The following is a 57,671-nucleotide window of genomic DNA, read 5'->3' on the forward strand; positions in this document are numbered from 1 at the left end:
GTCAGTGGCGGGCCCCGATTCGTGGGTCGAGGATCGAATAGCTGAGATCGGCCAGCAGATTCGCGATGACCACGATCGCCGCGGCGAAGAGAGTGACGCCGACGATGACCTGGATGTCGAGGTTCGACACGGCTTCGAGCAGCAGTGTGCCGACGCCGCCGAGGCCGAAGACCTTCTCCGTGATCACTGCCCCGCCCAGGAGCCCGCCGATGTCGATCGCGAAGAGCGTCGTCAGGGGCAGCACCAGATTGCGCAGCCCGTGCTTGCCGATGACGACCGGTTCGCTCAGCCCCTTGGCCCGGGCCGTGCGGATGTAGTCCTGGCTCATCACCTCGAGCATCTGGCCGCGAGTCAGCCGTGCATAGATCGCTGCATTGGCGATGGCCAGGACGATCCAGGGAAGGATCAGGTGGAAGGCCCACATCGCAGGGTTCTCGGTCAGCGGCACATACCCGCCGATGGGCAGGACGTTGAGAGTGAAGCCGAAGAGCAGGATGCCGAGCAGACCCAGCAGGTAGGTGGGCGCTGAGATGCCGGTGATGGCGGCTCCCATGACCACGTTGTCGGTGGCAGTTCCGCGCTTGAGAGCGGCGATGAGGCCGGCGGCGATCCCGCCGATGGCCCACAGGACTGCCGCACCCAGAGTCAGTGAGACGGTGATCGGCAGTCGGCTGAGGATGAGCGACGTGACCGAGTCGCGCAGACGGAACGAATAGCCGAAGCAGGGGGCATCGCAGTGGATGGCAGCGGCACCCGCGCCGAAGTCACGACCGACGACGATTCCGCGAAGGAAGTCGAAGAGCTGCTTCCACCACGCCTGATCGACACCCAGATAGCGTTCGACTTCGGCGAGGCGGTCCGGCGAACATGGCTTTCCGCACGAATACTGCGCGGGATTGCTGGGCATGAGGTAGAAGATCGCGAAGCACGCGGCCGCGACGATGAAGAGCACGATGAGTGCCCCGAGCAGACGATAGATGACGAATTTGGCGCGGCTCACGGTTGTCCTCCTGTGCTCACGGGTTCGATCGGTGCCGCACTCTCGCTGCGCGCCTCAGCTGGGTCGAGCGCATCACGGAGACCATCACCGAACATGTTGAAGCCCAACGTCACGAGGAACAGCGCCATGCCGGGGAAGATCAGGTACATGGGATCGACCTGGACCCAGGAGATCGCGTCGGAGATCGAGCGACCCCACGACGGAGTGGGCGGATTGACGCCGACCCCGAGGAAGGACAACGCCGCCTCGGCACCGATCTTGCCCGGGATCGACACGGTCGTGAAGACAATGATCGTGGCCAGAATGTTCGGGAAGATCTCACGGATGATGATGCGGGCGCTTCCGGTTCCCTGGGCAGCTGCGGCACGGACGAACCCGCGCTCCTTGAGCGAGAGAGTCTCGCTGCGCACGACGCGGGCGATCGAGGGCCACCCGAAGAAGCCGATGACGAGGATGAGGAGCAGGGTGCGGGGGACACTCGCGGGGACGGTCGCGGACAGCGCGATTGCGAAGATGAGGAAGGGGAAGCCGAAGATCACGTCGGTCAGACGCGAGAGCAGGCGATCGGCGAAGCCGCCATAGAACCCGGCGACGAGGCCGACGATCACCCCGACGACGATCGAGACGAGCGTGGCGGCCAGGCCGATGAGCAGGGATACCTGAGCACCATAGGAGACGATCGCGAACAGATCACGACCAGTGCGAGGCTCGACGCCGAACCAGTGCTGGGTGCTGATCCCACCGAATGGCCCTGCCGGTGCGGTGTCGGGTCCGAGGAGGTCCGAATTGTAGGAGAGCGGGCTGTTGCCGGTCAGCGCTGAGAAGACCGGGGCCAGGAGCGCGAGAAGAATGAAGACGAGCACCAGGACGAGGCCGGTCACGGATGCGCGCGAACGCAGGAGACGAGCCCAGACGCTGTCTCGGCGAGTGCGCTGCGCTAGAACTCGCTCGGCAGGTCCTTGTGAGGCTGCTGTCATCGCCATCCTTCGATTCTGTTCGGGTCATCCGGCGGAGAGTGGTCGCAGCCAGGGTCGCTGAACTGCTCAACAATTATTACTCCTGAACTCGTCCTGAGCAAAGTCACCAAAGTCATTGGACGTAATTTCGAGCCTCAGTAGCGTAGTGTCCTGCGCAGATACAGCGATTCGGGTGCACAGGTAAGAGCAGGATCACAGGCTCGAGATTGTGAATCTGCTCAACGATGAAGGTTTTAGCAGTTTATCTGCGTCGGGGAACGCGGCGTCGGAGGCTGACTCGGTGCTCGGGCCAATGACTCAGTGCTCGGGCCAATGACTCACTGTTGGGCACAGTGGCCGTTCGTCTCCGCGGCTCGGTTCAATACGACGATTCGGCCTTTTCCTGCGTCGGCAGGGTGCATGAGGCGTGAGGTGAATTACTGTGGAGAACGTGACGAACTACAGATTCGAAAACTTCAAGCCCGCCTTCGACGAATCCACCGGTGCCCCTGATGAGCGCACCCAGGGGTACTTCGCGTCGACGAGCGTGGGATTCCACGATGCCCGCTCGACAGACGATGCCCTGAAGAATCGCGTGGGGCGGGCCATCGCCGACGGCCGGAATCTCACCGCCGTCTATGCGAAGCAGGAATACGAGCACGCCCTCGACGCGGGAATTCCTGTGGCGACCTTTGCGTGGTTCGAGAAGCTGGTCAACGTGGGTGGTGGGCGTCTGGTGCCCGGACGCCTGATCACCTGGGTGACGGTGCGGCCGACGCATCGCCGGCGTGGACTGCTGCGGTCGCTGATGACGACCGACCTCGCCGAGGCGAAGGCCGACGGATACCCGTTCGCCGCTCTGACTGCGACCGAGGGTGGGATCTACTCCCGCTTCGGCTTCGGTGTCGCCACCTGGGCGCATTCCATCGAGGTCGACACCTCACCCGGATTCAAGATGGTCCACGAACCCGACCGTCGGGTCGAGATGTGTCTGCCCAGTGAGCTGCGTGAACTGGCTCCGAAGATCTACGGGGAGTTCATGCGCACCTCGCCGGGTGCGATGGAACGCCAGCAGACCTACGTTGAGCGTGCCACCGGAGCGTTGAACACCGACACGGGTGAAGCCGACCGTGGCGTGCGTGCTGCCCTGCACTTCAATGAGCAGGGCGAGGCCGACGGCTACGTGTCCTATAAATTCGCCGGTTGGTCGAAGAATCCGCCGACGATCGAACTCATCGACTTCGTCGCAGTCACCGACGCCGCCTATGCCTCACTGTGGTCATTCCTGGCCGCCATCGACCTGTCGACGAGAGTGACATTCGGGGAATCGGCCGAGGATTCGCCGCTGCCCTGGCTGCTCACCGATTCCCGCCGGGTCAGGACCGTGTCCACGGAGGACAACATCTGGATCCGGATCCTTGATGTCAAGGCAGCACTCGAAGCCAGGCCCTGGTACGTGCCTGGCACATTGGTGCTCGAGATCGATGATTCGCTGGACTTGGCCGGTGGTCGTTTCACGATCACCTCCGACGGTGAGAACGCCGTCGTCGAAACCGCCTCCGATTCGACTCCTGCCGATTTGAGCCTGGGTATCGCGGAGCTTGGTTCCCTCTACTTCGGCGGTGCCGACCCGGTGATCCTGGCGAGGGCGGGACGAATCGACGAGAACGTGCCCGGAGCAGCGGTGCGCGCCAGTGCGATGTTCAGCCTGGGACGGATGCCCTACTCGCCCAACGGTTTCTGAGACCTGCACCTGAGCTGAGTCGGGACTCACTTCCCAGAATTTGAGACCTTGTGAAGGCATTCACAAAGTCTCATAAGATGGACGCGTCCCACACGCTTCAGGAGGAACTCAGTGCCCAAGCCCATCGTGCTCATCGCCGAAAAACTGTCACCGGCCACCATCGATGCCCTTGGCGGGGACTTCGAGATCCGTCAGACCGAAGGTGCTGACCGTTCTCAGCTCCTCAACGACATCGTCGATGTCGACGCGATTCTCGTCCGCTCCGCCACTCAGGTCGATGCTGAGGCGATCAGTGCTGCGAAGAAACTCCAGGTCATCGCCCGGGCCGGCGTCGGACTCGACAATGTCGACGTCCCAGCCGCCACCTCGGCGGGTGTCATGGTCGTCAACGCTCCGACCTCGAACATCATCTCCGCGGCCGAGCTCACCATGGCCCACATCCTCGGGTCGGCACGTTACTTCGGCGCCGGCAACACCTCGCTCAAGGCGGGGGAGTGGAAGCGTTCGAAGTACACGGGAGTGGAGCTCTACGAAAAGACTCTCGGCATCGTCGGACTCGGCCGCATCGGCGGACTTGTGGCTGAGCGTGCGAAGGCATTCGGCATGCGTCTGGTCGGCTACGACCCCTACATCACGCAGGCGCGGGCCGCGCAGATGGGCGTCGAGGTCGTCGACCTGCCCGGGCTGTTGGCCGTCAGTGACTTCGTCACCGTCCACATGCCCAAGACCCCCGAGACCATCGGCATGATCAGCACAGAGGAATTCAAGTCGGCGAAGCCGGGCGCACGATTCATCAACGTGGCCCGCGGCGGCATCATCGACGAGGAGGCGCTGGCCGAGGCGGTCGCAGCAGGTGAAGTCGGCGGTGCCGGCATCGACGTGTGGAACACCGAACCTCCTGAGCACTCGGCGCTGATGGAACTCGACGCCGTCAACGTCACGCCCCACCTCGGCGCTTCGACTGCCGAGGCACAGGAGAAGGCCGGCGTTGCCGTGGCCAAGTCCGTACGTAAGGCCCTGGCCGGGGAACTCGTTCCGGATGCGGTCAACGTTGCCGGCGGGGCCATCCACGAGGACGTGCGCCCGGGCATTCCCCTGGCAGAACGACTGGGCCGAGTCGTCAACTCACTGGCGAACTCCTCGGTCACACATTTCAAGGTCGAGGTCAACGGCGAGATCGCGGACAAGGACGTGTCTGTCCTCAAGCTCTCCGCGCTCAAGGGCCTGTTCAAGGACGTCGTGTCCGATCAGGTTTCCTACGTCAACGCCCCGCTGTTGGCCGAGGAGCGCGGAATCGGCGTCGAACTCGTCACCGATCCGTACTGCGAATCATTCCGCAACATCACGCGGCTGACCGCGACGACGAGCGAAGGCCAGCGGATCTCGGTCTCGGGTACGGTGACCGGACCGAAGCTCGTGCAGAAGCTCACCGAGGTCAACGGTTTCGAGCTGGAGATCGAGCTCACCGACAACCTGCTCATCTTCCGCTATGAGGACCGTCCGGGCATCATCGGTCAGCTGGGCCAGGCCCTCGGCGCCAATGACATCAACATCGCGGGCATGCAGGTCTCACCCTCGGCGACCGACAATGATGCACTGTCTGTGCTGGCTGTCGACTCGGCGGTGTCCGAAGCCGTCGTCAAGGCCGTGGCGGGAGCCGTCAACGCCTCTGCATTCAGTGGAGTCTCATTGAGCGAGGACTGAGACAGTCTCTGACTAGGAGTCGTTCACCTCTGACTAGGACCCGTTCACCTCTGACGATGAGGCGAACGGGTCCTTATCGCCGCCCAGGTCCACAGTTCGTCGGCGAGTACCGCGGCCGAGGCGCCGATGAGGGCTCCGGCGATCGTGTCGGAGAGCCAGTGCACCTGGAGCGCCGTGCGTGACCACATCATCAGCAGGATCCATGCGAGGGCCAGGACCATCGACCAGTGGAACCGCAGACGCACCGGTTCGAGCGGGGGCGCGATGTCGGTCGGAACGGCCTTCGCCAGATTGATCATGTGGGCTCGGGAGGCGATGAAGGCGAGTCCCAGGGCCAGTGCGGCCGCGCCCATGGAATGGCCCGAAGGGTATGAATAGCCCAGGGAGTCATAGAGCTGTTCGCCGGGGCGGACTCGGGTGACCACGGCCTTAAGCAGTTCGGACAGAGCGATCCCCATGAGCATGGTGGTCACGAGGACACCTGCGGCACGGAATTGTCGCAGGAGGACGAAGATCGCAGCCAGCAGGCCGGTGCAGATCACGGCCCCCGCACCCCCGCCCACCTCGGCGAGAGTGACCGCCAGCCAGTACCCGGTGGTGCCTGGCTCAAGCCCGACGAGGTTCAGCCAATCCTGATCAACCGCCGTAGGTCCGGAGACATTGACTCTCAGCCACAGGCCGAATGCGACGACGAGGAGGACCGCTGGCAGGGTCGACCACAGGATCCACGAGGGTTGACGGACCGACATTCCTAAAGGCTCAGGCGTTCCAGAGACCGTAGGTAGAGGCCAGGGATGCAATCTTCTTCGCGCGAGTCAGGCGTGGGAGGTACGAGCCGTCCGTGATCTCGGAACCGCCCTCGGCTGCTTCGAGCATCTGACGTGCCCAGTCGCGCTCGTCTTCGCTCGGACTCATCGACTCGTTGAGTGTCACGACCTGATCGACGTTGAGCACGAGCTTTCCGGTCATACCCATCATGTGGGTCACCTCGGCGTCCTTGCGGACCTGCTCATCGCTGGCGGCGGCTGCTGAGGGGCCGTCGATCGCTCCGGGCAGTCCACCCATGCGTGAGGCGATGGTCAGGCGTGAGCGGGCGTAGGCCAGCGCCATCGGATCGCCGGAGAAACCGGTGTCCTTGCGGAAGTCGTTCGTTCCGAATGCAAGACGGAAGGTGCCGGGCGCCTCGGCGATCTTGGTCGCGTTCTCCACGCCCATCGCAGATTCGAGGAGCGCGATGACCGGCAGTCCTGCCTTCGCCCGCATTGCCGTGTAGGAGACCTGCTCGGGCCGTTCGGTCTCCGGCAGCATCACGCCGCGCAGTCCGGGAAGCATGGCAACGGAGGCCAGATCGTCGTCCCAGAATTCGGAGTCCATCTTGTTGATCCGGACCCACGCGGACATGCCGCCCTCAAGAGCGCGCACGACATTGTCACGAGCCTCGAGCTTCTTGTCGTCGGAGACCGATGCTTCGAGGTCGAAGATGACGGAATCCGACTCGGAGATCTGCGCCGCAGAGAAGATCTCCTCCTTAGCCGCATTGACCAGCAGCCAAGAGCGGGAGAGCTTGGCGGGAAGGGCGGCGGCTCGGCGGTTGCGGATGATCCTATCTGTCAATGATCGACTTTCTCTGGGGTTTTGAGGTGTTCCTCCTATCTTCGACCTTCGGAGCGGGAAATTGTAGTCAGGAACGAAGTTTGAGACATGAAATTGTCGATGACGGGATCCGGTGCAGTTGACGACACATCAGTGTCCGGATGGCAGGACGGCCTAGTTGTATAGTGAGATGGGTTCTAATCTGTACCTATGAAGTTTTCAATTGCAGTCATGCCCGGTGATGGAATCGGCAATGAGGTCGTCCCTGAAGGTCTGAAGGTTCTCAAGCGCGCCATCGAGGTCTCCGGAGAACCCGTGGAGCTTGAGCTCAAGAACTACGATGTCGGCGCCAGCCGCTGGCACGAGACCGGCGAGACGATGACAGACGAAGAGCTGGAATCGCTGCGTGGCCATGACGCGATCTTCTTCGGTGCATGCGGCGACCCGAGTGTGCCATCGGGTGTGCTGGAACGTGGTGTGATCCTCAAGATGCGCTTCGGGCTGAGCCACGCAGTGAACCTGAGGCCGTCGAAGCTCTTCTCTGGAGTCACCAGTCCGCTGGCGAATCCGGGAGAGATCGACTTCGTGGTCGTCCGTGAAGGCACCGAAGGTTCGTACACCGGGATGGGTGGCTCTGTCCGCACCGATACGCCCCACGAGGTCGCGACCGAGGTCTCGATCAACACCTGGTACGGCGTCGAACGCGCTGTTCGTGACGCATTCGAGCGCGCACAGGCGAGGAACAAGAAACTCACCTACGTCCACAAGCACAACGTCATGGTCCATGCGGGCCACCTGTGGCGTCGGGTCGTCGAGAAGGTCGGCGCCGAGTACCCCGAAGTCACATTCAACTACGAGCACACCGACGCGTGCACGATCTACATGGTCACCGACCCCTCACGCTATGACGTGATCGTCACCGACAACCTCTTCGGTGACATCCTCACCGACCTCGCGGCGGCCGTGACCGGCGGCATCGGACTGGCCGCCTCGGGCAATCTGAATGTCGAAGGTACGGCGCCGAGCCTATTCGAGCCCATCCACGGATCGGCCCCAGACATCGCCGGACAGCAGATCGCCGATCCGACCGCCTCGATCCTTTCCGGTGCACTGATGGCCTCGCACCTGGGGCTCGACGTCGTGGCTAAGTCGATCGAGACCGCTGTTGAAGCCGATTTGGCCGATCGCGACGGAACCAAGCGATCCACCGCCGAGGTGGGCGACGCGATTGCGGCTCGACTGGGCTGAGGCGGCACGACCGCCTCGGCGGTGTCAGGGATTCGCCCGTTCGGCAGGGCAGGGACTCAACCCTGTTCGAGGGGACAGGGGCATCACCCCGGTGCGACGCGCACCGGGGTGATGGACTACCCTGTCAGTGTCACTCATCACAAATGAGAAAAGAGTTCTTATGACTAAGTTTGCCGTTCTCAAGAATGTCCAGCCGCAACCCGAGCTGGTGCGAGAGAACATCAAGAAGGACCCCGGATTCGGGCTCTACTTCACCGACCACATGGCCCACGTCAGGTACACCCTTGACGATGGTTGGCACGCTCACGAGGTGAAGCCCTACGGTCCGCTGGTGCTCGATCCTGCTGCTGCAGTGTTCCACTACGCGCAGGAGATCTTCGAAGGGATGAAGGTCTACCGCCACGCAGACGGCTCCGTCTGGACCTTCCGTCCCGAGCGCAACGCTGCGCGCATCAACAAATCCGCCGAGCGTCTTGCGCTGCCGCAGATCTCGGAAGAGGATTTCATCGAATCGATCAAGGCGCTGGTCGCACTCGATCAGCAATGGGTTCCCACCCCAGAATCCGAGACCGACGAGTCGAGCATGTACCTGCGGCCATTCATGATCGCCACCGAGCGATTCCTGGGTGTGCGGTCCAGCCATGAGGTCGACTACTACGTCATCGCCAGCCCCGCCGGTCCGTACTTCTCCGGCGGCATCAAGCCCGTCTCGATCTGGCTGTCGCAGAACTTCAACCGCGCCGGCTCCGGCGGCACCGGATTCGCCAAATGCGGTGGCAACTACGCGGGCTCGCTGGCAGCGCAGAACGAAGCCGCAGCCCAGGGGTGCCAGCAGGTGCTGTTCACCGACGCCGCAGAGAACAAATACATCGACGAGCTCGGCGGTATGAACCTCATGCTCGTGACCAAGGATGGCCGCCTGCTGACTCCAGAGCTCGGTGATTCCATCCTCGATGGTGTCACTCGCCGGTCTCTGCTCGACCTCGCCCCGCAGTTGGGTCTCGAGCCGGAAGAGCGCAAGGTTACGGTCGACGAATGGCGTGAGGGTGCTGCCAATGGCGACATCGTCGAGGCCTTCGCCTGTGGCACCGCCGCTGTCGTGACTCCGATCGGCCGTGTCGTCGGCAGCGATTTCACGATCGATCACGGTGATGAGCCCGGTGAGAAGACCATGGAGTTCCGCAAGACTCTGCTCGACATCCAGTACGGTCGTGCCGAGGATACGAACAACTGGATGGTTCGCCTGGCCTAAGGTCTGCGCACCGAGGGGCTGGGGCCTGTGAGCCCAGTGGCTGCGGAGGTGCGTCGGCTCAACTCGCCTCACATTGAGAGGGTCGGGTGCCGCGATTTCGATCGCGGCACCCGACCCTCTCAATGTGCGATGCGAATCTCAGAGGGTAATTTACTCATAAGTGCGTTAAAGGGGTACTGTGGGCCCGTGTCTACTGCAACCTCGGCGTCCACGCCGACCGCTTCCGAAGTCATCGCCAACCTTCCTTGGCGATGGAGAACCCAAGGCGTTATCTTCATCATCGGCGGCCTGGGGTTCATGTTCGACGCTTGGGACGTCGCCCTCAACGGGTTCCTCATTCCGCTGCTCAGCGACTACTGGAGCCTGAGCGTCGGCCAGGCCGCCTGGATCGCTACGGCCAACCTCATCGGCATGGCGCTGGGCGCCTTCATCTGGGGCGGCATCGCCGATGTGATCGGCCGGAAGAAGGCATTCACCCTCACGCTTCTCGTATTCTCAGTCTTCACAGTTGCCGGCGCCTTCTCCCCAGCATTCAGCTGGTTCATCCTGTTCCGATTCCTCGCCGGATTCGGGCTCGGCGGATGCATCCCCGTCGACTATGCGCTCGTCGGGGAATTCACTCCCAAGAAGCACCGCGGGCGCGTCCTGACTGCGATGGACGGATGGTGGCCGATCGGCGCCTCGCTGTGCGCCTTCGTCTCTGCATCCTTGCTGGGAGTGGGTGATTGGCGCCTCATCATGCTCGTCATGATTGTGCCCGCGCTGCTGACAGTTGCCGTGCGTTTCGGAATTCCCGAATCACCTCTCTACCTTGCCTCCGTGGGACGGTATGCCGAAGCCGACGCCATCATCGCCCGGCTCGTCGAGCGCACCGGCGCCGAGGTGACGACCTGGACCCACGATGTCCCCGCAAAGGGCGCGATCGAGGCCACCGGCACGGCCCCGGCGCCGCGGCAGGCATCCGACTCGTCTGGAACTCTCATCTCTGTCAACAAAAAGCTGCGTGCAGCCAGCGGCCAGTTGGTGCAACTGTGGCAGTACTCGGCCAAGACGACTCTCGTCTCCTGGGCCCTGTTCGTCTCCGTCCTCCTTGTCTACTACGCGGCACTGACATGGCTGCCGGGCATCCTGAAGAAGCAGGGCATGGGCGATCAAGCAGCGTTCATGGTCACCGGGTCGATGACCGCGGTGGGCATCCTCGGCGTCATCGTCTCGGCGCTGATCGTCGAACGTGTGGGCCGAAAATGGGTGCTCGGCGTGACCTCGATTGTCTCCGCAGTCCTGTTGGTATGCGCTGCCGTGTTCATCGAGGCCTCAGGTTCAGAGCTGACCTTTGCAGCCAGAGCCAGCATCATCGGGTTCGGGTTCGTCGTGCAGATCGCGATTCCCACTCTCTACACCTACGTCTCGGAGTTGTACCCGACCCGTCTGCGAGCTTCGGGATTCGGCTGGGCATCGGCTGCCTCCCGCATTGCCACTGGTATTGCTCCGCTTGTCTTCGGTGCGTTCATGTGGCCGGTCCTCGGACTGACAGTGACTTTCATTCTCACGGGACTGCTCGTGATTGTGGCGGTGGTGCTGATGGGTCTGCTTGCGCGAGAGACCACTGGCGAAGCGCTGGGTTGAGGGTCTTGTCGTTCGAAACCGTCCCTGAGCTGGACTGATACTCGGCCAAAATCTCGTGTCAGTGCCGACGGCTACTGTGATTGGTATGGAAGCACGGACGGTTTCAGACGTGATCACCGAGATTCATCGGTGGCGCGAGGTGCTGTCCGACCTGCCGCCTGCGCGCACGGAAACCGAAGCGATCGACAGAATCACTGCGCTGGAAGAACTGACGTCGGTGAGCGCTGCAGCGCAGGCCAGAGAGACGTTGACCTTCGACATGCACCGTCGGAATCGTGAAGCTGAAGAAGGTGTGCCGAGCCGCAGTCAGGGCAAGGGCCTTGGCGGTGAGATCGGGCTGGCTCGGAAAGTGTCTCGGGCCAGAGGGAGCAAGCTGCTCGGCTTCGCCCGGTCCCTGTTGATGGATCTTCCGAAAACCTATGCCTCCTTGAAGAGCGGAGACATCTCAGAGGAGAAGGCGCGAGTCGTTGCGAAGGAGACCGATTGGCTACCCAGAGACAAAAGGCACGAGGTCGATGACCGGATGGTCGATCGCCTCGCCGAGGTGGGTGTTGGTCGACTGGGCAACGAGGTTCGCGCTCTGGCCCAGCAGCTCGACCAGAAAGCAGCCGTCGAGCACCTCGACAGGTGTGTGGAAGAACGTGCCGTCACGGTGCGTCCAGCGCCGGGAAATATGGCGTATCTGACAGCGCTCCTGCCGCTGTCGCAGGCAGTTGCAGCGTATACAAACCTGTCGAAATCGGCACAGTCGATCGTCGGTACAGGGCAGTCCGAAGGGCGAACTCAGGGACAGGTCATGGCCGATCTCTTGGTCGAAAGAACCACGGGCCAGGACGGTGCTGAGGCCATCCCTACCGAAGTCCACGTAGTGATGAATGAGGACAGTCTCTTCGACCCGGGCGAGACTCCAGCGTGGTTCCCCGGCTTCGGCCCGATCCCCGCAAAGACGGCACGCGAATTCATCGCCGACAATGAAGCCTCAGTCTTTCTTCGCAGGTTGTACACTCGCCCGTCCGACGGACAGTTGGTCCGGATGGACTCGAAGCGACGTGAATTCTCCGGACTCCTTCGACGCATGGTGGTGATTCGTGATGATGTCTGCCGATCACCGTGGTGCGATGCCCAGATCAAACACGCAGACCACTCGCAGGCATTCGCCGCTGGTGGTGAGACCGACTGGGACAACGCTTCAGGGCTCTGCGCCGCCTGCAATTTCCTCAAGGAACTGCCAGGATGGCGACACGAGGCCACGGCAGACGAATTGGTCGTACGAACCCCCACCGGACACCGATATCAGATCAGCACCAGACCGATCGGAACACCGATGGCGAACTCAAGTGAACTTCCCCGCTCCAACCTCACCACCGAACAGATGTCGGATGAAGCCAACGACCCCAGTCTCTTCAAAGTGAGAATTCCACCACTTCGAAAAGTCGAAGCACGGAGGTCTAAAGGAAAATTCGAATCCCTCAAGGTGGATGTGTGGGAATGTCGGGAGGAGCTGCCGAGTGTGGTGGAAATGTGCCTAGCGGGGCAACTGACCGAATTCGTCTCTGCGGATTGATGTCCTCGAGTGATTGGTGCCTGCGACTAGGCAATGGCCCCCGGTCACCAGCTAGGTGTCAGACCCATGGCTGCCCAGCAGCTCGTCTGCCATGCACCAGATCCTCAACCCAGTGGCGAAGATTTTGTCATGAGTTCAACTCCTCGACTGCCGACGTGGCTAGGGTGGGAGCATGGACGAACATGCCGAGCGTGAAGTTCTCGGAACTTCACCTGCAGAGCTCAACGTTGAACTCGTGTGGGGCCTACCAGGTGGTCTGGGGCAGAGCTGGGAACTCGTGGGCTCAGCGGCTGGAATCCTGGGGGTGCTCCCTCCGCCTCTCGAGGTCGAAGAACTCTACGCAGCGGCAGCAGCCGAACCGCCTTTGAATGAAGATCCGAGGCACGCTGCACTGTTCGGGAGTCTGTACGACCTCTCGGTCAGAAACGGTCAGGTCCTTGTCGCAGCGTCGCGCTCTGGTGGGCGCCTGAGATCGATCGCCTACGGCCATTTCTGGTCCTGGGCGGAGCAGGACCACGACTGGGCACATGAACTCCGCTCGACTCTCGGCGACGCCGCGCAGGCGATCGAATGGTCGTTCGCGCTCAATCTGTTGGCACGCGACCCTCATCTGCGCAGTGCTGGACTCGGACGGGCCACGTTGCAGACTTGGCTGGCCGGCATCAGCGGGCACAGCTGCTGGCTCCTGACCAACGACATCGACAGCCCCGCTCGCCGACTCTACGAAAGCCTCGGTTTCTTCGCGCTCGGTCATGGGCCCCAGGCGCCCAATGGCCAACCGGGACTGGTCATGTTCAGACCACCAGCCTGAGCCGAACCGTTCACGAGGATTGAACTGCTGACCGACGGCTGAGCTGCTCTACCGCGGTGGAACAGCTGCGCCGGAGAGCACGTGCTACGCACCACCCCGCGATCATTAGGATGGTGGCATGCGCAAAGAAGCTACGTCAGACAACCAGCAGACCGAAGCTCCCACCGCGGCCACTGAGCCGCAGAACCTGGCCCCCATGCCACACGATGAGAACCTGTGGCTCGAAGACATTCACGGGGATAAGCAGATGGGTTGGGTCAAGGACCAGAACGCGAAGACCATTGCCCGGTTCCAAGACGATCTGTTCGACTCCATCGCCGGGGACATTCGGACCGCGTTGGACTCCGAAGGCAAGATACCGATGGTGGCCAAACGCGGAGATCACTACTTCAACTTCTGGCGCGACTCCACGAACCCCAAAGGCATGTGGAGACGAACCACGTGGGACAGCTACGTCTCCGATTCTCCCGAGTGGGAGGTCCTCATCGACCTCGACGAGCTCGGCGCAGCGGAGGCGACGCCCTGGGTGTGGGCTGGAGCCTCGGTGCGCCGATCGGACAATTCCCGTGCACTCGTCTCGCTGTCGCCCGATGGTGGAGACGCCCACCGGGTGCGCGAATTCGATCTGGTGACCAAAACCTTCGTCGACGGCGGCTTCGACCTGCCTTCGGCGAAGACTCGCTTCGCGTGGCTCGATGACGACACAATCATCGTCGCCACCGATACGGGCGAGGACTCTCTCACCACCTCGTCCTATCCGCGTCAGGCACGTGTTCTCAGGCGTGGGCAGGCCATTGCTGAGGCTCCGATCGTGGCCGAAGTGCCCCACGACCATGTCGCCATCTTCGTCGGCAGTGACGTAGGGGCTGCAGGCACCGATTCCACCGACAGAGCGTTCGCCATCGATGCCATAGACTTCTTCAACACGCGACTCAGCTTCATCGACCTCGACGCAGTCGTCGACGAATCCGGGCCCGTCTCAATCATCGCCTCGGCGTGGGAGAGCAACTGGACCGTCGTCGATGTGCCAACCGATGTGGAAGTCGGGTTCGAAAGGGACTTCGTCCTTTTCCGGCCCCAATCCGAGTGGAGTCACGAGAACTTCTCGGTCCCGGCCGGAGGTCTGGCCGTTGCTGACATCGCCGAGGTGAAGGCCGGGACAATCGCACCGACCGTCATCTTCACCCCGGATGAACACTCCGCCCTGCAGTCGTGGACCTGGACACGGGACTTCCTGATCCTCGAGCTGCTGGCTGACGTGCAGTCACAACTGGTCGTTCTTAACCCGAACGACAACTTCTCGTCGTCTTCGCTGCCAGGAGTCCCCGCCAATCATATGGTCGGGTTGGGGGCCGTCGACAAACACGATGACGCGAGCGCCAACGACTATTGGCTGGTGAGCACGGGGTTTCTGACTCCGTCGACTCTGTCGTATGGGAGCCTGGAGCCTTCGAACGGCTACAGCGCGCCCGTCGTCATCAAATCGGCACCGGCACTGTTTGCCAGCGACGGGTTCTGCGTCGAACAGCACTTCGCCACAAGTGAGGACGGGACTAAGATCCCCTATTTCCAGATTGCCGACAGCGAGTTGGTCCTCGACGGGAGGAATCCGACCCTTCTGGATGGGTACGGCGGTTTCGAGGTCAGCCGGACGCCGGGCTACACCCCGGTGATGGGCATCGGATGGCTGGGTCGCACGACGACTGGGGCCTGGCAAGATCCCGACAGCCAACAGACCGTCACGGCGACTGAAGCGCCGATTCCCGCAGGGCGTCGCGGGGTCTATGTCCTCGCCAACATCCGCGGCGGTGGAGAATACGGGCCACGGTGGCACACCTCGGCGATGCGAGAGAACCGGATGCGAGCCTATGAGGACTACGCTGCCGTTGCCCGCGACCTCATCGAACGCGGAGTGACATCTGCGCGCAGCCTGGCGTGCGCGGGTGGCTCGAACGGCGGGCTGCTGGTGGGAAACATGCTCACACAGCACCCCGAACTCTTCGGTGCAATCTCGTGCGGAGTCCCCCTTCTGGACATGCGCCGCTACACCAAACTCAGCGCCGGCTATTCGTGGAAGGCAGAGTACGGTGACCCCGATGTGGCTGAGGACTGGGCATTCATTCAGAAGTTCTCGCCCTATCATCTGCTCGAAGTTGGCACTGACTATCCGCCCGTGCTGTTCTGGACGGCGACCTCTGATGACCGGGTCGGTCCAGTGCAGGCACGCAAGATGGCAGCTCGGATGCAGAATCGCGGCATTGACGACGTGTGGTTCTTCGAAGACACGGAAGGCGGACACTCGGCAGCGTCGGACAACAGGCAGGCGGCCTTCACCCGCGCACTCAGCTACCGATTCCTGTGGAACTCGCTGACAGGAGAGTGAGCAAGCTCACAGCTTCTGAGTGGAGCCTGGGCGTAGCGTTGGAACCATGACGAACGACACGCACGAAACCCAACGCTTTCACGCCGAGTACAAGGTCATCGGCGGAAAACTCGTGGTCGCCGATGTAGAGACCGACGGGAAGACCATCACCGAGGTCAAGATCTCCGGCGACTTCTTCCTCGAACCCGAAGAAGCTTACTTCGACCTTGCTCCCGCGCTCGTGGGTGCCAGTGTCACCGCGGACAATGCGAATCTGCGTCAGCGCCTCGACACGGCACTTGCCGGATACGGCTCGGAACTGGCGATGCACGGGTTCTCCACCTCGGACATTGCCACAGTCGTCCGCCGCGCACTGGGGTCGGCCGCGAACTTCACCGACTTCGACTGGCAGGTCATCCGCGGCGAGGTGCTGCCCACTCAGGTCAACGTCGCCCTCGACCAGGTGCTGCTGGACGAGGTCGCGGCGGGACGACGGAAACCGACCCTGCGGTTCTGGGAATGGGACGATACCGCCACGGTCATCGGAGCCTTCCAATCCTATGTCAACGAACTCCGACCGGAGGGAGTCGAGAAGTACGGTGTGCAGGTTGTGCGCCGCATCTCCGGCGGGGGAGCGATGTTCATGGAAGGCGGGAACTGCATCACCTATTCGATGTTCGTACCGCCCTCGCTGGTCGCCGGCCTCGACTACGAGGAATCCTATGTCTTCCTCGACCAATGGGTGCTAGCCGCACTGAAGAGCCTCGGCGTCGAAGCCTTCTACAAGCCGATCAACGACATCTCCTCAACCGGCGGCAAGATCGGCGGTGCGGCACAGAAGAGACTGCGTGATGGCACTCTGCTCCACCACGCGACCATGAGCTATGACATCGACGCCGACAAGATGGTCGAAGTCCTGCGCATCGGCGAGGCGAAGATCTCCGATAAGGGAGTATCGAGCGCCAAGAAGCGCGTCGACCCCCTCCGCAGCCAGACCGGTGAGGCCCGCAAGGACATCATCGACGTCATGGCCAACACCTTTGCTGACCGTTATGGGGCAAACTTCGACACCTTCACTGCCGACGAACTGGACAAGGCGCAGGCTTTGGTTGATGAGAAGTTCGGCACCGAGAAGTGGACGCACCGGGTGCCGTGAGTATGTCCTCAGGTGATCAAAACCCCTGGTGGCAGGCCCAAGCACTGGCCCTGGCCGCGGAAGCACAACGCCGTGAGAGGCGGCAGGGAACCACACTCATCATCGTCTCGTCCGTGTTCGTGGCGGCCTCGCTGCTGTGTATGTTCATCGGCGCTCTCCGCCTGATCGGGCTGGTGTGCCTGGTCTTTTTCGGTGCCTGTCTCTTCGGCGGAATTCTGATGCGCAGGGACCCCAATTCCCGGACCACGTTCGTGCTCACACTGTGGGTGGGGCTGCTGATGGGGCTCGGGATGGGGCTCCTGTTCATCTTCACGCTCATATCAGCGGTGACCTACGGGGTGAGCGGCAACCAGATCGCGGTGCTCATCGTTGCCGCAACCGGCTTCCTGTTCTTCGGAGTCGGCGCCGTCGTGGCAATGGTGAAGGCTGGCCGAACGAGACGGAAAGCCCGAGACCAATGGCAGGCCAGACGACCTCAGGGGCGCACAACACGATGATGGATGCGGCCCTCAACCAGTCTACGATCGTCGCTCTCGGTGGTGGCGGGTTCTCGATGTCGGAATCCGGAACATCAGCGATCGATGACTACCTCCTGGAGCTGGCGACCACCGTTCGAGACAAGCGCAGCACAGAAGCTCACCACCGCCGAGGTGGTCGCGGAGCTTCGGTGCTTCCCCGAGTGTGCTTCGTCCCGACCGCCTCAGGAGACAACCCCGATTACATCCACCGCTTCGAAGCCGCGTTCGACGGACGGGCAGAAACGCACGTGCTCTCAATGTTCGGACAGAGCCCGTGGGGTTACCAGGACCCGAAGATGCTCCAGAACATGGACCTCATCTACGTCGGCGGCGGATCCACCGCCAACCTGCTGACGCTGTGGCGTGACCACGGAGTCGATGACATCATGGCGCTCGCCGCGTCAAGGGGCACTATCCTGGCCGGAATCAGTGCCGGTGCCAACTGCTGGTTCGAGGCCTCGTCGACAGATTCGTTCGGGCCCCTGGCTCCACTCAGCGACGGCCTCGGGCTCATCCCCGGAAGCGCCTGCCCGCACTATCACGGTGAACCCGGCCGGGCCGAGACCTTCCGAACATGGATCGAGGCCGGCCAGCTTCCAGGGCCCGGGCTTGCCATCGATGACCATGCTGCGGTCGTCTTCGAGAACTTCAGAGCCACCTCGGTGATTGCGGAGAAATCCGAGGCACACGCCTACATCGTCGACGAGCGAGGCGAAACACGGCTCGACAGAGACGTGACCTAACATTCGTCACGGACGGTCGAACCACCTCGGCGATCTGATCTGTAGGATTGGGAATCAATCAAGCCATACCCTGCACAAGGAGAGCCATGCGCCAGGTCGAACCATCCGTAGAACTGCTCGCAAAACCCAGCATCGACTGGGAATCGATGAGGACATACCTCGACGAGGTGGGCGGAACTACCTGGGCCGACCGGGTCGAAGAGGCCGATTCTCCCGACGCCGAGGATCTGCTCGAGTTCTCCGGACGCATGTGCTACCGCTCGTGGGAACCGGGACTGAACCCGAACGTGTCGCGCGTGCGCACCGACTCGGCCCAGTACCTGGGCAACGTCATCGCCTCCCAGCACGGATCGGTGCTCGAACACGCGAACTTCACCTTCGTCCTCCACAACGTCTCACGGGTGCTCACCCACGAACTCATCCGTCACCGTGCAGGATCGGCGTTCTCGCAGGAATCCCTGCGCTACGTGCGCCTGGCCGACATTCCGTTCTGGTTCCCCGAATGGGCACGTGAGGACTCGGAGCTCATGGAACGCTCGCTCAAGGTCCTCGACACCCTCGAAGAGCACCAGAAGTGGATGACCGAGCACTTCGAACTCGACGAAGCCAGCACCAAGTTCTCCCACAAGAAGCACATGACCTCCTTCATGCGCCGCTTCGCACCCGAGGGCCTGGCCACCGGCATCGTCTACACCGCGAACCTGCGCTCCCTGCGTCACGTCATCGAGATGCGCACCGCCAAGGGAGCAGAGGAAGAGATCCGTCTCGTGTTCAACAAAATCGGTGAGGCCATGCGCGAAGAGGCCCCAGCGATCTTCTCCGACTATGAAGTGGTCGATGGGGAATGGATCCCCGGGACCCGGAAGGCATGACATGGCTGACATCTACAGCGCCGAACTGAACCCCGGAAAACTCGACGTCATCTCCGCATGGCTGTCCAAGCAGTCATGGGCAGCCGAGGCCGATGTGGCCCCGGAGTCCTTGAAGAAGGTCACGTCCTACCGCTTCGACGATCCGGAAGGCAAGGTAGGCGCCGAGATCCACATCGTGGCCGCCGGTGACCGTGTCTTCCAGGTGCCGCTGACCTACCGTGGTGTTGAGCTGGCCGGTGCCGACAAGCACCTGATCTCGACCATGGAGCACTCCATCCTCGGCACGCGCTGGGTTTATGACGGAATGGGCGACCCACACTTCCGGCAGCGACTGGACCACGCGATCGCCACCGCCGGAACCTCGGCAAAGCAGTACCGCGTCGACGACGAGGGCAACCGAATCGACGAGATCACCGATGTGGCTCATGCCTGGGGCACGGGACCCATGGCCGGTGCCGAAGACGTGCAGGTGCTGTATGAACTCAACCTCGACTCTCCCGCTGAGGGATCCGACGCGGGACTGCTCCTGGGCCGCTGGGCGGGTCAGGAAGCTCCGGTCGTGCTCGCCGTGATGGTGTGATGCACTGATGAGCCAGGACTGCCTGTTCTGCGGGATCGTCGCAGGTGACGTGCCGGGTGCGAAGGTTGCTGAGACCGAGACGACCTACGCATTCATGGACATCCAGCCGGGCTCCGACGGGCATCTGCTCGTCGTTCCCAAGCGTCACAGCACCGATCTGCGCGACATCCCGTCCGCCGACCTCGCCGAGGTGGCCATCGAGTCACAGCGCATCGCCAAGCACGTCTTCGACGCGTGGGGCGCGGACGGGGTCAACCTGCTCAACTGCTGTGGAGAGGATGCCTGGCAGACGGTCTTCCACTTCCACATGCACCTCATCCCGCGCTACCGGGACAAGACGAAGGACCGGCTGCGGCTGCCGTTCGAACCGGGTGTGCGTGGTGACGCTGAGCTGATCGAGGATCTGGCATCCTCGATGCGCTCAGCCCTGCAGGAGGGCTGACTCGGCCCGTTACCGGCTCAGGTCGATGATGGTCATCCCCGAGCCGGTGCTCGAGCCCAGCATCTCCATGGCCGCGGGAGCGTCCTCAAGACCGATGACGTTCGTGACCAGGTCCTGCGGGCGGAGTCTGCCGTCGCCGACGAGGTCCAGCATCTCCGGGTACTCGGCCGCGGCCATCCCATGGGAGCCGAGGACGCTGAGCTCGAGACCGATGACACGTCCTACGTCGATCACCGGCGGAGCAGACAGCAGTCCGATCTGGACATGACGGCCCAAGGGCGCCAGCGAGGCGATCCCGGCAGCGATCGTGTCCTCACGGCCCAGCGCATCCACGCTGACAGCCACACCATCGGGACACTCCTCCGAGAACTGTGCGACCACCTCGGCGGACAGCTGGGTCGGGCTCTTACCGGAAGCGTTGACCGTGTGCGCCGCTCCATGCTGTCGGGCTCGCTCGAGTGCGGCATCACTGACATCGACGGCGACAACCTGGGCGCCGATGGCCCGGGCGATCATGATCGCTGACAGGCCGACCCCGCCGCAGCCGAAGACCGCGACCGTCTCACCGGCGTTGAGGTTCGCTCGCACCCTCAGTCCGTGGAATGCGGTGGCGAATCGGCATCCGAGTCCCACCATCGCCGAGGCAGGCAGATCGTCGGGGACCGCGATGAGGTTGGCATCGGCGTTGTGGATGACCACCTGGTCCGCCCAGGAGCCGAAGTGGGTGAAGCCGGGTTGAGTCTGATTCGGGCAGACCTGAGCATTGCCGCTCAGGCACCACCGGCAGCGCCCGCAGCCGCACACGAAGGGCACGGTCACGCGCTGGCCAACACGGAAGTCCGTGACCTCGGGTCCCGCAGAGGCGATGTGACCGACCAGCTCATGGCCGGGCACATGGGGCAAGGAGATCGTGGAGTCGTGGCCCGACCACGCGTGATGATCGCTGCGGCAGACGCCGGTGGCCTCGACGTCGATGACGACACCGGCGGTGGGAGTGGAGGGGGACTCGATGTCTCTCAGCTGGGGGAGGACAGAGAACTCTTCATAGACGATTGCACGCACACGGCAATACTATGCAGGCAGGGGCGGGCGACTCACCGCGGTCCACACTGTGTGCACTTTGCTGGTGCCCGGCCTCAAATGGGGCGGGCACTCTATCTGTCGGCTCTGCCTTCAGTCGGACTCTCTGGCGTAGACCCCAACCGCGGCCAAGGAGTCGAGCAGTCGCTGTCGCAGAGCCTGGGCCCGTTCGGAGAAGGCTCTTTGGCGATCCATGTATTCGGCCTTGCCCTCGGCGGTTTCGATGGCGACGACACCGTCGCCCCAGCCGCGCAGGTCATAGGGCGAGGCCTCCATGTCGAGGGTGCGGATGTCCAGCGCCAGGTCGAAGCAGTCGACGACGAGGTCGGAGGGGGCGATGGGCCCGATCTTCATCGCCCATTTGTACAGGTCCATTCCCGCATGCAGACAGCCCGGCTGTTCGTTGGCCACCATGGACTCGCGGGTGGGCTGGAGAGTGTTCAGTGGCCTGGCTGGCCCGGTGAAGAAACGAAACGCGTCGTGATGTGAGCACTGGATCCGGTGACCTTCGACGACGGCATCGGTGGCCTCATGGCTCAGCCGCAGCGGCACCTGCTGATGACGACGCTGCTCTTCGCTGAGTTTGTAGACCATCGCCCATTCGTGAATGCCGAAGCATCCGAAGTTCGCCTCCCGACGCAGGGTCGACTGGAGCAGCGAGGCGATGAACTTCGCACCATCGCCACGGTCGCTGCGCCAAGACTCGACATCCACCTCGGCGATCGTGCCGGCAGGATTCGTGGTGTACCAGCGACGGTCGAAGTAGGTTCGGTCGGCCTCGGTGTCCAACTCGAGGCGCACTCCGGGGCCGGGATTCCATTTGGCCAGCTGACCCGCTTTGAACGGATAGTAGGTGAACAGGAAATCCTCGACCGGGTGCTTCTCGCCTCTGAGCCGGCGGGCGAGGTGCGCATCGGTCCTCTCCGCAATCTGCAATGCGTGCTCATCGCGCAGTGTTCGCCACGTGGGTGCGCTGATCGCAGCACCGAGCATGTCGGTGCCATCAGCGGTCAGGGAGGCGGCGAGAGTCACCTCTTCATTGTCCCAGACCGCTTGGTCCCGCGCATCGGGGGTGCCGTCAGCGGATCCTCGGGCCAGGCATGCTTCGGATAACGGCCGCGGTTCTCGGCTCTGACGTGGGAATACGCGTTGGCCCAGAAGGAGGCGAGGTCGCTGGTGACCGCCAGAGGTCGGCGGGCAGGGGAGAGGAGGTGGACCACCACCGGGACTCGACCCTCACACACGCTCGGCGCAGTCTGCCAACCGAAGCACTCCTGGAGCTTGACCGCGAGCACAGGCCCCTGTTCGGAATCGGATTCCGAGTCCACACGGTCGGGATCGGGATAGTCGAGGCGAACCCGGGAACCGCTGGGCACCTCAACACTGACCGGCACCAGCTCGTCGAGGCGCGACGCCTGCGGCCAGGGCAAGAGAGTCCGCAGCGCAGAGACAAGATCGACCCTGCTCGGATCGGCTCCTCGGGCGACCCGGTCCAGGGCCGCCGGGCACCACTGGGTCAGAGTCTGTGACAGCTGTGACCAGCGCACATCCGGCCACGGTGTGCCATAGACGGCGTGCAGCAGCCCCAGCCGCGAGCGCAGTTCCTCGAACGCCTCACTGGGTCGCAGAATCTCTCTGGCTCCGCGCTGACGCACCGAAGCTGCGATCGCCGAGCGGGCCAATTCCGGACTCGCCTTGATCGGTGTGGCAGTGAGTTCGATGCCGCCGAGGCGGGTCCGGCGCACCGCACGGACCTTGCCCTGCTCGAACGTCGCCGTCTCCTCGGTCGCCATCAGCCCGGCCCCCGCAAGTTCCGCGGTGTCCTCGTCGATGACCACAGCCGCCCTGATCACAGCGCGCCCGCCAGAGAGGCCGACATCGGAGATCGCCAACCACGGGCTTCCCTGCAGCGAGGAGTTCCGCGGCAATGTCGCCGCTGTGCCCGAGGCCAGCAGGTACTCAGAGGCCGAGGAGCTGCGCAGTCGTCCGATCTGCATCGGGTGGGCGAGGGCGACGACGAGGCCCAGGTCATCGGGACTCAGTGACCCTGCCCGGGCCGAACCCTGATCCGCTGTTCCCTGATCCGCTGCATCCTGCGGGTTCGAGAACTCCGCGGCCAAACCGGCGAAGCGCTTCACATCTTGAGCGAACCGACGGTCCTTGCCGCGCCGCAGCTCGCGCAGGGTGGCCACAAGATCGGCACCAGGGGCACGCTGCTCGGATTCGATCACAGCGATCGCCTCGGCCGCAGCCGCCGGGGACAGCATCGCGGCTCCGTCGAAGAGACCTCGCGCTGACCACACCGAGGCCGGAATCCGGGCGATGGCCCGTCCCAGCTCGGTGACCGTGACCGAGGCCTCCTCGGCGCCTGCATCGCGCTCAGCCCCCGCACCCTGATCCGGACCTGCACCCTGAACTGGTTCTGCGGCCTCGAGCGCCCCAAGCGCCACGAGATTGTCCACGGCCAGGCGGTAGGGGCCCTCCGGCATCGGATCCGGCAGCAGGTCCGTGTCACCACCCCACACCGCAAGGGTCAGCACCGCCGAGGTGAGGTCGGAGGTCGCAATCTCAGCCGGCGTGTGCTCGGGCAGGCTCGCCCAGTCAGATTCGGACAGGCACCGATAGACCGTGCCAGGCCCCAAGCGCGAGGCACGGCCGGCACGCTGCGTGCCCGAGGCCTTGGACTCGCGGGTGGTGACCAGACCAGACATTCCACGCCGCGTATCCAACCGGGGACCCCTAGCCAGCCCCGAATCGACGACGATGCTCACCCCGGGAACCGTGAGAGCCGACTCCGCGACCGAGGTCGAGACGATTACGCGACGTCGGCCAACCTCGGCGGCCTGCGGTTTCAATATCGCATCCTGCTCCTTGGCAGGGGTGCGCCCGAGCAGGGTGTGAACCTCGGTCGCCGGTGTGGCTGGAAGGGACCGCGCGATGCGCGAGGCGATCTCCTCGACCTCCCGGGCACCGGGAGCGAAGACGAGCACGTCCCCACTCGTGTGCGTTGAGAGAGCATCGACGGTTGTGCGGGCCACATGAGCGAGGAAGTCCCAGGTCACTCCGCGTGCGTCCAGAGGCCGCTGCTTCGCGGGTGCCCACCTGACCTCGAGGGGATGGACCTGGGCGGATACCGACAGCAACGTGGCCGGAGACTCGGCCCCACCGGCATTGTCACCTGCTCCCAAACGTCGTGCCCATAGCGTGGCGTCCAGGGTCGCCGACATGACGATGAGGCCAAGGTCCTCACGCAGATCGACGAGCTCCCGGCACAACGCGAAGGTCAGGTCGGTGTCGAGGTGACGTTCGTGCACCTCATCGAGGATGACCGCTGAGACACCTGCCAGCTCGGGATCGCGCAGCAGCCGAGCCAGCAACACTCCAGTGGTCACGAACTCGATCCGCGTGCGCGCAGAGGTCCGCGACTCTCCGCGAACCGTGAACCCGATGTCCTCGCCGAGGCGGGTCCCCGTCAGCGTCGCCAGCCGCCTGGCGCCGGCCCGGGCAGCCATGCGCCGTGGCTGGGTGACGATGATTCGCCCCGGCATGTCCCCTGGATCATGAAGGTGTTCGGCAATGAGCGGCGGTACCAGTGTGGTCTTGCCGGTTCCGGGCGGGGCCTCGACGACCAGGCGGGGGAATCTGCCGACAGTTGCGCTCGCCAGCTGGTCGATGAGCGCAGCAGCGGGCAGACCCTCGGCGATGGCGTGCAGGTCGAAGTGTGGGGAATCGGGCATGTCCCAAGTGTCTCAGTCCCAGCGCAGAAAGCCCGTGTGTCGGCGGCCCGGCCGACTGACTAGACTGGGGCACATGCGTATTGCCAGATTTGTGCACCAGGATGAACCCAAATACGGAGTCGTCGAAGGCGACGTGCCGCAGATTGAGGACGGCACGTGGGACACGTCCGGTCTCAGCCTCGCCGTTCTTGACCAGGACCCGTTCTTCGCTCCAGCCCAGTCGACGGGCGAAAGGCTGAAATTCGACGATGTTCGTCTTGTCAGCCCGATCCTGCCGCGGTCGAAGGTCATCGGCGTCGGACGCAACTTCGCCGATCATGCCGCCGAACTCGGCAATGAGGTGCCCGTCAGCCCACTGACATTCTTCAAACCCAACACCTCGGTGATCGGTCCCGGAGATCCGATCCGATTGCCCGCCATCAGCGAATACGTGTCCTACGAGGCTGAGCTGGCCGTGATCATCGGCCGCGTCGCCAAGGGTGTGAAGGCAGAGAACGCCTATGACCACGTCCTCGGCTACACCGGCGGCAACGATGTGACCATGCGTGACATCCAGAAGTCGGACAAGCAGTGGTCACGGGCGAAGGGCTTCGATACCTCCTGCCCACTGGGACCCTGGATCGAAACGGAACTCGATGTCGACAACCTCGGCATCCGCTCCTGGGTCGACGGGGATCTGAAGCAGGACGGCAACACCGCCGATTTCATCTTCGATATCCCGACCCTCATCGAACACCTGTCCGAGACCATCACCTTGCTGCCCGGTGACGTCATCCTCACCGGCACTCCCGCCGGTGTGGGGCAGATCGTGTCCGGCAACCGTGTCGACATCGCGATCGACGGGCTCGGAGTCCTCAGCAACATGGTCATGGACGCCTGAGACCGGCACCAGGCAGCATCCCACCCCGTCACACAACTCCCAGCATTCAAGACTTGCAGCACCCAAGACTCGCAGCACCAAAGACCGAAGGATCACAGTGAGCGTCAAAGTTCGTTTCTGCCCATCACCCACCGGCACCCCGCACGTCGGTATGGTCCGCACCGCCCTGTTCAACTGGGCGTATGCGAAGCACACCGGCGGAAAATTCGTTTTCCGCATCGAGGACACCGACGCCGCCCGTGACACCGAGGAGAGCTTCGGCCAGGTGCTGGAGGCCATGAAGTGGCTCGGTCTGGACTGGGACGAGGGCATCGATGTGGGCGGACCTGACGGACCCTACCGCCAGTCCCAGCGCGGCGACATCTACGCGGGCGTGATCGAGAAGCTCAAGGCCGCCGGACACATCTACGAGTCCTACTCGACCAACGAAGAGGTCGAGGCCCGGCACAAGGCCGCAGGCCGCGACCCCAAGCTCGGCTACGACGGGTACGACCGTGACCTCACCCCCGAGCAGATCGCCGGATTCAGGGCCGAAGGACGCGAACCTGTCTGGCGTGTGCGCATGCCCTCCGAAGACGTCACCTTCACCGACCTGGTCCGCGGAGAGATCACCTTCCGCGCCGGAACCATCCCGGATTACGTCGTCGTCCGCGCGAACGGTCAGCCGCTGTACACCCTGGTCAATCCCGTCGACGACGCCCTCATGGGCATCACCCACGTGCTGCGCGGTGAGGACCTGCTGTCCTCGACCCCGCGTCAGGTCGTGCTCTACGAAGCACTCAAGGACATCGGTGTTGCGGCCGCGACCCCCGAATTCGGTCACCTGCCGTACGTGATGGGCGATGGCAACAAGAAACTGTCCAAGCGCGACCCGGCATCCAACCTGTTCGTCCACCGCGAGAACGGCTTCATCCCCGAAGGCATCATCAACTACCTGGCCCTGCTCGGCTGGTCCATCGGACCGGACCGAGATGTGTTCAGCGTCAAGGAGTTCGTCGAGGCCTTCGACATCCACGATGTTCTGCCCAACCCCGCCCGCTTCGATGTGAAGAAGGCGACGTCGATCAACGCCGACCACATCCGACTCCTCGACGTCACCGACTTCCGTGACCGCCTGGTGCCCTATCTCCAGGCCGCCGAGGTGCTCCCGGACAAGCCATCGGAGGCTCAGCTGGCGATCCTCAACCAGGCGGCTCCGCTCGTGCAGACGAGGATGAACCTCCTCGGCGAAGCGCCTGACCTGCTCGCGTTCCTGTTCACCCCCGATGCCGAGCTGACCATGGCAGAGGACGGTCTGAAGACCCTGAAGGATTCGGCTCCTGAGGTGCTCGCGGCCTCGATCGAGGTTCTCGAAGGAGTCGAGGACTGGACGACGGACACGCTGCACGAAGCGCTGCAGGCCAAACTGGTCACCGAGATGGAGATCAAGCCTCGATTGGCCTTCGGCCCGCTGCGAGTGGCCGTGTCCGGACGCAAGGTGTCACCGCCTCTGTTCGAATCCCTGGAGATCCTCGGCAAGGACTCGTCACTGACTCGCCTGCGGGCGCTGGCGGCCCAGCTGTGATGATGCTCAACCAGGCAAGCTGGACACGTGGAGGACTTCATCTGAGGGACGTGACCTTCGAGGCCCCGTTCGACCACTTCGGTGGGGGAGCGGGAACCATCGAGGTCTTCGCCCGAATCACCGCGACCGAAACGGACAGCACTAAACCGTATCTCGTGTTCCTGCAGGGCGGGCCGGGTGTCGAAGCGCCCAGACCCACCACCCCTGTTGGCCAGTCCACCTGGTTGGCGCGAGCACTCGAGGACTTCCAGGTCGTCATGCTCGACCAGCGAGGAACCGGGAAGTCGAGCCCCATCGGCTCAGTGAACGGACGCATCACAGGCCTCGACGGAGTCGGTGAGGCCCCCGCAGAGATTGCTACGGCATTGAGCCACTACCGTGCCGATTCGATCGTCGAGGACGCTGAGGTTCTGCGCCGAGGGTTGGGTGTTGACACCTGGTCGCTGCTCGGTCAGTCGTTCGGAGGATTCACCGCCCTGCGGTATGTGTCGGCGCATTCGCAATCGCTGAGCGAGGTCTACTTCACCGGCGGTCTGCCCGCGATCGGCACCGATCCTGCCACCGTGTACGCCACGACGTGGGAGGGCATGAAGCGGAAGTCGGAGCAGTTCTACCGAGCGTTTCCCGGCGACCGAGACAAGCTCGCCCGCCTCGTCGACCTCGCCGAAGCCGATGGCGGCATCGCGCTTCCCGGCGGGGCACGGGCCACAACGGAACGCATCCGTCTCCTCGGGCACTTCCTCGGAGCCTCCGACGGCCCCGAGGAACTGCACTATCTGCTGGACATGGACCCCGCCTCGGCGGCCTTCCGTCACGACCTGTCTGCCGCACTGCCGTTTTCGGGACGAAATCCGCTCTACGCAGTGGTCCACGAGTCCTGCTGGGCCGACGGCGGCATCACCAACTGGGCCGCTCGTCGGGCAATGCCCGCGGACGTCGAAGCCGATCCGACCCTGTTGGCCGGTGAACATGCCGGACCCGAGTCACTGGCCGAAGACCCGGAGCTTGCCCCCTTCGCCGAGGTGGCGCAGCTTGTGGCAGCACACGAATGGCCTCGACTCTACGATGCTGATGCGCTGCGGGCCTCAACCGTGCGCGGCGGCGCAGCGGTGTACTTCGAGGACGCCTATGTCCCTCCGGAATACTCGTTGGCCACAGCGGACCTCCTCGACGGTGTGAAGCCGTGGGTGACGAACGAGTACGAGCACAACGGTCTGCGCGCTGACGGCTACCGGGTCCTCGATCACCTCATCTGCCTGGCACGGGAGTGAACGATCACCTCATCTGCCTGGCACGGGAGTGAACTCGGTGGCGCGGGAAGCAAATCGGTGGCGCGGGAAGCAAATCGGCGGCGCGGGAGACAATGTTAAGAAGGTCACACCGCAAATAGCCTTCATGGATTTGGAGCTGGGCGGGGGATTTGTGTAGAGTTATATCTCGTTGCTCAGGGAAATTCCTTCGGGGATGTGCCTGAATAACATTGGGGTATGGTGTAATTGGCAGCACGAGTGTTTCTGGTACATTTAGTCTAGGTTCAAGTCCTGGTACCCCAGCGAACAGCATCGGGAGTATGACTCCGAGCTGTTTATTGGCCCCCGTCGTCTAGTGGCCTAGGACGCTGCCCTCTCAAGGCGGAAACGGCAGTTCGAACCTGCTCGGGGGTACGGTTGAGTCCCGCATCGAGGAATCGGTGTGGGGCTCGCTCTAATTCACGGGTGTTCTCCCCGGACGCGTTGGCCGCTCCGAGTCACGCTGACCCCGAGATGGTTCTTCGGTCCCGAGGCACTTGGTCTGTTCCGAGGTGTTTCAGAAACAGCTCGCTCTGAGTCTCAGAGCTCGACTTCAAAGCCGATCCCTGAAACTCAGAGCGAATACTGACGCCGTGCCGGCCGTGCTCTACACCGAGCGTGCTTCACACCGGCCGTGCTCTACACCGAGCGTGTGGCTGACCGCGGTCAGCGTCCCAGGGAGTTCGCGATCTGCCTCGTGTTCTCCGCAGTCTTGACGTTGGCCACGATGAGTTCGAGGGCCAGCCGGACGAAGAGCACCCACAGGGCAGGGAGGATCCAGCCGAAGATGATCGCCAGCAGCAGCGGCCACGGGCTGAAGCTCGGGCCATTGCTCAGATAGCTGGTAGCGGCCCCCGCTGCGGCGCCCGTGATGATTCCGCCGACGATCGATCCCAGCCAGGACAGTGCAGCCACGACGATGGCGATGATGTAGATGAAGCCAGCCCACTTGACCGCAATGAAGTTGTCGAAGCGGAAGTCGAAGAGCGACTTGAAGAAGCCGCTGCTGCTGTCGGGGTTCTGCTGCGATGCAGGTTGCTGGAAATTGCCTACCTGGGCGTGCTGGGAACCGGCGTAGTTGCCCTGATTGTACGCAGCGTAGTCAGCGTCCTGGTAGTGCTGACCCTGCTGGGCTGGCTGCCCGAACTGTCCGTACTGATCCTGAGGATTGTACTGATCCTGGGGGTTGTACTGACCGCCATGGTTGTACTGACCGCCATGATCGAACTGGTTCTGCTGGTTGTACGGTTCGGGCTGCCCGAACTGATTCTGCTGTTCGTTGTACTGCTCGGCCTGGCTGAACTGTGAGCCCTGGCCGTACTGTGCAGATCCGGCAGACGACGATGTGCCATCGGCCTGTTCGCCGACAGATGGGTCCTGCTGCGGGCTGAATTCCGGGCTGTTTTGGTGAGAATCAGGGCTGGCTTGGTGAGAGTCCTGGTGAACCTGGTCGGTCGGGATATTCTGATGGTTCTCTGCATCCGCACCGGAGTACGGGTTCTGTGGTGTCGACATGATCTTCCTTCGCGCGAGTTGAATCCGATAGTCGCAACCTATCAGGGCACGATGTTTTTGCTCCAGAGCTCTCACCGCAGGGCGATGGCCCATTCCGCGCTGAGTTTACCGCGGGGGCCGATGGCATCGTGGCCAGAGCCAGAGCCAGAGCCAGAGCCAGAGCCAGAGCCAGTGGCAAAGGCCGTGGGTGGACACGTCATCGGTTCGATGGCGATGGCTCGACGTCGGTGGCCCTGGTCGAGTTCGTCGCCGGTGCAGATCCGCCAGGCCCGGAAGTTCTCATCCATTCCGATGATGACCGTCCTGTCGTCGGCACCTCTCAACCGCACTCGCGACCACCCATCGCCACCGCGCTGCGGGGTCCCGAAGGCATCATTGAGGACTGCGGGACCAAGAGCGCGCAGCGCGCGGAAGTCCTTGCAGAGGAGGCAGGACGCTTCGTTCGGCTCGTGATCGGCGGGGATGAACGATCCTGTGTCGAAATGTCTGATCGCCTGGGGGATGAGTCTGGCATCGGTCTCGACCCAGGTGTCTGCCGGAACGTGGAGTTGTGCCTGATCGACGCGATCGGCGCCTGGGTGGATCCAAGGATGAAAGCCGAATCCGAAGGGGGCAGGCTCCTGCCCGAAGTTTCGTGCCGACGCCTGGACCAGCAGCTCACCTCTGCTGGCGCTTTCTTCCTCGTCTTCGCGTTCGATGAGTGAATATGCCACCTCGAGGGACAGCGTGAAGGGGTATCCCGGTGAGTCGGTGAGCTCTGTCCTCAGTCTCACCGAGGCGCCGTCGCGTTCGGTCACCGCCCAGCGGGTCTCTTCCATGAGCCCATGCAGAGCAGCGGTGCCGCGAGAGGCTTCGGTGATCGGCAGCTGATGGGAACGGCCGTTGCAGTCATAGCGTCCATCGGCGACCCGATTCGGCCAGGGTGCCAGCACAGCACCGTCGAAGGCGGACATCTGGATGACGACTGGACGATCACCGACGGTGTAGTTGAGCAGTGCCGCTCCAGTTGTGGAGACGACCGCGCTGTCATCGCCCAGGGCGAGCTCAATGAGATCGGTCATGCGGCTCCTGCGCAATTGGTGGGCAGATATTCTCTGTGTCCCAGAATTCTACGCGTGATCAGCAGGTGACAGGGGAGCGAGGGTGCTCGCAGCCGACAGCGTTCGGTTGCCGGTGCTGCGCCGAAATCAGCCCCTGTTGAGGGCTTCGGACAGCGTGCGCGCTGCGTCGATGATGGACTTCGCGTGCAGACGGCCGGGCTGACGCGTCAGGCGGTCCACGGGGCCGGAGATCGATACGGCGGCCACCACGCGATTGCTGGGCCCGCGAACTGGCGCTGAGACGGAGGCGACGCCTCGTTCACGTTCTGCGATCGACTGGGCCCAGCCTCGGCGACGGACACCGGAGAGCATGGTTGCGGAGAAGCGGGCACCGCGCAGGCCCGTGTGCAGACGGTCGGGCTCCTCCCAGGCCAGGAGGACCTGGGCGGCGGAACCCGCGCGCATGCTCAGGGTGGCGCCGATCGGCACCGAGTCACGCAGGCCCACAGGGCGTTCGGCGGCGGCCACGCACAGGCGCAGGTCACCCTGGCGGCGGAACAGCTGAGCAGACTCACCGGTCTGGTCGCGCAGCTGACCGAGGACCGGTCCGGCCGCGGCGAGCAGGCGGTCCTCACCGGCGGCCGAAGAGAGTTCGGCCAGGCGTGGGCCGAGGACGAAGCGACCTTGAAGGTCACGACCGACGATGCGATGGAATTCGAGCGCAACGGCCAGGCGGTGGGCAGTGGGCCGGGCGAGTCCGGTCAGTGAGACCAGTTCGGCCAGTGATGCGGGTCCGGCCTCGAGGGCGGAGAGAACCATTGCGGCCTTGTCGATGACTCCGACGCCGCTACCATTGCTTGTCATAGGCACTATTGTGCCCGTCTCAGTGGGCGAGATGCAAGTTCGAAATGCGATACGGACGAGTAGGTTTCCTGTACGCACTCGTTGAGCGCACATTGCGCGCTCGTCGAGAGGTCATATCGAATGTCACCCACGCCCGAACACGGGCCGTCACAGCAGTAAGCATGTACAGGCAATCTCTGTACCAGCGGGAGGAACCATGCCACGCACTTTGGCCGAGAAGGTCTGGGCTGATCACGTCGTATCCCTGGGCGAAGACGGTGCGCCCGACCTCATCTACATCGACCTCCACCTCGTCCACGAGGTCACCAGCCCGCAGGCATTCGACGGTCTCCGACTCGCCGGGCGCCCAGTGCGCCGCCCCGATCTGACGATCGCCACGGAGGATCACAACACTCCGACCTGGGACATCGACAAGCCCATCGCGGAGCCCACCTCTGCCACGCAGATCGAAACGCTGCGGCAGAATACGCGGGAATTCGGGATCCGTCTGCACAGCCTCGGCGATGCCGATCAGGGAATCGTCCACGTCGTGGGCCCCCAGCTGGGCCTGACCCAGCCGGGCACCACCGTCGTCTGCGGCGACTCGCACACCTCCACCCACGGGGCCTTCGGTGCGTTGGCGCTGGGCATCGGCACTTCCGAGGTCGAGCACGTGCTCGCCACCCAGACCCTGAGCCTCAAGGCATTCAAGACGATGTCGATCACCGTCGACGGCGACCTGCCCGAAGGCTCGAGCGCCAAGGACATCATTCTCGCCATCATCGCGAAGATCGGCACCGGCGGCGGTCAGGGCTACGTGCTCGAGTACCGCGGCTCGGCGATCCGGGCGCTGTCGATGGAAGCACGGATGACCATCTGCAACATGTCGATCGAGGCGGGAGCCCGCGCCGGCATGGTCGCCCCGGACGAAACCACCTTCGAGTACGTCAAGGGTCGTCCGCACGCACCCGAGGGTGACGACTGGGATGCCGCACTCGAGTACTGGAAGACCCTGTACACCGACGAGGATGCGACCTTCGACCATGAGGTCGTCCTCGAAGCCAAGGACATAGAACCGTTTGTGACCTGGGGAACCAACCCGGGTCAGGGGCTGCCGCTGTCAGCGGCCGTGCCCTCACCCGATGACTTCGCCGATGAGAACGACAAGGCATCTGCTGCCAACGCGCTGGCCTACATGGGACTGACACCGGGCACACCGCTGCGTGAGATCGAAGTCGACACCGTGTTCCTGGGATCCTGCACAAATTCGCGCATCGAGGACCTGCGTGCCGCCGCCGAGGTGGTCCAGGATCGGAAGAAGGCCGAGAACGTCCGCTTCATGGTCGTCCCCGGCTCGGCGAAGGTCCGCCTGCAGGCCGAGGAGGAAGGCCTCGACCGGGTCTTCAAGGACTTCGGGGGAGAGTGGCGCTTCGCCGGCTGCTCGATGTGCTTGGGCATGAACCCGGACCAGCTGGCCGACGGCGAACGCTGTGCCTCGACCTCGAACCGCAACTTCGAGGGCCGACAGGGCAAGGGCGGACGCACCCACCTCGTGTCTCCACTCGTGGCCGCGGCCACAGCCGTGCGCGGAACGTTGTCCTCGCCCGGTGACGTCAAGGATCTGCCCCGCGACGCCGAACCGGTGGCGTGGACTGAAGATAAGCCCACCTTGACACTGACACCCACCCCCACCTCGGCGAACGCGTAAGGACTGACAACCGATGGAAGCATTCAGCACCCACACCGGCATCGGCGTCCCGCTGCGCCGAGCCAACATCGACACCGACCAGATCATCCCGGCGAAATTCCTCAAGCGTGTCACCCGCACCGGGTTCGAAGACGCCCTGTTCTACCGGTGGCGGACCGCGGAGGACTTCGTCCTCAACGACCCGGACTTCTCGGCCGGCTCCGTCCTCGTAGCCGGACCTGATTTCGGCACCGGCTCCTCGCGTGAACACGCGGTGTGGGCATTGAAGGACTACGGTTTCCGTGTCGTCCTCTCCTCCCGCTTCGGCGACATCTTCCGCGGCAACTCCGGCAAAGAGGGCCTGTTGGCGGCTCAGCTGGAACAGGACGACATCGAACTGATCTGGAAGATCTTGGAGAACCACCCGGGCACACCGATCACCGTCGACCTGAACGAGAAGACCGTGACCTGCGATTCGGTGACCGTGACCTTCCAGATCGATGACTACACGCGCTGGCGCCTTCTCGAAGGCCATGACGACATCAGTCTGACCTTGGCCAAGGAATCCGAGATCTCTGATTTCGAGTCCCGGCGCGCGGCATTCAAACCGACGACCCTGCCCGCGAAGGTCTGAGCGAGCCGATCCGCGGCTCTCGCAGGAGTCCGTGCTGACTCTGTGGTCGGAGCTCGCGCCGTCTCTGAGTTGGAGGGACGTCTGCGCTAGTCTTGGACGAGTCCGGACTAGTCTGGGCCACGCCCGGATCCCACCGGGTGCAAGTGTGACGCAGGGAGGAACATGCTCGAAGTTCGCGGCGGTAATCCGTTAGGTGGAACCGTCCAGGTCAGAGGCGCCAAGAACCTGGTTCCCAAGGCTATGGTCGCCTCATTGCTGGCAGAGACGCCCTCCGTGCTGCGCGGCGTGCCGCAGATCAGGGACGTTGAGATCGTCACCGGTCTCCTCGAGCTCCATGGTGTCCGTGTCACACCTGGCACCGATGGGCAGCGCTCCGACGGTGAACTGCATCTGGACCCTTCCGATATGGCACAGGGGTCGATCGTCGACATCGATGCGCATGCCGGATCCTCGCGGATCCCGATCCTCTTCTGCGGACCTCTCCTGCACAGCCTGGGTCAGGCGTTCATTCCGGATCTGGGCGGATGCCACATCGGTGACCGCCCCATCAACTTCCACCTCGACGTCCTGCGACAGTTCGGCGCCGAGGTCGACAAGACCTCCGGCGGCATCATGCTCACTACCCGTGGGCGCCTGCAGGGTACCAAGGTCGAACTTCCCTTTCCCTCCGTCGGCGCCACCGAACAGGTGCTGCTGACCGCGGTGAGGGCCGAGGGCGTGACCGAATTGCGCAATGCGGCCATCGAACCCGAGATCATGGATCTCATCGCCCTGCTGCAGAAGATGGGCGCCATCATCACCGTCGACACCGACCGCGTGGTGCGCATCGAAGGTGTGGAGACTCTGCGCGGCTTCATCCACCGGGCGCTGCCCGACCGCAATGAGACCGCCTCCTGGGCCTCGGCCGCGTTGGCCACCGGGGGAGACATCTTCGTCGAAGGCGCCTCCCAGCCCGAGCTCATCACCTTCCTCAACGTCTTCCGCCGCATCGGCGGTGAATTCGAGGTCGAGGAGACTGGGATCCGCTTCCGCCACCCCGGCGGCAAGCTCACGTCCTTCGCCCTGGAGACCGATGTTCACCCGGGCTTCATGACCGACTGGCAGCAACCGCTCGTCGTCGCCATGACCCAGGCCGAGGGCCTGTCGATCATCCACGAAACCGTGTACGAGAACCGCTTCGGCTTCACCCACGCGCTCGGGGAGATGGGTGCCCAGATCCAGCTCTACCGCGAATGCCTCGGCGGTACACCCTGCCGCTTCGGACGCCGCAACTACCAGCACTCGGCCGTGGTCTCCGGGCCCACCGAACTCACGGGAACACGTATCGACGTGCCCGACCTGCGCGGTGGGTTCAGCCACCTCATCGCAGCCCTAGCCGCACGCGGAACCAGCCAGGTCCACGGCATCGAACTCATCAACCGCGGATACGAGAACTTCCTCGACAAGCTCATCGGTCTCGGCGCCGAGGTGGCCGCATGAGTGACGAGGACGTGCTGGTCTCCTTCGAACCCTCCGCGGTCCGGTCCCAGCGCCGAGTCGCCTTCGTCGTGGCCTCGACCGCCTATGGGCTCTACCGGCTGACCTCGAAGATCAAGGTCGACAATGCCGAGATCCTGCCGCCTCGGACGCCGCGAATGCGGCGCATGCGAGGGATGCCGGAGACGCGGGGCACCGGTGCCATCATCGCCGCTTACCATGCCAGCCACCTCGACCCGATCCTCGTCGGGCTCGCCCTGTGGCGCAACGGGCACCTGCCGCACTTCCTCGCCAAATCAGGTCTGTTCTCAGGTGCCCTCGGCGCCGTCCTCCGCGGACTTGGCCAGATCCCGGTCCTGCGCTCCTCCACACAGGCCGGTGACTCCCTCGAATACGCGAAGGAGGCTCTGGCCAAGGGCGAATGCGTCGTCATCTATCCGGAGGGAACGCTGACGAAGGACACAGAACTGTGGCCACAGCACTTCAAGACCGGCACCGCCAGACTCGCACTCGAAACCGGTGCCCCGATCATCCCTGCCGCGCACTGGGGACTTCAGGAGATCTTCCCGCAAGGGGCGAAGGTGCCCAAGTTCCGACCTTTGCGACACACCTCGGTGGTCCGATTCGGTGACCCCATCGACTACGAGGACCTGTGGGCCCACCGTGAGGAGAAGAAGTCCAAGACGGTGCTCACCCACCGCCTGACGAACACCATTGCAGCGATGGTCGGCGAGCTGTCGAATCGTGAGCTGCCCGAGAGATTCCACAACGAGGAGGTCGGCGAATGAGCGTCGAGAAGACCGCAGTGCTGGGAGCCGGATCATGGGGGACGACCTATGCCGCCGTCGTCGCCGATGCCGGATTTCCCGTCACCCTCTGGGCTCGCCGGTCCGAGGTCGCCGAGGAGATCACCACCTCACACACGAATGAACGGTACCTGGGTGACCGGGTCCTGCCCGAGCTGCTGAGTGCCACCGCTGACGACATCGCCGCCGTCACCGACGCCGAGGTGATCATCCTCGCCGTTCCCGCACAGACCCTGCGGGAGAACCTGAGCCGGTGGAAGCCGCATCTGCGCCCAGGGGTGAAACTCGTGAGCCTGATGAAGGGCATCGAGGTCGACACGGGCAAGCGCATGTCCGAGGTCATCGCCGAGGTCGCCGAGGTGGATTCCACCCAGATCGCGGTCGTCTCCGGCCCGAACCTGGCCCGTGAGATCGCCGATCGTCAGCCCACCGCCACCGTCGTGGCTTCAGAGAGCATCGAGACGGCCGAAGTGGTCGCGCAGATCAGCGCGAACGGATACTTCCGGCCCTATACGAACACCGATGTCGTCGGCGTCGAGATGGGTGGTGCCGTCAAGAACGTCATTGCACTGGCGGTCGGCATCGCCGACGGGCAGAAGCTCGGCGACAACTCGAAGGCCTCGATCATCACCCGCGGCCTGGCCGAGACCTCCCGTCTGGCTGCTGCCATGGGCGCCGCGCCGCACACCCTCTCGGGGCTGGCCGGACTCGGCGACCTCGTCGCCACCTGCGCTTCACCATTGTCGCGGAACAGGACATTCGGTCGTCACCTCGGCGAGGGCATGAGCCTCACCGACGTCATCGCCCACACCTCGCAGACCGCTGAGGGAGTGAAGTCGGCTCCTGCCATCCTCGCCCTGGGGCGCAAGTACGAGGTCGACCTGCCGATCACGGAAGCGGTATGCGCGGTCCTCGGCGGACGGCTGCGGGTTGACGAACTCTCCGGTTTGCTGTTGTCTCGGAAGCGCAAGCACGAGGGACCATCGGCGTGACCGCCTCGGCGGGCCGAGCCCCTTGAAGATCCGAGGAATCCTCAGCAACGTCCACTGCAGCATTTCGTACGACAAGGAGCAGACATGAGCATCAACTCACCGTTCTACAACCTTTCCGACGTCCCAACATTCACTCTCACCAGCACGGACATCGAGAACGGAGGAAAACTGAGCGGGCCTCAGCTCTCGGGTGCGATGGGCGTCGAGGGTGGCCAAGACACCTCACCGCAGCTGTCATGGTCGGGATTCCCCGAGGAGACCAAGGCCTTCGCCGTGACCTGTTACGACCCGGACGCACCCACCGGCTCCGGCTTCTGGCACTGGGTCGTCACCGACCTCGACGCGTCGACAACCAGTCTGCCCGCCAACGCCGGCGACCCCTCGGCGGACCTGCTGCCCGCCGGCAGCGTGACGCTGCGCAACGACGCGGGCGAACCGCGCTTCGTCGGTGCCGCACCACCCCAGGGGCACGGATCGCACCGGTACTTCTTCATCGTCACGGCATTGGCGGAGCCGCTGGGCCTCGACGAATCCGCGTCACCGGCCTTCGCCGGGTTCAACATGTTCTTCAAGGGCATCGCCCGCGCATGGCTGGAATGCACGTTCGAGCTCAAGTGAGCTAGAGTTTTCCAGTCCGTACAAACGGTCACGCGCGCTAACGACCAAGGATCTCCATGCCTGAATCTGATCACCGGCCACTCGTCGCAGTCCTCTTCGGCGGACGATCGAGCGAACACGCCGTCAGCTGCGTCACTGCTGCCGGGGTCATCCGGGCCATCGACGATGACGCCTACCGTGTTCTGCCCATCGGCATCACGAAAGCCGGTGTGTGGCGCATCGTCGAAGACTGGTCGACGATGGCCTTCGATCCGGCCAATATGCCCGAGGTCGTTGACAACGGAACCGAAGTCATCCCGCCGATCTCAGCTCAGGGCTCGCCCCTGCTGCACAGGGACGCCGATGGCCACTACACCGAACTCGGATCCGTCGACGTCTACTTCCCTCTCCTGCACGGGCAGTACGGGGAAGACGGCACCCTGCAGGGACTGTTCGAACTCAGCGACACGGCCTTCGTCGGTTCCGGGGTCTTCGCCTCGGCGGCGAGCATGGACAAGCACTACACGAAGTCCCTCATGGCACATGCCGGAATTCCGACGTGCCCCTGGGAGCTCGTGACCGAAACCATGTGGGAGGCCGACCGGGCCGATGCTGAGGCTCGGATCACCGGCTTGGGACTGCCTGTGTTCGTCAAACCGGCACGGGCAGGATCGTCGATGGGAGTCAGCCGCGTCGAATCCGTCGAAGGGCTGGACCAGGCGCTGCGCTCTGCCTTCGACCATGATTCCAAGGTCATCGTCGAACCACGGGTCGTCGGTCGTGAGATCGAGTGCGCGGTCCTCGGCTCCGTTCACGACCGTGAGGTTCGGGTCTCGTTCCCCGGAGAGATCGAAGTCTCCGGCGAGCACTCGTTCTATGACTTCGAAGCCAAATACCTCGACCTCGCCGATGCGCAGCTGACCTGCCCGGCCCGCGTCGATGAGAAGACGACGGCGCGGATCCAGGAGCTCTCGGCCCAGGTGTTCCGGCTCTTCGACTGCACGGGGCTCTCGCGTGTCGATACCTTCGTCACCGATTCCGGTGAGGTCCTCATCAACGAGATCAACACACTCCCGGGATTCACCCCCACCTCGGCGTACCCGTTCATGTGGTCGAACTCGGGCATCGAGTACCCGGCGCTCATCTCAGAGCTCATCACCATCGCACTGGTCGATCACGCCCGCACCCACTGATCATGTAGCCAGTGAGCCACTCAGTCGCTGAGCCACTCAGTCGCTGACCCGCTGAGGGGGCCAGCTGTGACAGGTTCCCTCGGAGGTTGCTGGTGCTGCCGACGATGCTTGTGTCTGATCGCCTCAGCCGAATAACTATGTAGGCAGGCCTTATATGGCACTTTTCTCATCGAGCGGATTGCTTAGCGTCGAGGGGGCACGTTATAGCCTGATCCCTCGACGCTAAGTAGTCCGGTCAATGCTGAGTGGTCTCGTTGGGGTCTGAGTGGTCTCGTTGGGCGCTGGCGGCCGTTCTTGCTTGCTGCGAAGAATTCAGTTGAATATGCTCGTCCCTGCCTGAACTGCCTGAACTGCCTGAACTGGTGTTGCTCCTTGGCAGAAGCACTTGTCGGAGTGCTTTGAGTTGTGGCGGCCCTCAGTCGAACTCGGCGAGGGCTGCCCTGATCTTCGCGAACTCACTCGTGCGGAAGAGGTCTGCCCAAACGAGGTTGAAGACTCGGTACCCGGCGTTGAGCAGCTTCATATGTCGTTCATGGTTTGCAGAACTCGCCTCGTCTGGCCCCGCGGCATTGAGATAGTACTTTCCCACGCCGTGGACCTCGACGATCAGCGGATGCTTGTCATGTCGGAAGTCATTGCGAGCGATCCACGTTCCGAAGCGGTCGTACGCATCCATCTGGGGAGTCATCCCGGTGATGTTGAACCGAAAGAACTTCACGGCGCACAGCGCTTCCCCCGATGACTCGTGAGCCGGGCTGGACAAGTCGATGGCTTGGGCCGCTCGTCTGCAGCCACGTGTGCCCGATCGGATACTCTCACGCAGTGACTCGCAAGATGTGAGTCCTCGACGCAGCGCCTCAGAGATGAAGGGCACCGAGACTTCAAGTGGATAGTCGTTGGCAAGGTCGAGGAGTGTTCTGGCGATGGTGGTCACGGGCAGATCGCCGATAGCCGCCATTTCTTCGCAGCTCAGTGCACGGTCACGGGTTCGCAGGGTCTTCTTCACGCGGTGAAATCCGGGCCGGACCACCTCGGCGGACTCAGTAGCCGGAAACGGAGGGTCCAGACCGTGGATCAGTGCTGCGGACACATGAGAGAAGACCGCTCCCGACGGAAGTTCGTCAGCATACGAGCGGATCAGCACTTTGAGCCACTCTGAGTTGTCTCGAATGTCTCCATACCGTCGCGGGTAGTCCGTCGCAGTGGCGTCGTGCAGAAGGTGGAGCGGTTGATGGTCAGTCGTGGCGCAGGGTGAATGCAGAACGAAGTGCCCGCGCCGAATCCGGCGCAGACAACAGCTCAGTGCACCCTGAATGCCCATCTCCGTGAACCCGAGGTCATGGAGCTCCTTGGATCTGAAGACAGAGACCATAGCCTCATTATGAAGCCAAAGATGATCTAAATGCAATGAACACTATCAAAACGCATCAAGTGGAGGTTGCAGTCACATGACCCAGTGGTCGCCACTCACAGTCCACAAGCACAGGGGACTCTGCCGAAGGGACCACTTATCATCGAGCGGCCAAAGTATAGCGTCGCCCGTCGATGCTAAGTGGGCCGCTCGCTGCGCAGCGGACCCCAGTGGGCTCGCTCAGTGGGCCTGCGCAGCGGACCCCAGCGGACTTGCTCAGTGGGCCTGCTCAGCTGTCGAGGTCCTCGGCTCCCACGCACTTGGCCTCAGGCTTGATCGCGGTCAATGCCGGCGAGATCGCTGCGAGCACATTGTTGCCCGATTCGGCTTTGCGGTTGACGAGGACTTCGACTGCCGGGGTGCGGCCGTAGCTGGTGAACACCCAGGTGTCTTCCTCCTCGGAGGCCTTCGAGATCCAGTCGACGTTGCTCACGCTCACGCACTGATCGGTGGTCGGTCCGGGTGGGGTGACGCCGCAGCGGACGACTGCGATGTTGGGATCTCCCCACGCTTTCGTGCCTTGGGAGGATGTCGTGCGTGACTTCTCGCCTGCGATCTCATCGGGCATGCGGAGCATGATGTCGGCGCATTTGGGATTCTGTGCGTCCTGGGCGGGGTCGACGACGACAGTTCGCTCGCACCCGGCTAGGCTCACACCCGCTGCCACGGTGACAACGGCTGCGAGGGCTATGGCGCGCGCCTTCCGAGGCGAGGGGCCAGGCGAGGGTCGAGGCGACGGGCGGAGGCGACGAGATCTCATGCAACTACCGTATCTCCCGATAACCTTGAGTCATGACCCGACTGTCCGAACTTGGCGAATCACACGTGCTCGAACGCATCCTCTCTCACAATCGCAGCGGTTCGCAGGTGATCATCGGACCCGGAGATGATGCTGCGGTGACCGCGGTGGACGGCAATCTGGTGTCCACGGCCGACATGTTGGTGGAGAACGAGGACTTCACCCGCGCCTGGCTCGACTGGTCTCGGCTCGGGACCAAAGCCGCCGCACAGAACCTCTCCGATGTGTGCGTCATGGGCGCCAAGCCGCATGGGCTGCTTGTGTCACTGGCGGTGCCGGACTCGACGAAGATCGAGGATCTCGAAGCTCTCTTCGCAGGCATCGTCGCCGAGGCGGCACGTGCCGGCGAGGAACTGGGCTGCGAAGTCCCGGTCATCGGCGGAGACCTCTCGTCCTCGGGCCTCATCGTCATCGCGATCACCGCGTTGGGCACCGTCGGCGATCACGCAGCGATCACCCGCTCGGGGGCGCAGCCGGGAGACTCGATCTACCTGGCCGGAACCATCGGACGCGCGGCAGCCGGATTGGATCTCCTCTTCGCCGGTGTCGACGGCGACGCTGAAGTCGCCCGCAATGATCCTCAACTCGATGAGAGCCTCACGGAACTCATCACCACCCAACTGGCCCCACAGCCGGACTATGCGGCTGTCCTGCAGATGAGGGAAGCCTCGGCGATGATCGATGTCTCCGATGGGCTCAGTACAGATCTGGGACGGGTCGCGGCGGCCTCGGGAGTCCACGCCGCTATCGACCGTGCCTCGCTCCAAGACCTCATCGATCCGCTGCTGCCTGCAGCACAGCACCTGGTGGGCAGCATCGAGGGGGCCGAGCCGGACGAAGGGACCGACGGGGCTGCGTCAGAGGCAGAGGAGTTGGCGTTGTCCTGGGTGCTGAATGGGGGAGAGGACCATGGCTTCGTCGCGTCGGCGGGCCAGTTCGACACACCTCCGGTAGGCTGGCGGAGAATCGGAGAGATGAGAGTCGGCAGCGGGGTCAGTCTCGACGGCGTACCGGTGCCGACGAGCGGCTTCAGCCATTTCGGGAAGTGACATGAGCGGACCCAATCAAGCCATCGGCCTCAACGGGCGTCTGGCCGCCAGGTGGGCTCGGCGGGCCGTTGATCGCCTGCGAAAGGAACGCGTCGAGATCGACGAGCTCAACGTCTTCCCAGTCCCGGACGGCGACACCGGCACGAACATGTACCACACGCTGCGCAGCGCCTACCTCGCAGTGGAAGAGCTTACCGGACCCGTCACGCTGCCCCAGGTCGTCGCCGCGCTCGCCGAGGGTGCCGGTCGTGGTGCTCGCGGAAACTCCGGACTCATCCTCGCCGTCGCGCTCCAAGGTGTTGCCGATGCCTTGGCCGGTGTGACCGTGGCGACGCCCGAAGCCATGGCCGCAGCCCTCGAACTCGCCTCCGCAAGGGCCCGGCAGTCCGTGGCCCGTCCCGTCGACGGCACCATGCTCACGGTCCTCGACGCCATGGCCACCGAGGCGCGGGAGAAGGCCGCCGACGGGGCGAACCTCATCGAACTCATTTCTGCAGTGCGCCTGCGCTCCCGGTCGGCACTGCGCGAGACCACCGGACAGCTGCCTGTGCTCCGGGAGGCCGAGGTCGTCGACGCCGGCTCGACGGGGATCGTTGAACTCTTCGACCTCCTCTACGCCACGGTCACTGGCCGGACCCCGCAGGATTCGATGCTCGTCGAGGTCACCAGGTCACCGCGGATCGTCCACCAGGCCAGTTCCGATGAACTCGAGATCATTGCCATATTGGCCACGAACCCGGCATCCATCGATTCCGAAAAGACGTCATCCACCCTCGCCGAGGCGCTCGATGCGCTCGGCGGGACATCGATCGTCATCAACGGTCCCAAGGTCCACGTCCACGTCGCCGACGAAGCCACCGCCGTGATCGTCCTCGACCGCCTTGCCGGATACGGCATCGCCCGCCTCGACATGGAGGACCTGCGTCTGCATGAGGAAGAGGGCGAGACCCACCTGGTGGCCATCGCCTCGGGTACCGGACTGCTCATGCACTGCGCGCTCAATGGGGCGACGGCACTGACACCGGATGCCGGTGACACGGTGCGAATGACGAAGGACATCATCGCCGAAGAGGAACGCGAAGTCCTCGTCGTCCCCAGCTCCACCACCGTCCTCAAATCGTTGGGGCAGGTCACCGGCGCACAAGTGCTCCGCTCCCGAAATGTCGCCACCATGTTGTCGGCACTCGCGGTCTACGACCCATTCGCTCCGGCGGGGGAGATCGTCGCCGATATGACCGAGGCCGCGGCCGGAACCCGCGTGGGCACCATCGTCTCGGCCGAACAGCTGGCGCTCAACCCTCCTACAGGCGCCCTGCCTGTCATCGATGATTCGAGAAGCTCCCACCCTTCACAGTTCTACCGCGTCTTCATCGATGGGAAGGTCAAGACCCAGAGCACCGAACTCACGACCCTGGTCGAGAAGCTCGCCGACCGGCTGCTGGGCGCCGGAGGAGAGCTTCTGACCGTCGTCCACGGTCCCGGCTGCGCCCCCGATGTCCTCTCGCACCTGCGGGACTGGATCCGCAAATCACACCCCCAGGTGAGGTTCCAGGACATCGACTCGAGGGACCGGGCAACACTGCTCATCATGGGAGTCGAATGAGTGCCCGCCTCGACGACTACTTCACCGCACGAGACCGGGGTGCCCTGAAGAAGCGGGGGATCACCTCGGTGGCGGATCTCTTCCGCTTCTTCCCGCGCAGATTCCTCGTCCCCGGGGAGAAGACGCCCCTGGGAGGGCTCCCATTGGGAGAGACCGCGATCCTCCAGGCCGAGGTCATCTCCGTAGACACTAGGCGCATGCAGAAACGCCGCGGGACCATCACCGACGTGATCGTCCACGACGGACAGCAGTCGATGAAGATCGCCTTCTTCAATCAGCGCTGGCTGGACAATCAGCTGGTGCCCGGACTCACAGTCGTCTTCGCAGGCAAGGTCGAGGAATACCGTGGACAGCTGACCTTGAACTCGCCCACCTGGCTCAACAGGGACGAACACGATGAGAAGTGGACCCCGGAGGACCTCAACTCCCCGTTCCCCGTCTACTCACGGGTCAAAGGCATCGCACAGACGCGCCTGTGGAAGGCCATCAAGGTCCTCCTCGATGTCGCTGACCCAGACGAGTTCGAGGACCCGCTGCCCAGCGCTATGCGCGAGAACCTCGACCTGCCAGACCTGCGCACCGCATTCAACGATATGCATCGACCGAGGTCAGCAGCGGCGACGGAGAAGGCCAAACAGCGTTGGAAATGGGAAGAGGCGCTCGCCCTGCAAGCGGAATTCGTCTCCCGCAAGGCCGACTACGAGCAGCTCGAGGCCACCCCTCTGCTCAATGTCGGAGCCCGAAGCCAACGGTTCGATGAGAGTCTGCCCTTCTACCTCACCGCCTCTCAGCTGCGGGTCGGAGAAGAGATCGAAGCAGACATGGGCAGGCGTTCGGCGATGCACCGCCTGCTCCACGGCGACGTCGGCTCCGGCAAGACCGTCGTGGCCCTGCGGGCGATGCTCACTGCCGTCGATTCGCAGGCGCAGGCCGCGATGCTCGCTCCCACAGAGGTGCTCGCGACTCAGCATTTCCGCTCCATCGAGAGCCTCCTCGGCGATCAGATGGCGCTGAGCCCTCTGCTCTCGGGCGACGATCAGGTGCGGGTGGCGCTGATGACGGGGTCGATGCCGGCCCGAGAACGCAAACAACTCGCACTCGACCTCGCCACCGGTCAGATCGACATCGTCGTCGGTACGCATGCCCTGATGTCGGATACGACGATGTTCGACAAACTGGGCCTCATCGTCGTCGACGAGCAGCATCGCTTCGGGGTTGAACAACGTGAGGCACTGCGGGCGAAAGCCGGACTTAAGGTCCCGCACACCCTCGTGATGTCTGCGACGCCGATCCCGCGGACCGTGGCGATGACGGTCTTCGCCGATCTCGACGTCTCCACCCTCGACGAGATGCCCGCCGGCACCAAGGACATCACCACCCACGCTGTGTCATTGGGGGACCACCCTCGGTGGTTGGGCCGCGTCCTCCAGCTCATCGACGAGGCGGCCGAGGGCGACCGAGGCGTCTTCGTGGTCTTCCCACGCATCGACCCCTCCGACATCGAAGATCCCGAAACGGGCGAGGTGATCGGCAGCAGAGAGGGAATTGAGGACCTGAGGGACAAGCTCCGGGCCGCCGACGAGCTCCGATCCCGTTCGATCGAGCTGCTCCATGGACGGATGTCGCCGGCGGAGAAGGACCGGACGATGGCCGCGTTCGTCTCCGGTGAGACCGACATTCTGGTCTCTACGACGGTCGTCGAGGTGGGAGTCGACGTGCCCCGAGCGACCATGATGGTCGTCTTCGAGGCGGAGCGTTTCGGTGTCGCTCAGCTTCACCAGCTGCGCGGACGCGTCGGGCGAGACGGCAGTGCGGCACTGTGCTTCCTGCTCACCCAGGTGTCCGAGTCCGATGAGAGCTTCGAGCGACTGAGCGAGGTCGCGGGTACCCTCGACGGCTTTGCTCTGGCCGAGTATGATCTCGGCACTCGGGGAGAGGGTGATGTGCTCGGCGCCTCACAGTGGGGAGGATCGTCGCTGAAGCACCTGTCGATTCTGCGCGATGCCCCGATCGTCGAAGAGGCGAGAACCATCGCAGAGAAGATCATCGCCGTCGACCCCGAGCTGGGTTCGCTGCCGGCTCTGCGAACCTTCATCAACAGAGTCCTGCCTGCCGAATCGGCTCACTTCATCGAGGCGAGCTGAGATGAGTGACGGTGGCTTGAGACCGCACTACGAATGGAAGGACGAGCAATGAGAATCATCGCTGGTGCGTTCAAAGGATCCAGACTCGTCGCACCGGGTGGGTCGAATACCCGCCCGACCTCGGACAGGGTCAAGGAATCCCTCTTCTCCATGCTCGACGGGTATGGGGTGCTCAAAGCGGCGAACGTCCTCGACCTCTTCGCCGGCTCCGGCGGGCTGGGGTTCGAAGCCATGTCACGTGGCGCTGCCGAAGTCGACTTCGTGGATTCGGCCAGCGCTTCAACCCGAGCAGTCGAGTCCAATGCCCAGAAGCTCGGAATCGATCACTCGACTCGGATCCACTCCTCGGACGTCGTGACGTTCCTCAGCTCTCAGCGCGGTCCGGGGCAGCAGGCTTTTGGGCAGCAGGCGTCGGGGCAGCGGCAGTCCCACGAGCACGTTGGGGGAGCGGACCACGTGGGGGGAGCGGAAGACCGCGGCGGGCTAGATGAGGTTCAGAACGGCCAGGTGCTGAAGACCCGAAGCGATCTGGATGACGACGAGGGCCGCATCTTCGACCTGGTGTTCATGGATCCGCCCTACCCGCTGGGGGAGGACGCCGTGACCCAGATCCTGGGCAGGCTCTCCAGGCTCCTCGACATGGAATCCATCGTCGTCGTCGAGCGGGCATCACGAGCTCCCGAACCGACGATGCCAGCTGCCCTTGAGATCTTCCGCTCGAAGACCTTCGGTGAGACCGCACTGTACTTCGTCCAGCTCAAGGCCAAATCTGACGAAGCATCACAGCTTGCCAGCGGAGTGGGTGCAGCTGCAGCGGACGAGTCGGCGTGAGCTCTCACCGTCCCTGGTACCGCACGCCCTGGGTGTTCGCAGCCTGCGGGGTGGGTCTGCTGCTCTTCTGGTTCGCACTCAAATGGCTGACGAATCAGTCGGATACTGATGCCGGTGCAGGCAGAAGCCACGCTGGCACGAATGCGGCAGACCCGGTGGGGCGATCCGATGTCTTCTGGGCCGGGCCCGCGGACATCCTGTTCTGGGTGGCCATGGTGCTCATCGCCATGGCAGTGAGCGTGAGGATCTGGCGGCTCGTGCGCCGCATCCGCAGCTGAAGCTGGTCGGAACAGCTGAAGCCCAACGCTGCAGCGCAGACCCGCGGGAACACCGAAGGCCCACCGGAGTTGCACACCGGTGGGCCTTCGTCGGTCGTGGCGCTACTGCACGCTGGAGAGGAACGAACGCGTCCGCTCATGCTGCGGGTTGTTGAAGAGCTGATCCGGTGGTCCCTCTTCGAGCACCTGGCCGCCGTCGAACATCATCACTCGGTGTGAGACCTCGCGGGCGAACTGCATCTCGTGGGTGACTAAGAGCATCGTGATGTCCGTCGTCTCCGCGATGTCGCGGAGAACTTCGAGCACGTCGCCGACGAGCTCCGGGTCGAGCGCCGAGGTCACTTCGTCGAGGAGGAGGATCTCCGGGCTCATCGCCAACGCCCGTGCAATGGCCACACGCTGCTGCTGACCGCCGGAGAGTCGCGAGGGATGCTCATCGGCCTTCTCTTCGAGTCCGACCTTCTTCAGCAGAGACTTCGCCTCAGCAACGGAGTCGGCCTTGGACTTGCCGAGCACATGGATGGGCGCTTCGATGATGTTCTCGAGCACCGTCATATTGGGAAAGAGATTGAACTGCTGGAAGACCATGCCGATGCGCGTCGTCATGGCGCGGGTCGTCTTCGAGGGAAGCTCAACCCGTTTGCCGTTCTTCTCGGTGTGGGTCAGCGGCTTGCCGTCGACGAAAATGTAGCCGCCGGTCAGCTCCTCCAAGGTCATGACCAGGCGGAGGATCGTCGTTTTGCCGGAACCGCTGGGCCCGATGAGGGTCACGCGTTCGCCGGGAGCCACGGTGAAGTTGAGGTTCTTGAGGACTGTCGTCTTCCCGAACCGCTTCTCCACGTCCTTGAACTCGATCGCCGGTGTACCGGAAGTCGAGGGATTCGCAGTCGGAGTTGATGAGGTGTTCTCAGTAGGTGGCAAGGCGTCGGTCCAATCTCTGGATGAGCAATGAGGTCGGGTAGCTGGCGGCCAGGAATATGAGGCCAGCCAAGGTGAAGGCTTCCGTATAGGCGAATTTGGCCGCACCGAACTGTTGGGCAGAGGTCACGAGCTCGACGACGGAGATCGCGAACAGGAACGGGGTGTCCTTGAACATCGCGACCGCGTAGTTGCCCAACGACGGGACCGTTGCCCGCAGCGCCTGTGGCAGGACGACGGCGGTGAACTTGCGCACGGGTGGCAGCGACAGTGCCGTCGCGGCTTCGTGCTGGCCAGGCGGCACCGAGTCGATGCCGGCACGGTAGCTTTCGGACATGTACGTCGAATAGTGGATGCCGATGACGATGAAGCCGACGACGAGCGCCGGTATGTCCACCAGGCCGGGGATTCCGGCGAAGATGAAGTAGACGAATATCAGCTGCATGATCAGAGGCGTGTTGCGAACGAATGCAACGAGGAGCCTGACGAGCCAGTTGATCCAGCGTGGCAGGGTCTTGACCGCTACAGCGATGAGGAGGCCGAGGACCGTGGCGATGAGCGTGCCGATGACGGTGGCGATGAGGGTGTTGACGAAGCCTCGCAAAAGGATCGGCAGTGCCTCGAAGGCGAATTCCCAATTCCAGATCATAGTGGGCCTCCGTATCCGACGTTGCCGGCGTTCGGCCCTGCGATGGATGTCGAGTCGGGCTCGCGCATCCTATCCGCTCGGGCGTCCCGGCGCGCTTCACGCCTATCCGCACGCGAGTTGGGTCGTGTGCGGCCCAGTCGCGCTGTGGCCCTGCGTTCGAGGAAATTCATGAATTCCTGCAGCAGCCAGGCGATGACGAAGTAGATGATGAGTCCGATCGTGAACGAGAAGTACGTGTCGTTCGTCGACTGTCGCAGCTGCCCGATCTTCTCTGTGAGGTCCTGCAGCGTGATGAAGGAGACCACCGCTGTGCCCTTGAGCAGCTGGATGAGCAGGGTTGCCAGTGACGGGATCATCAGCGCCCAACCCTGAGGGAAGATGACGCGGATCATCCTTCGAGTGGGGGAGAGGCTGAGTGCGATCGCGCCCTCCCATTGTCCCTTGTCGACGGTCTTGATCGAGGAGCGGACCACCTCGGCGGAATAGGCGCCGTAGTTGAGCGCCAGCGCGCCGATGCCGCAGGCCATGGAGTTGAGATCGACTCCGAGGAGGGGGAAGACATAGAACAGCCAGAACAGCTGCACGAGCAGGGAAGTGCCGCGGAAGAACTCGACAATGATCCGTGCCGGGATGCGCAGCCAGGCGTGGGGCGAGGTCATTGCCAGTCCGAGTGCGATGGCGATGATGACCGCGCCGATCGCACCCCCGACCGTGAGGATGAGCGTTGCCTGAATTCCCTCCCACAGCTGTGGGAGGAAATTCAGCAACGTCGTGAAATTATCCATCATGATTTCTTAGAGCCTGCGCGGAGACTAGGACTGTGCTCCGGGCAGGTCGCCCTTGCACAGCTGATCGGTCGTGATCGACCCGTCCGGGCGCTCTTCCTTCGTGAAGCCGTAGTCGCCGACGACGTCGAGGTATTTGTCCTCGTCGCTGACGATCTTCTCGAGCTCCTTGTTCCACGCATCGCGGAGTTCGGTGTCATCGGTGCGGAACACCGTGGCTCCGGCACCGACCTGTGGCACTCCGTCGACTTCCTGAACGAAGGAATCGCTGACCTCGACTCCGGCATCCGGATTGTTCTTCGCCATCCAGTTGAGTGAGATTCCGGTGAGGGCGAAGACGTCTGCGCGGCCCGTGGTGACAGCATCCATGCCGTCCTGTGGGGTGCCGACTTCCTGCGTCTTGATGCCCAGTTCCTTGGCGTAGACAGTGGTCTCAATCGCGCCGCTCATGGTCGCAAGCTTGAGCCCCTTGTCCTTGACGTCCTGCATGTCTTTCATGCCGTCCTGCTTGCCCTCTTTGGTCATCAGAGCAGTGGTGTACATGAACTCGGGATTGCCGAAGGCAGCCTGTTCGCAGCGATCGGGGAGGATCGACATGCCGGCGGAGATCGCGCCGAAACGGTCGGCGTTGAGGCCAGGGATCAGTGAGCCGAATTCGGTGTTGACACCTTCGATGTCGTCGACCCCGAGCTCTTTGAATATCTTCTTGGCCATGGCGACTGAGGCTCCCTGGAGCTCACCGTCTTTTTCGAAGCTGTACGGCGCCTCACCTGCGAAGCCGACCGATATCTTGCCGTCATCGATGGCCTTCTGGAGTGTGCTGTTGTCGGAATCGGAACCGGAATCGCTTCCACCGCAAGCCCCCAGAGTGAGTGTCAGAGCGATGATCGAGGTCGCGGCGGCTAGCCCCTTGATGGCTTTCATAGCTGTCCCTTTCTTAGTACGTCGACGCATCTTCGTGGCATGCGTCTCAAGGACACTATTCAATACTTTTGCTGTCCGGATGTCACACTGTCAGACAACGTTATATGATCGTGATATGTCTCAACCCCCGACTTCGGAGCTGCCGGTCCTGCGCAAGGTCATCCGGTCCTCGACGATCGACCTCATCGCCGACCAGATCAGGAATGCCGTCTACAGCGGCTCGCTGGCCCCTGGCCAGTCCATCAACGAGGTGCGCACAGCAGAACTCCTCGTCGTCTCCCGGCCCTCACTGCGCGAGGCGCTGCAGCGCCTCGTCAGCGAGGGAGTGATGACTCACGCACCCGGCCGCGGTGTCTGGGTCAAGCGGATGACGTCTGACGACATCGACGACGTCTATGCGGTTCGAGAAGCCATCGAGGCACAGGCTGTGAAGATCGTCATCCGGGCGGGCAAACCGGTTGCTCGCATCCACCAGGCGCTGGCCAAGCTTGAGCACGCGATCGAGGAGAACACCGCGCGGGCCATCGGTGACGCCGACCTCGACTTCCATCACTCGATCGTCGCCTGTTCCGGTTCGGTCCGGCTCTCCGACCTGATGAAGGTCTCGATGGTTCACACTCGGCTGCTCTCGCTCTCCGACCCGCGCGGATACGAGGTCAGGTGCGACCTCATCGAGACGCACCGAGAACTCAATGAGGCGATCGTGGCCGGTGACGAGCCCCTCTCCCTGGCGATCGTGGGCAAGGTCATGACCGGAGCCGCCTCTCGACTGCACAATCCTCTGACGGAGCCCGAGGCTGTCATCGTCAGGGCCGGCGATCACGACGGGCCGGTTGATGACCAGTGGTCGCAGCTGCGGGATACGATGAAGGCATGAAGGTTGTCTGCCCCGGATCCTATGACCCGATCACCATGGGTCATCTCGACGTCATCGCTCGCAGTGCACGTTTGTTCGACGAAGTGGTCGTGGCAGTCGTTCACAATCCCAAGAAGTCCGGTCGCTTCGACCCAGAGGCGCGTGCCGATCTCATCCGCCGCTGCCTGGACGAGGACGAGCGGACCCAAGGAGCAGACAACGTCACTATCGACACGGTCGCCGGAGGGCTCCTTGTCGACTACTGCACCTCGATCGGCGCCCCTGCGGTGGTCAAGGGGCTGCGCTCAGGCACGGATTTCGCCTACGAACTTCCCATGGCGCTGATGAACAAGCACCTGAGTGAGCTCGAGACGATCTTCGTGCCCGGCAACCCCGAGTACGAGCACGTCTCCTCCTCTCTCATCAAGGAAGTCCACGCAGGAGGGGGAGACATCACGGGTCTGGTGCCGAGCGCGGTGCTGGCCGCGCTGAACGCAGCGCACTGACGCATGCCTCTTCCTGCTTCCTCACCCCGGGGATGGTTCCTCGGTCTGATCTTCCACACCGTGATCGCTCATGCCACCTACAACGGCGTGCGCGTCCTCATCTCCTACCGGACTCTGGAATTGGGTGGCAGCGGAGTCGTCCTCGGGCTCATGACCGCCTGCTACTCGCTCGTGCCGCTGCTCACGGCACTCCTCGTCGGGCGGCTCGTCGACCGCGGATACGCCACCGCTGTGCTGTGGACGGGAACCATGCTGTCGATCGTGCCCGTCGGTCTCGCGGCGCTCGCGCCCAACCTCGGCGTGCTCCTCATTGCCACCATGTGCCTGGGGCTGGGACAGCTGCTGACCACCGTTGCGTCGCAGGCCCTGATCCCGCAGAGCTTCCCCGCCTCGGCGCTGACGGCGAAGTTCGGCTACCTCACCCTCGGCGTCTCAATCGGGCAGACTATCGGTCTGCCCGTGGCCGGTGCCATCGCCGGGGCGACGGATGGTGCCCCGCAGATCGTCAACGCCCTGTGGTTCATGACCGCGGTCTCTGCGCTGACGCTGGTCGCGGCAGCCATCGTCATGCTCCGCGGCCGGACCCCTCACGTCTCCCGCGCCGAGGCGGCCAAGGACGCCCGTACGCCCTGGTCTCTGCTCTCAATTCGGGGAATGAAGCCCGCGATCCTGGCCTCGATGACCACCCTGGCCGCCGTGGACCTGATGACGGCCTACCTGCCGCTTATCGGTCAGCAGAACGGGCTGTCGGTGACGACGGTGACCTGGCTGCTGACCCTGCGCACACTGGCCTCGGTGATCTCGCGACTGATCATCGGAATGCTCACACGGAAATGGCGCAACCTCTCGCTCCTGTGGACCGCCTCGGCGGCGGCCGGTGTCTGCATCATTCTCATCCCCGTATTCACTCAGCCGTGGACGCTGGCGATCCTGCTGCTCATCTCCGGGTTCTGCTTCGGCCTCACCCAGCCGCTGACGATGACCTGGGTCTCGACCCTGTCAGACCCGGCCAACCGGGCCGCAGTTCTGTCGATCCGCCTTGCCGGCAATCGACTCAGCCAGGTGGCGATCCCCTCGGCGGCCTCCCTGCTCACCCTGATCGCACCGTCGGGAATCGTCTTCACGATCTCGGGGGCATTGCTGTTGGCCGCCGGCGGCGTGACGCTGCGCAATCAGCACGAGAAATGGTGACCAGGAACACCTGTTCATCCGTGATTGCTCGATTGGTAATGACCGGCGATGATGATTAGAATGGTGACTCGCGTGTGAACGCAGGAGTAAGCATCCTCAATCACGTAAAGGAGGAGTGAGCATGAAGAAGCAGTCTGAGTTCGTCTACGATCTCAGGTCGATGGGATTGCTCGGTCATCCTGGTGAATGGGAACGGGTGAACACCACCCTGTCTGCTCCGGCGGATCTCAAGATCGAAGTGATCGGGGTCGCAGAAGGTTCACCACTGGCACTCGAGCTGATGTTCGAAAGCGTGTCGGAGGGAATCTACGTGTCGGGCACAGTCTCGGCCACGGCCCGCGGCGAAGATGTGAGGACTCTCGACGAAATCGAGTTGCCTATAGATGTCGACATCCAAGAGATGTATGTCTATGAGCAGGCCGATGGCGACGAGGATTCCTACCTCATCGATCGCGATCAGCTCGACCTCGAGCCCGTGATCAGAGATGCTGTCGTCATGGCTCTGCCCTTCAGTCCCTCAAAGGACCGGAGCGAAGAGTTCAGCTTCACCCTCGGTGAGGACCTTGAGGTTGGTGACAGCGAATCGGATTCGCCGTTCGCATCATTGAAGAGTTTGTTGGATGAGAAGAAAGAGAGCTAGACGTGGCTGTTCCAAAGCGTAAATTGTCGCGCAGCAACACTCGCCACCGTCGTTCGCAGTGGAAGGCACAGGCTCCCAGCCTGGTCAAGACTGTGGAGAACGGTCGCGTTGTGTACTCGCGCCCTCACCAGGCCAAAGTTGTCGAAGACGCAGCCGGCACCCCGCTGTTCCTTGAATACAAGGGACGCAAGGTCGCTGACGTCTGACCTGTGGACACTGACACCACAGCAGAGTTGCAGAAGAGTCTCGGGATCGATATTGATCCCGAGACTTTTCGTCTCGCCCTAACTCACCGCTCCTTCGCCTTCGAAGCCGGCGGAATCCCCACGAACGAGCGCCTCGAATTCCTCGGCGACTCCGTCCTGGGCCTCGTCGCCACCGAGTCTCTGTACTACGACAACCCGGATCTGGCTGAAGGATCACTGGCCAAGATGCGCTCCGCCGTGGTCAACACCCGAGCACTGGCGTCGATCGCACGCAAACACCAGATCGGACCCCACATTCTTCTGGGCAAGGGCGAAGAGCTCACCGGCGGTCGCGACAAGGACTCGATCCTCGCCGACACCGTCGAAGCCCTCATCGGCGCGACCTTCGTCGCCCGTGGACGTGAAGAGGCCTTCGCATTCGTCCACCGCCTGATTGATTCCATGCTCTCCGATGCTGTGAATCTGGGTGCCGGAATGGACTTCAAGACGACACTGCAGGAAGCAGCTGCCGACCTTGACCTGGGCGCCGTGAGCTACGAGATCGTCTCCTCAGGACCCGACCACGCCATGGTCTTCACCGCCACCGCGCTTCTGGGTGCCAACGGTTGGGGCACCGGCGACGGATCCTCGAAGAAGAACGCCGAAGCGGCAGCCGCGGAAGTCGCAGTCAGGGCCATCCGCACCATCTACCCGGACTACACACGCTGAGCTTCGTCATGGCAAGGTGTGTCTGATGCCTGAACTACCCGAGGTCGAGAGCGTGCGCCTCGGCGTCCATGAATGGACTGCCGGGGCCACGATCACCGGCGCCGAGGTGATCGACCCCCGAATACTCGGCACGACGTCCCAGCGTCGCATCGACGCCGGCGCGGCCGACGGGTTCGTCACCGCCGTGACCGGTCGTCGGATCATCGGTGCCGAACGTCGCGGGAAGTTCATGTGGCTGACGCTGGGGGAGACCCCTGCCTTGGATCAGCCTGTCGGTCACGAGGCGCCCGACCTCAGCCTTCTTGTTCACCTGGGGATGAGCGGGCAACTGCGCGTGCATCAACCCAGTGACGAGATCCATCGCCATACGCGTGCGATCCTGAGGCTTCAGCGCGGCGGGGCGCAATCGGGCCCGGCTCACGAACCCTACGAACTGCGGTTCATCGACCAGCGGATCTTCGGCCATCTGGGCGTACAGCCATTGGTCCACGCCTCCGGACGACTGGTGCCCGCCTCGGCGAATCACATCGCCGCTGACCCCTTGGAAGCGGGATTCGAACCGGGTCTCACCATCACTGCGCTGGCGAAGAAGCGGACGGCGCTGAAGTCTGCGCTGCTCGACCAGACCCTGCTCAGCGGCATCGGCAACATCTATGCCGACGAGGCGCTCTTCCGGGCCGGCATCCACCCGCTGGCGATTCCCGCCCGCACACGTCAGTCGCGCTTGGCCGCCGTCCTCGAGTCAGCGACGCGGGTCATGAGCGATGCCCTTCAGGCCGGGGGAACGAGCTTCGACGCGCTCTACGTCAACGTCAATGGTGAATCGGGCTATTTCGACCGGGCACTGCTCGCTTACGGACGTGGCGGCCAGGAATGCGTGCGCTGCGGGACCGAGATCGAGAAGATGACGATCGGCGGCCGCACCAGTCACTTCTGCCCGAACTGCCAGAAGCCGCCGCGCTATCGCTGAGGGACTGCACACCCTTCACGAGGTTGTCTGCGGTCGAGAGATCGAGGTCAGGGCTATGCCCGGGCAAAGCAGAGGGCCCCGTCGCGAACGACGAGGCCCTTCCCTTGCTCCCCCGGCTGGGCTCGAACCAGCGACCCTTCGATTAACAGTCGAATGCTCTGCCAACTGAGCTACGGAGGAACGGCGCTTAAATCAGCGCACGAGGAGACACTCTATCAAAAGAATCGAGACTTGCAGGTACGCACCCGAGATATGCTGGGTGGACAATGCATCTCAAAAGCCTGACCCTGCGAGGATTCAAGTCCTTTGCCTCGGCGACGACTCTCAGATTCGAGCCGGGCATCACCTGCGTTGTCGGCCCCAACGGCTCCGGCAAGTCCAACGTCGTCGACGCGCTGTCCTGGGTGATGGGAGAACAGGGCGCGAAGAATCTGCGCGGCGGCAAGATGGACGACGTCATCTTCGCCGGAACATCGAAACGACAGGCATTGGGCCGCGCCGAGGTGGCCCTGACCATCGACAACACCGACGGAGCCATTCCCGTCGACTACACCGAGGTCACGATCTCCCGCACACTCTTCCGCACCGGGGGAAGCGAATACGCCGTGAATGGGACACCGGCACGTCTCCTCGACATCCAGGAACTGCTCAACGACTCGGGCCTGGGCAAAGAGATGCACGTCATCGTGGGGCAGGGGCGTCTCGATGCGATTCTGCACGCCGACCCGATCGAACGCCGCAGTTTCATCGAAGAGGCCGCCGGCGTCCTCAAGCACCGCAGACGCAAGGACAAGGCGGTCCGCAAACTCACGGGTCTGCAGACGAACCTTGATCGTCTGTCCGATCTGCGGACCGAACTCAACCGACAGCTGGGCCCCTTGGGGCGTCAGGCCGAGGCCGCGCAGAAGGCCGCCACAGTCCAAGCCACACTGCGCGATTCCACGGCCAGGCTTCTGGCCGATGACACCGTGCGCCTGCAGGCCTCGTTGGCCTCCACCTCCAGCACTGGGAGCGATGACGGCGGTGATCGCATCGGCGACCTCGAACATCGCCGGGCTCGCACAGAGCAGCGGCTGCAGGAGATTGAGACCCGGCTGGCCGCGCTCGATGCCGAGCTTGAGGACCTGCGCACGGCTGAATCCCGAACCCAGACCCAGATCGTGCGTGCCAAAGGGATCGCCCAGCGCGCCGAAGACAAGCGCTCACACCTACTCTCCGAGGTTGCGAGCCTGGGCCGACGAGACACGAAGTCGCCGGAAGAACTGAGGTCCCAAGCGGAGCACCACAAGGCCGAGCTTCGCACGGCGGAGGAAGCGGTGGGCGAATCCGCGACGGCATTGGATCACAGCCAGATGCGCAAAGAAGAACTCGCTCTGGCGCTGAAGAAGGCCGAAGATGAGGTCAAAGCGACTCAGCTGGCCATCACAGAGGCGATCAAGAACAGGTCGGCACTGCAGTCGAAGAGTTCCCAGGCGCGTGAGCGCATCAGCGACCTCACCTCCCGAATCGAATCCAATCGGGCAGAGATCGCCACGGCCTCCACACGCATCGCCGAACGCAGCGAGGAACTGAGCACCGCTGAGGCTGCCATCGAGGGAGTCGAGGCAGGGGAGAGCGAACTCGACACGAAATACGAATCCGCCAGGGATGCCCAGACCACGCTGGAGACCGAACTCGAAGGGCTCCGTGCGCGGAAGGC

At 63.4% G+C, this 57,671-nt stretch carries 53 protein-coding genes and 3 tRNA genes (1 of these 56 cut by a window edge); 39 read left to right on the forward strand and 17 right to left on the reverse strand.

The genetic code is table 11. The features are described 5' to 3' along the window. Position 1: 1 nt before the first annotated feature. On the reverse strand, positions 2-1,000 hold the full coding sequence (locus tag BANT918_RS07400) for an ABC transporter permease (protein ID WP_101619650.1): 999 nt from the start codon (positions 998-1,000) through the stop codon (positions 2-4). Beyond that, the gene (locus BANT918_RS07405) at positions 997-1,977 is read right to left on the reverse strand and encodes an ABC transporter permease (RefSeq protein ID WP_101619651.1); all 981 of its coding nucleotides are present in this window, start codon (positions 1,975-1,977) and stop codon (positions 997-999) included. Before BANT918_RS07405 ends, BANT918_RS07400 begins: the two co-directional genes overlap by 4 nt. A gap of 430 nt (positions 1,978-2,407) precedes the next feature. Between BANT918_RS07405 and BANT918_RS07410 the strand changes: the two genes are divergently transcribed. After that, the gene (locus BANT918_RS07410) at positions 2,408-3,700 is read left to right on the forward strand and encodes a GNAT family N-acetyltransferase (RefSeq protein ID WP_101619795.1); all 1,293 of its coding nucleotides are present in this window, start codon (positions 2,408-2,410) and stop codon (positions 3,698-3,700) included. Positions 3,701-3,811: 111 nt separating this feature from the next. Beyond that, on the forward strand, positions 3,812-5,404 hold the full coding sequence (serA, locus tag BANT918_RS07415) for a phosphoglycerate dehydrogenase (protein ID WP_101619652.1): 1,593 nt from the start codon (positions 3,812-3,814) through the stop codon (positions 5,402-5,404). 44 nt (positions 5,405-5,448) lie between these two features. On the opposite strand, the gene BANT918_RS07420 is transcribed toward serA, so the two are convergent. Both BANT918_RS07420 and BANT918_RS07425 read right to left on the reverse strand, forming a co-directional pair. Beyond that, the gene (locus BANT918_RS07420; RefSeq protein WP_101619653.1) at positions 5,449-6,153 is read right to left on the reverse strand and encodes a phosphatase PAP2 family protein; all 705 of its coding nucleotides are present in this window, start codon (positions 6,151-6,153) and stop codon (positions 5,449-5,451) included. Positions 6,154-6,163: 10 nt separating this feature from the next. After that, positions 6,164-7,018, reverse strand: a complete 855-nt coding sequence (locus BANT918_RS07425) for an HpcH/HpaI aldolase/citrate lyase family protein (RefSeq protein WP_180957274.1) — start codon at positions 7,016-7,018, stop codon at positions 6,164-6,166. A gap of 189 nt (positions 7,019-7,207) precedes the next feature. Between BANT918_RS07425 and BANT918_RS07430 the strand changes: the two genes are divergently transcribed. From BANT918_RS07430 to BANT918_RS07485, 12 genes are all read left to right on the forward strand, one after another. After that, entirely contained in the window at positions 7,208-8,245 is a 1,038-nt protein-coding gene (locus BANT918_RS07430) for a 3-isopropylmalate dehydrogenase (RefSeq protein WP_101619654.1), read from the forward strand. 160 nt (positions 8,246-8,405) lie between these two features. Then, positions 8,406-9,497 (forward strand): branched-chain amino acid aminotransferase, encoded by a 1,092-nt coding sequence (locus tag BANT918_RS07435; RefSeq protein ID WP_101619655.1) that lies wholly within the window; start codon positions 8,406-8,408, stop codon positions 9,495-9,497. A gap of 186 nt (positions 9,498-9,683) precedes the next feature. Further along, positions 9,684-11,123, forward strand: a complete 1,440-nt coding sequence (locus tag BANT918_RS07440) for an MFS transporter (protein ID WP_101619656.1) — start codon at positions 9,684-9,686, stop codon at positions 11,121-11,123. A gap of 85 nt (positions 11,124-11,208) precedes the next feature. Continuing rightward, a complete protein-coding gene (locus BANT918_RS07445) occupies positions 11,209-12,687 on the forward strand; it encodes an HNH endonuclease (protein WP_101619657.1) in 1,479 nt (492 codons plus the stop codon). Between the two features lie 172 nt (positions 12,688-12,859). Continuing rightward, complete coding sequence (locus tag BANT918_RS07450) at positions 12,860-13,498, forward strand: GNAT family N-acetyltransferase (RefSeq protein WP_101619658.1); 639 nt, start codon at positions 12,860-12,862, stop codon at positions 13,496-13,498. Positions 13,499-13,616: 118 nt separating this feature from the next. Next, on the forward strand, positions 13,617-15,881 hold the full coding sequence (locus BANT918_RS07455; protein ID WP_101619659.1) for a prolyl oligopeptidase family serine peptidase: 2,265 nt from the start codon (positions 13,617-13,619) through the stop codon (positions 15,879-15,881). Positions 15,882-15,927: 46 nt separating this feature from the next. After that, positions 15,928-17,016: a lipoate--protein ligase family protein gene (locus BANT918_RS07460; RefSeq protein WP_101619660.1), complete on the forward strand. Its 1,089-nt coding sequence runs from the start codon at positions 15,928-15,930 to the stop codon at positions 17,014-17,016. Positions 17,017-17,018: 2 nt separating this feature from the next. Continuing rightward, positions 17,019-17,513 (forward strand): hypothetical protein, encoded by a 495-nt coding sequence (locus BANT918_RS07465; protein WP_035278533.1) that lies wholly within the window; start codon positions 17,019-17,021, stop codon positions 17,511-17,513. After that, positions 17,474-18,277, forward strand: coding sequence for a peptidase E (locus BANT918_RS07470; RefSeq protein ID WP_101598557.1), 804 nt, complete (start codon positions 17,474-17,476; stop codon positions 18,275-18,277). Before BANT918_RS07465 ends, BANT918_RS07470 begins: the two co-directional genes overlap by 40 nt. A gap of 86 nt (positions 18,278-18,363) precedes the next feature. After that, positions 18,364-19,149: an FAD-dependent thymidylate synthase gene (gene thyX / locus BANT918_RS07475; protein WP_009882613.1), complete on the forward strand. Its 786-nt coding sequence runs from the start codon at positions 18,364-18,366 to the stop codon at positions 19,147-19,149. A 1-nt stretch (position 19,150) separates the two neighbouring features. Continuing rightward, positions 19,151-19,729 carry a maltokinase N-terminal cap-like domain-containing protein gene (locus tag BANT918_RS07480; protein WP_101619661.1) on the forward strand — a complete coding sequence of 193 codons (579 nt, stop codon included), beginning with the start codon at positions 19,151-19,153 and terminating at the stop codon, positions 19,727-19,729. Between the two features lie 7 nt (positions 19,730-19,736). After that, positions 19,737-20,171 (forward strand): HIT family protein, encoded by a 435-nt coding sequence (locus BANT918_RS07485; protein ID WP_009882611.1) that lies wholly within the window; start codon positions 19,737-19,739, stop codon positions 20,169-20,171. A 9-nt stretch (positions 20,172-20,180) separates the two neighbouring features. On the opposite strand, the gene BANT918_RS07490 is transcribed toward BANT918_RS07485, so the two are convergent. The 3 genes from BANT918_RS07490 to BANT918_RS07500 form a co-directional block, all read right to left on the reverse strand. Next, a complete protein-coding gene (locus tag BANT918_RS07490; RefSeq protein WP_009882610.1) occupies positions 20,181-21,233 on the reverse strand; it encodes a zinc-binding dehydrogenase in 1,053 nt (350 codons plus the stop codon). A 111-nt stretch (positions 21,234-21,344) separates the two neighbouring features. Further along, on the reverse strand, positions 21,345-22,283 hold the full coding sequence (locus BANT918_RS07495) for a 3-methyladenine DNA glycosylase (protein WP_101619662.1): 939 nt from the start codon (positions 22,281-22,283) through the stop codon (positions 21,345-21,347). Next, entirely contained in the window at positions 22,280-24,988 is a 2,709-nt protein-coding gene (locus BANT918_RS07500; RefSeq protein ID WP_101619663.1) for an ATP-dependent RNA helicase, read from the reverse strand. The genes BANT918_RS07495 and BANT918_RS07500 overlap by 4 nt, the downstream gene beginning before the upstream one ends. 73 nt (positions 24,989-25,061) lie before the next feature. On the opposite strand from BANT918_RS07500, the gene BANT918_RS07505 reads away from it, so the two are divergent. From BANT918_RS07505 to BANT918_RS07525, 5 genes are all read left to right on the forward strand, one after another. Beyond that, entirely contained in the window at positions 25,062-25,868 is an 807-nt protein-coding gene (locus tag BANT918_RS07505) for a fumarylacetoacetate hydrolase family protein (protein WP_101619664.1), read from the forward strand. Positions 25,869-26,019: 151 nt separating this feature from the next. Beyond that, positions 26,020-27,432: a glutamate--tRNA ligase gene (gene gltX, locus BANT918_RS07510; protein ID WP_233430401.1), complete on the forward strand. Its 1,413-nt coding sequence runs from the start codon at positions 26,020-26,022 to the stop codon at positions 27,430-27,432. Positions 27,433-27,482: 50 nt separating this feature from the next. Beyond that, the gene (locus BANT918_RS07515; RefSeq protein ID WP_418904414.1) at positions 27,483-28,703 is read left to right on the forward strand and encodes an alpha/beta fold hydrolase; all 1,221 of its coding nucleotides are present in this window, start codon (positions 27,483-27,485) and stop codon (positions 28,701-28,703) included. A gap of 210 nt (positions 28,704-28,913) precedes the next feature. Beyond that, a tRNA-Gln gene (locus tag BANT918_RS07520) sits at positions 28,914-28,985 on the forward strand. 38 nt (positions 28,986-29,023) lie between these two features. Further along, a tRNA-Glu gene (locus tag BANT918_RS07525) sits at positions 29,024-29,096 on the forward strand. A gap of 291 nt (positions 29,097-29,387) precedes the next feature. On the opposite strand, the gene BANT918_RS07530 is transcribed toward BANT918_RS07525, so the two are convergent. The 3 genes from BANT918_RS07530 to BANT918_RS07540 form a co-directional block, all read right to left on the reverse strand. Further along, on the reverse strand, positions 29,388-30,236 hold the full coding sequence (locus tag BANT918_RS07530) for a DUF4282 domain-containing protein (protein WP_167389413.1): 849 nt from the start codon (positions 30,234-30,236) through the stop codon (positions 29,388-29,390). A gap of 71 nt (positions 30,237-30,307) precedes the next feature. Then, complete coding sequence (locus tag BANT918_RS07535) at positions 30,308-31,297, reverse strand: aldose epimerase (protein ID WP_101619668.1); 990 nt, start codon at positions 31,295-31,297, stop codon at positions 30,308-30,310. A 126-nt stretch (positions 31,298-31,423) separates the two neighbouring features. Next, positions 31,424-32,140 (reverse strand): IclR family transcriptional regulator, encoded by a 717-nt coding sequence (locus BANT918_RS07540; RefSeq protein ID WP_101619669.1) that lies wholly within the window; start codon positions 32,138-32,140, stop codon positions 31,424-31,426. 196 nt (positions 32,141-32,336) lie between these two features. Between BANT918_RS07540 and leuC the strand changes: the two genes are divergently transcribed. The 7 genes from leuC to BANT918_RS07575 all read left to right on the forward strand — a co-directional run bounded on the left by leuC (position 32,337) and on the right by BANT918_RS07575 (position 39,504). Next, positions 32,337-33,827: a 3-isopropylmalate dehydratase large subunit gene (gene leuC / locus BANT918_RS07545; protein WP_101619670.1), complete on the forward strand. Its 1,491-nt coding sequence runs from the start codon at positions 32,337-32,339 to the stop codon at positions 33,825-33,827. Between the two features lie 13 nt (positions 33,828-33,840). Continuing rightward, positions 33,841-34,440, forward strand: a complete 600-nt coding sequence (leuD, locus tag BANT918_RS07550) for a 3-isopropylmalate dehydratase small subunit (RefSeq protein ID WP_101619671.1) — start codon at positions 33,841-33,843, stop codon at positions 34,438-34,440. Positions 34,441-34,602: 162 nt separating this feature from the next. Next, on the forward strand, positions 34,603-35,919 hold the full coding sequence (gene murA / locus BANT918_RS07555) for a UDP-N-acetylglucosamine 1-carboxyvinyltransferase (RefSeq protein ID WP_101619672.1): 1,317 nt from the start codon (positions 34,603-34,605) through the stop codon (positions 35,917-35,919). Then, positions 35,916-36,704 (forward strand): lysophospholipid acyltransferase family protein, encoded by a 789-nt coding sequence (locus BANT918_RS07560; RefSeq protein ID WP_101619673.1) that lies wholly within the window; start codon positions 35,916-35,918, stop codon positions 36,702-36,704. The genes murA and BANT918_RS07560 overlap by 4 nt, the downstream gene beginning before the upstream one ends. Next, entirely contained in the window at positions 36,701-37,714 is a 1,014-nt protein-coding gene (locus BANT918_RS07565) for an NAD(P)H-dependent glycerol-3-phosphate dehydrogenase (RefSeq protein ID WP_101619674.1), read from the forward strand. Before BANT918_RS07560 ends, BANT918_RS07565 begins: the two co-directional genes overlap by 4 nt. Positions 37,715-37,798: 84 nt before the next feature. Further along, entirely contained in the window at positions 37,799-38,332 is a 534-nt protein-coding gene (locus BANT918_RS07570; RefSeq protein WP_101619675.1) for a YbhB/YbcL family Raf kinase inhibitor-like protein, read from the forward strand. 56 nt (positions 38,333-38,388) lie between these two features. Beyond that, positions 38,389-39,504, forward strand: coding sequence for a D-alanine--D-alanine ligase family protein (locus BANT918_RS07575; protein ID WP_101619676.1), 1,116 nt, complete (start codon positions 38,389-38,391; stop codon positions 39,502-39,504). A gap of 415 nt (positions 39,505-39,919) precedes the next feature. On the opposite strand, the gene BANT918_RS07580 is transcribed toward BANT918_RS07575, so the two are convergent. Then, on the reverse strand, positions 39,920-40,876 hold the full coding sequence (locus BANT918_RS07580) for a hypothetical protein (protein WP_101619677.1): 957 nt from the start codon (positions 40,874-40,876) through the stop codon (positions 39,920-39,922). Between the two features lie 268 nt (positions 40,877-41,144). Continuing rightward, positions 41,145-41,675 (reverse strand): DUF3515 domain-containing protein, encoded by a 531-nt coding sequence (locus BANT918_RS07585; protein ID WP_233429250.1) that lies wholly within the window; start codon positions 41,673-41,675, stop codon positions 41,145-41,147. 32 nt (positions 41,676-41,707) lie between these two features. Between BANT918_RS07585 and thiL the strand changes: the two genes are divergently transcribed. The 5 genes from thiL to BANT918_RS07610 are packed head-to-tail and all read left to right on the forward strand — an operon-like array spanning position 41,708 to position 47,619. Beyond that, a complete protein-coding gene (gene thiL, locus BANT918_RS07590) occupies positions 41,708-42,763 on the forward strand; it encodes a thiamine-phosphate kinase (protein ID WP_101619678.1) in 1,056 nt (351 codons plus the stop codon). A gap of 1 nt (position 42,764) precedes the next feature. Then, entirely contained in the window at positions 42,765-44,366 is a 1,602-nt protein-coding gene (locus BANT918_RS07595; RefSeq protein WP_101619679.1) for a DAK2 domain-containing protein, read from the forward strand. Beyond that, positions 44,363-46,510 carry an ATP-dependent DNA helicase RecG gene (locus BANT918_RS07600; protein ID WP_101619680.1) on the forward strand — a complete coding sequence of 716 codons (2,148 nt, stop codon included), beginning with the start codon at positions 44,363-44,365 and terminating at the stop codon, positions 46,508-46,510. Before BANT918_RS07595 ends, BANT918_RS07600 begins: the two co-directional genes overlap by 4 nt. A 48-nt stretch (positions 46,511-46,558) precedes the next feature. Beyond that, positions 46,559-47,341: an RsmD family RNA methyltransferase gene (locus tag BANT918_RS07605; protein ID WP_101619681.1), complete on the forward strand. Its 783-nt coding sequence runs from the start codon at positions 46,559-46,561 to the stop codon at positions 47,339-47,341. Continuing rightward, positions 47,338-47,619 carry a hypothetical protein gene (locus tag BANT918_RS07610; RefSeq protein WP_101619682.1) on the forward strand — a complete coding sequence of 94 codons (282 nt, stop codon included), beginning with the start codon at positions 47,338-47,340 and terminating at the stop codon, positions 47,617-47,619. Before BANT918_RS07605 ends, BANT918_RS07610 begins: the two co-directional genes overlap by 4 nt. Positions 47,620-47,721: 102 nt before the next feature. Here the strand turns inward: BANT918_RS07610 and ehuA are convergent, their stop codons facing one another. Genes ehuA through BANT918_RS07630 form a run of 4 tightly spaced genes read right to left on the reverse strand, consistent with a single transcriptional unit; the run spans position 47,722 to position 50,895 of the window. Next, entirely contained in the window at positions 47,722-48,540 is an 819-nt protein-coding gene (gene ehuA, locus BANT918_RS07615) for an ectoine/hydroxyectoine ABC transporter ATP-binding protein EhuA (RefSeq protein ID WP_101619683.1), read from the reverse strand. Beyond that, positions 48,527-49,186 carry an ectoine/hydroxyectoine ABC transporter permease subunit EhuD gene (gene ehuD, locus BANT918_RS07620; RefSeq protein ID WP_101619684.1) on the reverse strand — a complete coding sequence of 220 codons (660 nt, stop codon included), beginning with the start codon at positions 49,184-49,186 and terminating at the stop codon, positions 48,527-48,529. The genes ehuA and ehuD overlap by 14 nt, the downstream gene beginning before the upstream one ends. Further along, entirely contained in the window at positions 49,183-49,974 is a 792-nt protein-coding gene (locus BANT918_RS07625; RefSeq protein WP_101619685.1) for an amino acid ABC transporter permease, read from the reverse strand. The genes ehuD and BANT918_RS07625 overlap by 4 nt, the downstream gene beginning before the upstream one ends. Positions 49,975-49,998: 24 nt before the next feature. Next, on the reverse strand, positions 49,999-50,895 hold the full coding sequence (locus BANT918_RS07630) for a transporter substrate-binding domain-containing protein (RefSeq protein ID WP_101619686.1): 897 nt from the start codon (positions 50,893-50,895) through the stop codon (positions 49,999-50,001). Between the two features lie 115 nt (positions 50,896-51,010). Here BANT918_RS07630 and BANT918_RS07635 point away from each other — a divergent pair, with 115 nt between their 5' ends. The 7 genes from BANT918_RS07635 (at position 51,011) to mutM (ending at position 55,972) form a co-directional block, all read left to right on the forward strand. Next, positions 51,011-51,772: a GntR family transcriptional regulator gene (locus tag BANT918_RS07635; protein WP_101619687.1), complete on the forward strand. Its 762-nt coding sequence runs from the start codon at positions 51,011-51,013 to the stop codon at positions 51,770-51,772. After that, positions 51,769-52,257 (forward strand): pantetheine-phosphate adenylyltransferase, encoded by a 489-nt coding sequence (gene coaD, locus BANT918_RS07640; protein ID WP_101619688.1) that lies wholly within the window; start codon positions 51,769-51,771, stop codon positions 52,255-52,257. The genes BANT918_RS07635 and coaD overlap by 4 nt, the downstream gene beginning before the upstream one ends. Before the next feature lie 3 nt (positions 52,258-52,260). Further along, the gene (locus BANT918_RS07645) at positions 52,261-53,448 is read left to right on the forward strand and encodes an MFS transporter (RefSeq protein ID WP_101619689.1); all 1,188 of its coding nucleotides are present in this window, start codon (positions 52,261-52,263) and stop codon (positions 53,446-53,448) included. Positions 53,449-53,569: 121 nt separating this feature from the next. Beyond that, positions 53,570-54,088: a YceD family protein gene (locus tag BANT918_RS07650; protein WP_101619690.1), complete on the forward strand. Its 519-nt coding sequence runs from the start codon at positions 53,570-53,572 to the stop codon at positions 54,086-54,088. A gap of 2 nt (positions 54,089-54,090) precedes the next feature. Beyond that, entirely contained in the window at positions 54,091-54,294 is a 204-nt protein-coding gene (rpmF, locus tag BANT918_RS07655; RefSeq protein WP_009885115.1) for a 50S ribosomal protein L32, read from the forward strand. Positions 54,295-54,297: 3 nt separating this feature from the next. Beyond that, on the forward strand, positions 54,298-55,002 hold the full coding sequence (gene rnc / locus BANT918_RS07660) for a ribonuclease III (RefSeq protein ID WP_101619691.1): 705 nt from the start codon (positions 54,298-54,300) through the stop codon (positions 55,000-55,002). Positions 55,003-55,027: 25 nt separating this feature from the next. Next, a complete protein-coding gene (mutM, locus tag BANT918_RS07665) occupies positions 55,028-55,972 on the forward strand; it encodes a bifunctional DNA-formamidopyrimidine glycosylase/DNA-(apurinic or apyrimidinic site) lyase (protein ID WP_101619692.1) in 945 nt (314 codons plus the stop codon). A 107-nt stretch (positions 55,973-56,079) separates the two neighbouring features. Here the strand turns inward: mutM and BANT918_RS07670 are convergent. After that, a tRNA-Asn gene (locus BANT918_RS07670) sits at positions 56,080-56,152 on the reverse strand. Positions 56,153-56,238: 86 nt separating this feature from the next. On the opposite strand from BANT918_RS07670, the gene smc reads away from it, so the two are divergent. Beyond that, positions 56,239-57,671, forward strand: partial view of a chromosome segregation protein SMC gene (gene smc / locus BANT918_RS07675; RefSeq protein ID WP_101619693.1) — the beginning only. It continues 2,167 nt past the right edge of the window; 1,433 of the gene's 3,600 nt are visible here — the first part of the coding sequence; the start codon lies at positions 56,239-56,241; the stop codon falls past the right edge of the window.

This window comes from Brevibacterium antiquum CNRZ 918 (assembly GCF_900169145.1).
In the GTDB taxonomy this organism is placed as follows: domain Bacteria; phylum Actinomycetota; class Actinomycetes; order Actinomycetales; family Brevibacteriaceae; genus Brevibacterium; species Brevibacterium koreense.

What these genes read in the sequence shown, in the direction of transcription:
- BANT918_RS07500 (WP_101619663.1), bottom strand. Translation starts at nt 24,988, where the DNA reads ATGCCCGATTCCCCACACTTCGACCTGCACGCCATCGCCGAGGGTCTG.
- BANT918_RS07600 (WP_101619680.1), top strand. Translation starts at nt 44,363, where the DNA reads ATGAGTGCCCGCCTCGACGACTACTTCACCGCACGAGACCGGGGTGCC.
- thyX (WP_009882613.1), top strand. Translation starts at nt 18,364, where the DNA reads ATGCGCCAGGTCGAACCATCCGTAGAACTGCTCGCAAAACCCAGCATC.
- BANT918_RS07585 (WP_233429250.1), bottom strand. Translation starts at nt 41,675, where the DNA reads ATGAGATCTCGTCGCCTCCGCCCGTCGCCTCGACCCTCGCCTGGCCCC.
- BANT918_RS07530 (WP_167389413.1), bottom strand. Translation starts at nt 30,236, where the DNA reads ATGTCGACACCACAGAACCCGTACTCCGGTGCGGATGCAGAGAACCAT.
- BANT918_RS07435 (WP_101619655.1), top strand. Translation starts at nt 8,406, where the DNA reads ATGACTAAGTTTGCCGTTCTCAAGAATGTCCAGCCGCAACCCGAGCTG.
- BANT918_RS07450 (WP_101619658.1), top strand. Translation starts at nt 12,860, where the DNA reads ATGGACGAACATGCCGAGCGTGAAGTTCTCGGAACTTCACCTGCAGAG.
- BANT918_RS07645 (WP_101619689.1), top strand. Translation starts at nt 52,261, where the DNA reads ATGCCTCTTCCTGCTTCCTCACCCCGGGGATGGTTCCTCGGTCTGATC.
- BANT918_RS07485 (WP_009882611.1), top strand. Translation starts at nt 19,737, where the DNA reads ATGAGCCAGGACTGCCTGTTCTGCGGGATCGTCGCAGGTGACGTGCCG.
- BANT918_RS07470 (WP_101598557.1), top strand. Translation starts at nt 17,474, where the DNA reads ATGGCAGGCCAGACGACCTCAGGGGCGCACAACACGATGATGGATGCG.
- BANT918_RS07535 (WP_101619668.1), bottom strand. Translation starts at nt 31,297, where the DNA reads ATGACCGATCTCATTGAGCTCGCCCTGGGCGATGACAGCGCGGTCGTC.
- BANT918_RS07605 (WP_101619681.1), top strand. Translation starts at nt 46,559, where the DNA reads ATGAGAATCATCGCTGGTGCGTTCAAAGGATCCAGACTCGTCGCACCG.
- BANT918_RS07635 (WP_101619687.1), top strand. Translation starts at nt 51,011, where the DNA reads ATGTCTCAACCCCCGACTTCGGAGCTGCCGGTCCTGCGCAAGGTCATC.
- BANT918_RS07625 (WP_101619685.1), bottom strand. Translation starts at nt 49,974, where the DNA reads ATGATGGATAATTTCACGACGTTGCTGAATTTCCTCCCACAGCTGTGG.
- BANT918_RS07580 (WP_101619677.1), bottom strand. Translation starts at nt 40,876, where the DNA reads ATGGTCTCTGTCTTCAGATCCAAGGAGCTCCATGACCTCGGGTTCACG.
- ehuD (WP_101619684.1), bottom strand. Translation starts at nt 49,186, where the DNA reads ATGATCTGGAATTGGGAATTCGCCTTCGAGGCACTGCCGATCCTTTTG.
- murA (WP_101619672.1), top strand. Translation starts at nt 34,603, where the DNA reads ATGCTCGAAGTTCGCGGCGGTAATCCGTTAGGTGGAACCGTCCAGGTC.
- BANT918_RS07445 (WP_101619657.1), top strand. Translation starts at nt 11,209, where the DNA reads ATGGAAGCACGGACGGTTTCAGACGTGATCACCGAGATTCATCGGTGG.
- BANT918_RS07650 (WP_101619690.1), top strand. Translation starts at nt 53,570, where the DNA reads ATGAAGAAGCAGTCTGAGTTCGTCTACGATCTCAGGTCGATGGGATTG.
- mutM (WP_101619692.1), top strand. Translation starts at nt 55,028, where the DNA reads ATGCCTGAACTACCCGAGGTCGAGAGCGTGCGCCTCGGCGTCCATGAA.
- BANT918_RS07560 (WP_101619673.1), top strand. Translation starts at nt 35,916, where the DNA reads ATGAGTGACGAGGACGTGCTGGTCTCCTTCGAACCCTCCGCGGTCCGG.
- BANT918_RS07460 (WP_101619660.1), top strand. Translation starts at nt 15,928, where the DNA reads ATGACGAACGACACGCACGAAACCCAACGCTTTCACGCCGAGTACAAG.
- BANT918_RS07465 (WP_035278533.1), top strand. Translation starts at nt 17,019, where the DNA reads ATGTCCTCAGGTGATCAAAACCCCTGGTGGCAGGCCCAAGCACTGGCC.
- BANT918_RS07505 (WP_101619664.1), top strand. Translation starts at nt 25,062, where the DNA reads ATGCGTATTGCCAGATTTGTGCACCAGGATGAACCCAAATACGGAGTC.
- coaD (WP_101619688.1), top strand. Translation starts at nt 51,769, where the DNA reads ATGAAGGTTGTCTGCCCCGGATCCTATGACCCGATCACCATGGGTCAT.
- BANT918_RS07430 (WP_101619654.1), top strand. Translation starts at nt 7,208, where the DNA reads ATGAAGTTTTCAATTGCAGTCATGCCCGGTGATGGAATCGGCAATGAG.
- BANT918_RS07455 (WP_101619659.1), top strand. Translation starts at nt 13,617, where the DNA reads ATGCGCAAAGAAGCTACGTCAGACAACCAGCAGACCGAAGCTCCCACC.
- BANT918_RS07595 (WP_101619679.1), top strand. Translation starts at nt 42,765, where the DNA reads ATGAGCGGACCCAATCAAGCCATCGGCCTCAACGGGCGTCTGGCCGCC.
- leuC (WP_101619670.1), top strand. Translation starts at nt 32,337, where the DNA reads ATGCCACGCACTTTGGCCGAGAAGGTCTGGGCTGATCACGTCGTATCC.
- BANT918_RS07405 (WP_101619651.1), bottom strand. Translation starts at nt 1,977, where the DNA reads ATGACAGCAGCCTCACAAGGACCTGCCGAGCGAGTTCTAGCGCAGCGC.
- leuD (WP_101619671.1), top strand. Translation starts at nt 33,841, where the DNA reads ATGGAAGCATTCAGCACCCACACCGGCATCGGCGTCCCGCTGCGCCGA.
- BANT918_RS07565 (WP_101619674.1), top strand. Translation starts at nt 36,701, where the DNA reads ATGAGCGTCGAGAAGACCGCAGTGCTGGGAGCCGGATCATGGGGGACG.
- BANT918_RS07420 (WP_101619653.1), bottom strand. Translation starts at nt 6,153, where the DNA reads ATGTCGGTCCGTCAACCCTCGTGGATCCTGTGGTCGACCCTGCCAGCG.
- BANT918_RS07540 (WP_101619669.1), bottom strand. Translation starts at nt 32,140, where the DNA reads ATGACAAGCAATGGTAGCGGCGTCGGAGTCATCGACAAGGCCGCAATG.
- BANT918_RS07570 (WP_101619675.1), top strand. Translation starts at nt 37,799, where the DNA reads ATGAGCATCAACTCACCGTTCTACAACCTTTCCGACGTCCCAACATTC.
- BANT918_RS07630 (WP_101619686.1), bottom strand. Translation starts at nt 50,895, where the DNA reads ATGAAAGCCATCAAGGGGCTAGCCGCCGCGACCTCGATCATCGCTCTG.
- BANT918_RS07575 (WP_101619676.1), top strand. Translation starts at nt 38,389, where the DNA reads ATGCCTGAATCTGATCACCGGCCACTCGTCGCAGTCCTCTTCGGCGGA.
- BANT918_RS07480 (WP_101619661.1), top strand. Translation starts at nt 19,151, where the DNA reads ATGGCTGACATCTACAGCGCCGAACTGAACCCCGGAAAACTCGACGTC.
- gltX (WP_233430401.1), top strand. Translation starts at nt 26,020, where the DNA reads ATGGTCCGCACCGCCCTGTTCAACTGGGCGTATGCGAAGCACACCGGC.
- thiL (WP_101619678.1), top strand. Translation starts at nt 41,708, where the DNA reads ATGACCCGACTGTCCGAACTTGGCGAATCACACGTGCTCGAACGCATC.